Below are 55,492 nucleotides of genomic sequence, written 5' to 3'. Positions count from 1 at the left end.
CGACCCTTGTCCGCCGATCAAGGCGAAAACGTATTCCACACCGCCTAATTTGTTCCTAGGCTTCCAGCCGGCCAATCTAGAACAGTTCACGCCAATGCAGGCATTAAGAACTGGAACGCTGTGGAAGGTTTTCTATGATCCTTGGTATTCACCTTATGAAGCTCCAAGGGAGGATGATCATACATGAAACAATTACCCAAGGAATTTTATGCAGCCATGGAAGAACTCCAGGCAGTAGATTTTGTTCTTGTTGAACTCACCTTGTACCTGGACACCCACCCGGAGGATTATGAAGCCATCACTCAGTTCAACCAGTTCGCAAAAGAAAGACGCCGATTGAAGAAAGTCGTTGAAAGCATGTATGGACCTCTCCAGCAATTCGGCAACAGCTATTCAGGATATCCGTGGAACTGGGATGACGGTCCTTGGCCATGGCAAATCTAAATTCCAATTAGGAGGGGGTAAGGAAATGTGGCTTTATGAAAAGAAGTTGCAATATCCCGTAAAAGTAAGCACTTGCAACCCTATGCTGGCAAAATTTTTGATTGAACAATATGGCGGGGCAGATGGCGAACTCGCTGCTGCATTACGATACTTAAATCAGCGTTACACCATTCCTGATAAGGTAATCGGGCTTTTAACTGATATTGGCACCGAAGAATTCGCCCATTTGGAAATGATAGCGACAATGGTCTATAAATTAACGAAGGATGCCACGCCGGATCAGATGAAGGCCGCCGGATTAGACGGTCATTATGCAAACCATGACAAGGCCTTATTTTACCATAATGCCGCAGGTGTGCCATGGACCGCAACCTATATTCAGGCAAAGGGCGACCCAATCGCTGATTTGTATGAAGACATTGCGGCTGAAGAAAAGGCGAGAGCAACTTACCAGTGGATCATTAACATGAGTGATGACCCTGATCTTAACGACGGATTAAGATTCCTCCGCGAACGCGAAATCATCCACTCCCAGCGCTTCCGTGAGGCAGTGGAGATTCTAAAGGATGAACAAGGAAAAAAGAGGATATTTTAATATGGCTCATTTCTTAAACTTTGTTGCTTTTAACTACAAATTAGGATTGATTAGGCTAATTTTCTTCGCAAAGTTGACTCTTTTTATGAGAAAAGAGCATGCAAATTTAATACCGGCCTGCAAAATGGCCTTATATTACGTTAAAATCGGCTTTAGGATTTTAACAACCATCTTTACGAAAACAGCCTTTAAAATAAATAGAAGCGTCCCCTTTGGATGCTTCTATTTATTTTCATGAAACAGATTGATATCAAACTTCTTCTTCATCATGTCAAATACAATATGGCGATTTTTCCATTCTTCTTCTTTTTTCCATAAATCCTTGCTTCTGTCCACAATTTCACACCTTAGTGCCTGGTATTCTTTCTCTGCCTTTTCACGCTTCTCTTTTAACAGAATCATCAATCCATAAGTCCCTACCGTTAAAATAAGGAAATATAAATTCGCAGAATTCTGGACATACACTGAGAACATCTCAGCGAAAGAATACGAATAAGGCTGCAGCACCGTTACATAGAGATAATAGAAGTAGATTGAAATTAATCCTATCGTCACCCATACTGACAAAAGATGTCTGGATTTAAACCGGTCAAACTTTCGCTTTCGCTCAATTAAATTCTGCAACATCCTTTTGGTCGCAGGGTCCGTACGATTATCAAGGTTCTCGATTTCCTGTTCCATGGCAAGCCCTCCCCTTTATATCATTTTTATGAGCTTGTCCATGGAGTTATGATATTGCCGAACAAAAAAGAAAGGGCTCTTTTCTCAAACTTTGTTGAATAATTAAAAAAAGCCAGGAGTTTTTCACTCCGGCTAATTTTTAATCGGTATCTTCAATACTTGTCCTGCTTGAATCTCATTCCCCTTAATGTTGTTCGCTTTTTTGATGATTGGAATTCCATCCTGGGATTTATAGTAGGTCATTGCTACTCTGAACAATGTTTCATTTGGTTTTACAGTATGATAGATGACCTTTTCACTGCTTGCTGGTACTTCTTTTTCTGCCGCTGCGGTATCTTCTTCAACTGCAGTTTTGTTCGCGGGCTCCGCGGAGGCTGGAGCGGTTATTTTTTCGCTATCTTTTTCTTCATCTGCTTCTTCCGCAGTATTTTTGTCCCCGCTGCTTGATGGAGCAGGTCCAGCTGTCACAACATCGTTTCCATCTGGATCGGCAATTTCTTCATAGGATGGTGCTTCCTGATCTGTATCTTCCTGATTCTTACTGCTTCGTTCATCCTGGCCTTCAACATTGATCATCTCCACCCCTGCACGTTCCTGCGACTTATTCAAAGGCGTTTTCACACCATCCAGATAAGAGATAATGCTGAAAAAAGAAATAGGCAGCAGGATGAAAAACAGAGCCATCAGCCTGATGACCGGATATTTTACTTTAACTTTAGTTTTTTTCTGTTTTTGTCTGTGCATCTCACTTCTTGGCGGAAGGGATTCCTTTTTTTCAGTAGTATGCTCAGTTTTGCGCTCCACTCTTTTTCTCAGCCGCTCAGCCTGGTCCCTTATAGGTTTTTCCTTATTCACTGCCTGTACCCCCAATTGTTGCTTGAGTCCTGAATTTAATGATTAAACCTAAGATAAAATCAATGAAAAAATGCATCACGATCGTGACAACAAGATTATTTGTCACCATATAAATGTATCCAATCAAGAAACTCAATAAAATAATATTAGTAAACAAAAACCAATTGAACAGATAGCGATAATGGACGACTGCGAAAATTATGCTCGATATGATTAACCCGGTATTTGTCTGAATGACTCCTCTGAAAAGAATTTCCTCACTAATTGCTACCATAGCTGCAATCAGCATAATCTGGACTACACTCCTTTTCCTGAATATCCTTTCGTTCAAGCCTCCATCGTCATAGTAGGACTTCGGCAGATATTTCATGAAGATGAAGTCCATAACAACGACTGCAGCTCCCGCAGTGAGACCGACAAACAAAATATTCCAGTCACTCCAAATAAATAATTCTTGGAACTCATTGAAGCTATCAAACATTATCATACCTAATATTGCCGATATCGTTAATAGTAATATTTGCGTAGCGATTAAGTGGAACAGCAGTTCTTTTTCAGTAAGCCTTGCCACGGTTTCCTTATATTGATCCTTCATTACATCCGCTCTCTCATCAATAGAATTGAAGCCAATTCCTGCTTCCAGTCCAACGCAGCTTCGCATTGTCCACTGGGTGGTTCGATTTCTTCAAAATGATCTATATTTATACCACAATTACTGCAGCAATTCCGGGGCCGTTCCTGGATTTCTTCGCCGAACATACCCAAAATAAAAGTCCTCTTGCATTCCTTTGTATGAATCCATTCAAGCATCTTCTTAATTTGCATATTTTTTACCTGCAGACGATTTTCGATTAATTGCCCGAGGCTCCTTTTATCCCTGTTATACTCTATCGTTTCAATACCAGAGAGGTAATCCTCGACAATCCTCCATTGGATCTCGGTGAAGCCGCATATCATTGAGAGCTCTTCAGCACGTTCGGAAAGATTATGATAATGGATCTGGTTATCAATTATAAAGGCAAACAGCCTTTCAATCTGGTATTGATCAGGGAGCTCACCTTCAGCGAGCTGGTACGCCAGCTGTTCGTCTCCTGGGGTATAAATCAGGATGGCAATTGAATCGCGGCCATCCCTTGCCGCCCTCCCTATTTCCTGGAGGTACGATTCGATCTGCATGGGCATATGGAAATGAATCACGTAACGGACATTTTCTTTATTAATCCCCATCCCAAAAGCGCTTGTAGCACAAACCACATCAAGCTGGCCATTGATGAATTGCTGCTGGATAAGGACCCGGCTTTCCGGATCCAGGCCCCCATGATAGGCCATGGCATTCATGATCCCTTTTTCCCTCATATGCGCCGCTGTTTGCTCAGCGACTTTCTTGCTTGAAAAATAAATGATCCCGGGTCCTTTTAAAAATTTCACCAGCTCGATTGTCCGGTCCAGCTTATCCTGGAAGGCAGAGGCGGATTCCAAAGCAAGAGAAATAGCGGGCCTGTCCACAGAATAAACCACTTCATTCCATTCTCCTAAATGGAGCTTTTCAGCAATATCCCTTCGGACTTCCTCTGAGGCCGTGGCTGTCAGCGCAAGCGTCAAAGGGTTTCCAAGCTTCTCCCTGAACTCTCCAAGCTTGAGATAGTCCGGCCTAAAATCATATCCCCATTGAGAAATACAATGGGCCTCATCTACGACGAACAGTGAGACAGACAGTTTTTTTATCCGGTTCAATACAGAATCAATTCCAAGCATTTCTGGAGAAATGAAGATAAACCGAAACCATTCGAGTTCTTCCATCGCTTTGGCTTTTTGCTGTGGGGACAAAAAGGAATTCAAGGCAATAACTCTTTTTTCGCCCATCGCCATCATTTGCTCTACCTGATCCTGCATAAGTGACAGCAGCGGTGAAATAATCAAGACTGGCCCGTCCACCAGATAACCCGGAAGCTGATAGCACAGGGACTTACCCGTTCCAGTTGGCAGCATGGAAATCGTATGTTTTTTCCCTACAACGGATTGGATCGTTTCTTCCTGCCCTGGACGAAAATCCTCGAACCCAAAATACCTTTTTAAATAGTTTTTTAATTCCATTCCATATCACCATATTTAGCCAGAACAAGCCTGATTTCAAAATAGGAGGCATCAGCCACCTGTTCCTTGATTTGCTTTAGTTTTTTCGCGGAATTCTGCTGAGCTGCGAGAAGGATTCTTTCCCTTTTGTCATGAAGGACATAGTGGTCTATATGAAAGTCCTTGATGGAAAGAGCAATTTCCACAACATGATCTTCTATGGTGCTTTGCTTAAGGTTTCGGACAGCTGCAATCTCTTCCAGGGTATAACCCCTCTGCATTAATCTATAGGTCTTGTCAGTTGAAATCGTCAAGGGAACACTTCGCTCCGCCTTTATGATCAATCCACTAAGCAATGGATAGGCCTGTTCGTTCTCTATCACCCTGTCAAACATTGCATGTAAGCAATTTAAGAATTCGTAATGATAGTGAGCCGGTTCCAGACCGGTTTTTTCAGCAGCCTGCAGAGTGGTTAATCCAATTTTCCTGAAGCCAGTCAGTCTAAAAACAACTAATTCAGGTCTCGTCTTTTCATTATCAAGGGCAGAGATCAGCTCACGATACAGCCTATCCGCAAGCTTGTAACGATCTTCCTTTTGCTGCCTGATGTAATGTTTAACCCAAATAAGGGTTTCCCTCTTATTTCTTACTGGGATAAAGGAGCGTTCATGATTGATCAGATTAGAACTCACCTGGATCAGCAATGTCAACCTTTCCCAAAAGGAATCTGTCACCTGGTGATATTTCCAGCCATTCAAATAATCAGGAAGTTTGTATTCAGCTAACTGTTGTTCCAGCGCTTTCTCTCCTTTGTCCGTTAATATTACCTTCGTTTCTGCAATTTCCTCGGCCATTCCCCTTTGCTTCAGCCTATCAATCATTTTTTCGAGTCCTGCACGGGTAACTGAAGGGTATGTATGAAAATATGGGGTGATTTTATACAAATGCGCGTCTTGTATCGTCTGCGAGGAACGTTTGCCCTGAAGAAGATGAAATAGCGAATAAATGGTTCTTTCGCCATTGATTTTTTTCAATATAGACAAAACAACTGTTTCCAAATATGTTATCCCCATAAAATCACCCTGGAATGAAAGATTAAGTAAAGGGCACGATAATATTCGGCGCCCACTATAGCAGAAAAATAATCTAACATTATTTTACCATGAAAATATCTAGTAAATGTTTTATTTTCAACGGAAAAACCATTCAAGGCCTTGTGTGATAAGCATTCTCAATACTTTTTTTATTGAAATGTTGGCGATACAGTTTTACAATAGGTATGAGGAATACGTTTTCACTGTTTTGGTGAAAACAGCATATTATTGTTAAACACTTGGGAGGAATTATATCATGGCTAAGTACACAATTGTTGACAAAGAAACTTGTATTGCATGTGGAGCTTGCGGTGCAGCTGCTCCAGATATCTACGATTACGACGATGAAGGCATCGCATTCGTAACACTTGATGAAAACGAAGGTATCGTTGAAATCCCTGATGTATTAATTGACGACATGATGGATGCATTCGAAGGCTGCCCGACTGACTCAATCAAAGTTGCAGATGAGCCATTTAACGGAGATGCTACTAAATTCGAATAAGACAATACATAATTCCCGCTTACATGCGGGAATTTTTTTTACAGTTATTACGTTGGATGATAACTTTAATTTGCGGTCCATCCATGCACGGATGATGATTTTTGTTGGCCCATATATAAATCAAAAAGCAACGGTATAGCACACCGTTGCTTTTGTATTAGAATTCATATGATTTATGCACTTTTGAAAGCTTGCTGCCTCTCGATCCATGTTTTCATCCTTGTGAAGATGAGCATGAATATGACAGACATCAGTAAGCCTTTAACGAAATTAAATGGTAAAATCCCTGCGACGATCATGGCTCGCGCTTCTGGTCCAGACATTGCCGGCATATTCAAGAACAATGTGTAGGCAGGAAGGAACACGTAGTAGTTCAGTACACTCATCAGGATGGCCATACTTATTGTACCAGCCACCAATCCGAACGTCATTCCCTTATTGGATTTCATCCGCTGATAGATATAATAGGTTGGCAGGATGAATAAAACACCGGCAACAAAGTTGGCAACATGCCCAACGGGAACACCCGTATCACTGCCCGTCATAAAATAATCAAGCGTATTCTTCAAGAATTCTACTAAAATACCGGCTGCCGGACCAAAAATCAACGCAGCAATCAATGCAGGTATATCGCTGAAATCGACCATTAAGAATTTTGGAAACGGCGGCAGCGGAAAATTCATCAGCATCAATACATACGAGATACTGCTCAGCATACCAATTGAGACCATTGCTTTGACACTGAATTTTTTCATTTTCCTCTCTCCTTATAGAGATCCATCTCACATAAAGAAGAAAGATTCGGCAATCACATACCCATTACAAATAAAACCCCCAAGTTTTCTGAACTTGAGGGAGAGTTGTGAAAGGTATGCCAAATAACCGTTCGAAACCTGCATTTTTCGAACGTCTGCAGAACCTCCATCTTCTCCCATCCAGACTATACTGTCGGCTTTGGAATCGCACCAAATCCTGCCCTTACAGGCTCGCGGGCTTAGAGAATTCATCTCATTACCGCCGGTCGGGAATTACACCCTGCCCCGAAGATAGACCATATTTAATTTAACAAGTTTATTATACTGAAAAAAAGATATTTTGTGAAGGTGTATGCTTGTGACGATTTTTTGACGTAAACGAGCAAAATATTTTGAGTTTCAGAACGGATATTGATTGAGAAATACTTTTCTGCTAAATTCGGAATAACAGAATATATTTAGAGTAAACCAATTGATTTTGAGAGCGCTCGCATGGAATACATGAACAATTCGAGAGTTTGACAAAAGAATATTCGTTTTGTAAAATAATCAGAAAATTACTACTTTATTCTTAATAAAAGGAGTGTGCAAAGAATGTTTCAGGTTCTAGCGGCAGATTCAATAAAGGAAGAAGGCTTACAGCCATTATTAGAACACGAAGGAATCCAGGTACATATCGGGGGTGTGGACTCAGGGTTAATCGATTTACAAAAGGTTGACGCCCTATTAGTCAGGAGCGCAACGAAAGTTACTCAAGAACTGCTCGATCGAATGCCAGCACTAAAAATAGTTGGCCGGGCAGGTGTCGGTGTAGATAATATTGATATCACCGAGGCGACAAAGAGAGGAATAATCGTCGTGAACGCTCCTGATGGGAATACCATTTCTACTGCGGAACATACCTTTGCGATGATGTCCGCATTAATGCGGAACATTCCACAGGCACACTCCACTGTAAAAAATGGAGAATGGAAGAGAAATAAGTTTATCGGAAATGAACTTTATGGAAAAATCTTAGGAATCATTGGTCTGGGGAGAATCGGTTCTGAACTCGCAAAAAGAGCCAGGGCTTTCGGGATGTCTGTAAAGGTATATGACCCATTCCTGACGAAGGAGCGGGCAGACGTTTTAGGTGTTCAATTGTCCTCCTTTGACGAGGTCCTCGCAGAAACCGATATAATTTCGGTCCACACACCTCTGACGAAAGAGACGAAAGGACTTCTCAATGAAAAGACATTGAGTCAAACTAAAAAAGGAGTCTATCTGCTCAACTGTGCGAGAGGAGGAATAATCGATGAGATGGCTCTCGCTCATTATATTGAGAACGGTCATGTTGCAGGCGCTGCACTGGATGTATTTGAAGTGGAACCCCCAGAGGATCACCCTTTGTTAAGGCTTGATTCAGTTATTGCAACCCCACACCTTGGAGCCTCTACAAAAGAAGCGCAACTAAATGTTGCTACCCAGGTCGCAAGTGAAATCAGGACTTATTTTGAGAATAAACCTGTGGCCAACTCGATCAATCTTCCGGCAATGTCTAAAGACATCTATGAAAAAATCCAACCCTATCACCAGCTTGCGAAGGAAATGGGGAAGATTGTCTCAGAATGCCACAACAAAGGAATCAGCGAGCTGACAGCTACCTATTCAGGCACTGCAGCGGATCTCGAGACATCTTTTTTAACAAAGGCGCTGCTTGCCGGATTTTTCGAAAACCGCATTGAAGTGAAAGTAAACGAAGTAAATGCAATCCACATTGCAAAAGAGCGCGGAATCATGGTTGGGGAAAAAGTGACAGGAAACTCCTTTGGCTACGCAAATACCATAACAGTAACAGCAAGCGGAGACGGAGAAACTTTTACAGCGAGAGGAACCTACATTGACCATTACGGGCCAAGGATTGTCAACCTGGACGGTTTTAACATTGATTTCCACCCTGCAGGGAACCTCTTGTATATCCAGCACATGGACCGTCCCGGTGTAATCGGGCATGTAGGAAAGATCCTGGGTGACCATGGCGTGAACATTGCGACAATGCAGGTCGGCAGAAAAGAGGCCGGCGGCGAAGCCATCATGGTCCTCTCATTTGACAAACCCCTTTCAAATGAGATGATCGGCAAGCTTGAGTCGCTGCAGGACATTGTTACGATCAAAAGTATATTGCTCTAAGGACAGCAAACAGGCCTCCAATCAACGAGGCCTGTGTTTTTTTTGAATAGGCTCTTTTCTCAAACTTTGTTGCTATTGACTTCAAAAAAGGATTGTAATGACCTATTTTATTTACAAAATTGACTCTTTTGGAAGAAAAGAGCATGCAAACTTAATACCGACCAGCAAAATGGCCTTATATTACGTTAAAATCGGCTTTAGGATTTTAACAACAATCTTTACGAAAACAACGTTTGAATAAGAACGTGTTTATTCTGAATATGTTCAGCTCCAGCACTTGTCCGTTCCCTATCTTATCCCAACGGCAATGATTTTCTTTCACCTTTGGAGAATGTCATGATTTCTCCATAGCCAACCTCTCGAGCAAGTTCAAGTGCCTGGCCAAAATCAGCACCGACATGCTCAGGTACATGGGCATCGGATGACAAAACAATTGGTATATTCTTATCAAAGCACATCTGCAATAGCCTTTTGTCTGGATACAATGTCTGAGTAGGCTTCCTCAATCCTGCAGTGCTTATTTCCACACAGGTCTTGGATTGTGCAAGCGCTGATGTCGCACGATCATACTGCTCCAAAAGGAAGCCTTCATCTTCAGGGACATATTTAAAAATCTTCACAAGATCAATGTGTCCGATTATATCGAAAAGATTTGACTGCGCCAGTGTTACCACCTGGTCAAAATAACTTTTATAAACTTCATAAACATCTCTTCTGTCCCATTCTTTACGATATTCGGCAAGGTCAATTCCGAAATCGCCAATCCAATGGATCGATCCTATCACATAATCAAATTCATAGCTGTTGATGAACTGTTCCATTTCCTTATGCTTGCCAGGAGTGTAATCCATCTCGATTGACATTTTTACGTCAATTTCATTTCCCCAGGCTTCCTTAAAAAGATTTACATAATCAGCCATATCATAGTATCTGCGTTCATCCACCCAGCTGTTGCGCAGGATATCTGCAGTCTGGTAGAAGTGATATGCATGCTCGGAAATCCCGAAATGCTGGATTCCCCTTTTATTGGCCATATCAGTAAACTGCTTCAAATAGTCCAGCGTCAATGTACCTCTTTCCAGATGGTTGTGGTAATCCGTCAGCATAGTACCCATCCCCTTTGTGACCGTTTTACCTATTATACTTTCATATAACAGCGGGGTACAAGGACTGATTATCGGGTAATTAATATTTGATGCGGTTGAATCGTATCAGATGTCAGATTGTTCAAGGCTTTTAACTTTTCAACGGATGTGTTTGTCTTTCTTGCGATAGAGATTAGTGTATCCCCTGAGGAAACCACATAATTCTCTTTAGCTGAGCTCTCAATTATTAAAACGTCTCCTGGAGAAATCTGGTTGCTGCTCATATTATTTTCTTTCTTGATTTTTTCTACAGAAGTGACATATTGTCTGGCGATTGACCAAAGGGTCTCCCCTCTTTTGACGGTATGCTTTGCCATAGATTGAGACTCAGCAGCAGTTGATTTTTCTGAAATTCCGTTTCCATTGTCAATATGGAAGCTCTCGCCTTGGTTACCAATATCGATATCATCCATCAACCGAAGCTTGGCAATTGTCTCTACCGTCACTTCATTTCCTTTTTTCTCCATAGCTAAAATAGGCTGCCCTACAGCTGCTTCTCCTAAAGCCAATGCAGGATCTACAGCATTTTCCTTTTCGTATGTCCAGTTATCCTTATGGATTTCAAAATGGAGATGAACTCCAGAGGAATCCCCTGTGTTCCCCATCAGACCGATTACATCGCCTTGCTTAACAACCTGCCCCTCTTTCACATTCCTTTTATTCAAATGAGCGTATACAGTTTCCAGGTTGTTCTCATGCTTAATGAACACTACATGTCCGTATGAGCCAGAATAATATGACTTTGTTACTACCCCTTTATCAACGCTATGTATTGGTGTTTTGAATTCACCAGCAATGTCAATTCCCTTATGATGGCCATGACGCGTTCCATATAAATCTGTTACGACTCCATCGGCAGGCCAAACCCAATCTGAAGTCAATTCTGTTATATCGAGCATTTCTGCCTGAGAGTGCTTTCCGCCAAGAAATAACAAGCTGATACAGAGTGCCATTAACCCGGCAATGAGTAAACGCTTAATGTAATCCTGCATTTTCTTCCTCCTTAACTTTTTGCTCCCTTTTCATCCCTATGACAGCCTGTACAAAAATAGAACTGTATTGTGGAAAAGCAGCAGCTAAAAAAGCACATTTGTTATAATTGGTGGTAAACTGCTTTTTTATGCAAAAGAAGGAAAAATTGTTTTGTTCAGAGATTGAGGGATCCGCTTCCATCGACAAAAAAAGAAAGACCTGATGGCCTTTCTTTTAGTTAATATTCTTCTTGTTTGGAGCCAGTGGCAGAGCGAGGACTTCGTTCAGGTTGAATGGTCCAAGCTGGTCGATGTTCGCATTTGTGAACCTGACACCAGAATAATCAAACTCACTCGCTGTCATTAAGATTGCCTCAAGATTCGGCAGGAAACTTTCGTCCAAAGTTGTATCCTCATCAAGGGTAATCTCTAACACTTTATCTTCATTTTGATCCGTTTGGGCCAGCTTGAAACTATCCGGAAGTGAAGGTGAAAGGTAGCCATTATCATCACCTTTTATCATCTGCGCAAATGCATCACCAATTGTTTTATGCTGTTCTTTTGTCGGTACAAGGTATGGGTTAGGCATGCCTTCCACTGACAAGAACAAGTATGCTCTTCTATTTGAAGTTCCCGTGTTGATTGGCAGCTCCTTCCTGGGGCCATAGTTGCCCAGGTCAATCCCAGGTTCGCTCTCTGTAGTCAGAACCATTTTATCGATCCCTGCTTGCGAGAAATTCTGCGTCATGGAATCAACAAAAATAATGTTTGCAGCACTTCCATATTGATACGGGTGATCTTGTTTAACATCCATTGCCAATGTCTTAGTCGCTTCATCGTAGTTCCAGGTTGCGTCCATTGGATAGTACTCGGTTAAACCCCATTCCTCTTCCTTTAACATCGGCATTGTTTCCGTATAGCTGCCAATCCAGCTTTTCCCTTCTTGCTTGGGAATTGCAACCGTAACGGGGACAACAGTCATAACCTGCTGGTCTGGAATGGCATAGGTAAGGATTTCCGTAGTCTCTGTGTCTACTTCTTCTGGATATAAAGAAATCAGGCCGCCATAAGGATTCGCTAAATCCATTGCTTTGATTTCTGTACTCTTTTCTTCAGCCTCACCATCAGCTGCATCCATCATGACAGTGCTCTCCTCCCGGCTCGCACTTTCATTCGCCGTATCTTCCCTGGAGGCGGTATTCATCTCCATTGATGGCTTGGCTCCATCAACAGAACTGCTATCCATGCTTTTTTGTTCAGAATAATTGCTTCCCAGCAAGCCCGGAGAAAGGATAAAGGCGAGGAAGAGCACAGCGGCAAGAGCTGCGCCAGGAATAACCCAGGCTGGCATTTTCTTTCTTTTTTCAACACGATGGGCGATATTCTGATAAATGTCACGAGAGTCGCGATGATCTTTTACCTTAGGCATTTGGCCGAGGATTTCTTCTAGCTGCTTATCGCTTAGCTGTGACTTTTTCACTAGTCATCCCTTCCTTTTCAATCATTTCTTCCATCAGCTTTTTCAATGTCTTTAAAGCACGGTGCTGAGTCGTCTTTACCTTACTTTCCGTCCATGATAAAGCTTCTGCTGTTTCGCTTATCGTTAATTCATGTATATAGCGCATGATTATGACCATTCGCTGGTCAACCGTGCATTGGTCAAGGCACTTGTACATCATATGGACTTCTTCACTTTGAAGTGCCATTTCTTCAGGAAGGGGCTGATCGTCCCTTACCTGGCGTGCAGACATATCAAAGGATTCAAGCAATCGCTGCTTCCAGCCCTTCTGTTTGCGGAAATGATCAATCGCGACATTTTTGGCAATCGAAAACAGCCATGTCTTTTCACTGCTCTTTCCCTCAAACCGGTCATACGCCTTTAAAACGCGTATGTAGACTTCCTGTACAAGGTCTTCAGCCAGCTCCCTGCTTTTTACCATATAAAATAAAAATTGAAAAACGTCATGATGATATTTTTGATACAATTCATCAAAAACGGAGTTCATAGCTCTATTCGCCTCCGTATTCATTAGATTAGTCGTTAAGTATTAATAAAAGTTTCATATTAACTATATTATTTTTAGAATGGAAATGGAAGGAATTTTCGAGGACAAATTATTTGTTCCAAGCTACAGGCAGAGTGTAAATAGGTCGAATTAATCTGGGCATGTTTTAGTATTCGAGTGTTTTCTATCCATAACAGCCTTGAGGACGGACACTTTTCTTCGATACTTCATACTTTCTGTCCATCATCACCCCGATGACGGACACTTTTCTTCGATACTTCAGCATTTCTGTCCGTCATGAGTCTCAGGAGTAAACAACTAAAAAAGAGGCGGTCCAAATCTGAATAGATTTTGGTCCAGCCTCTTTCCTTTTACGTTAATTGTTCCTTGTGAATCAAGAATAGTCGGCAAGTTATTCAATATTTCGAGGGATGAAAAAGGAAAATGTCGTACCTTGTCCGAGTTTGCTTTTTACCGAGATATTCCCGCGATGTGCGTCGATAATATTCTTGGCGATGGCTAGTCCAAGACCGGTGCCGGATACGCCGCGAGTTCTGGATTTATCGCCTTTATAGAATCTCTCGAACAAGAATGGCAAGTCTTCCTCAGGAATGCCAGGCCCCTGGTCGCTCACCTCAAAATATAAGCCGCGTTCATCGGTTTTACCGCTGATTACAACAGATGCAGAATCCGGGACATGCCTGATTGCATTATCAATCAGATTGGTAAGGACCTGTTCGATGCGGTCTGGATCAAATCGAAAATCAATTTCTTCTGAATCGAAGTGGACAGATAACTCGATCCCCTTCTCCTTCGCCAGGCCATGGAATTTACGGATTATCCGATTGACATACGGACTTATCTCGACGGTTTCAACGTTAAGAAGAATATGACCTGCTTCCATGCGGGCTAAATCGAGCAATTCATTAACAAGTCGGCCCATTCTTAGGGATTCATCGTAAATGACTTTGGCCATTTCCTTCTTTTCTTCATCTGTTTGGGCGATGTCATCGACGATTGCTTCGCTATATCCTTGCATCATCGAAATCGGCGTCCTTAATTCGTGTGAAACATTGGCGATGAAGTCTTCTCTCATTTTATCGAGCTTTCGTTCCTCTGTCATATCGCGGACAACAGCAACAGCTCCCCTGATGAACCTCTTATTATAAAGCGGGCTGACGATGATTACCCATGTTCTCCCCTGGGCCGTAATCTCCCCAACCTGCTCTTTCTCCGTATTGACTGCAAGCTGGAATAACTCCATGACTTCAGATGGCACGGCATCTGTATTCTCGGAAGCCAGACCCTGCTCATAATACCAGTATCTCAGGAAGATTTCGGCAGGCGGATTGGTGATCAAGATTGTGCCATCACGATTGAAAGTGATCACACCATCTGCCATGCTGCTGAGTATGCTTGTCAGCTGTTCTTTTTCCTGACTCAATGCGTTCATATTGAATTTCAGCTGTCTGCCCATCTGGTTGAAGGCAGTCGCTAATTCCCCTATTTCATCATGGGTGAGGATCGGTACTTTTGTATCAAACTTCCCTCTGGCAACTTCAAAGGCTGCCTCCCTCATTTTTCGCAATGGAGCAGTAATCCTTGTGGACAGGAAAAAAGCAAAAATTGTCGTCAAGACTATTGCAACACCGGCAGCCAGCAAGATGAACTTAGTGGTCAGCCTGGTCGTCTCTTCCATCACCTCTAGTGACTGATAAATAAAGACTGCTCCATTTTCATTCTCAAACTGGTGGAGCGGAACACCGATCATTAAGTATTGGGTGTCATCAACATCGTTTGAAATACCTGGCATGGAGGTAATGATATCTACAGTTTTGTCATTCTTAAAAACCGCAGAGAGATCCTGGTCATTCATAAAAAATGAAATGGGTACATGTGTCATGTCTTCTCCACCAGGTGAGTAAAAATAAGTATTCTGATCTTTAATGACAGTTACCCTGGAGTCATCATCGACCATTTCCCATGCAATTTCAAGACCTAATTGTTCTTCCTGGCCAGGATGATCTTCCAGCACCCTTGATATTTTTTCTGCAGTATTGGTCATTCCTCTCCTGGTTTCATTAATGTGATAATTTTCAAAGAATTCCATCAGCATAACTGTCAGGATGAACAATACAAATGAAACCAGCAAAAGGATGGTAATCCAAAGCTTACCTACTACACTGCGCCAAAACATCATTCATTGACTACCTCGAACTTGTAGCCAACACCCCAGACTGTAACGATCATCTTTGCAGCCTGTTCAGATACTTTATTCAGCTTTTCGCGCAATCTTTTAACATGAGTATCTACCGTACGCAAATCGCCGAAAAATTCATAATGCCAAACTTCCTTCAATAATTGCTCGCGATCAAAAACCTTATCAGGAGCTTTCGCAAGGAAGTAGAGCAATTCATATTCCTTAGGCGTCAGGCTGACTTCTTTGCCATCAGCCAAAACCCTATGGGCATCATTATCAATGGTTAAATGAGGGAAAACAATCACGTCTTTGGCAGTCGTCTCAGTCTGCAGGTAACTTGTGCTCGATGAGCGACGGAGCATAGCTTTAACGCGCAGCACAACTTCACGAGGGCTGAACGGTTTAACGATGTAATCATCAGTCCCTACCTCGAAGCCTTGTACTCTGTTCACTTCCTCACCTTTCGCGGTAAGCATGATCACAGGTGTTGACTTCTTTTCACGAAGGTCACGGCAAACCTCGATTCCGTCTTTTCCAGGCATCATCAAATCTAGAAGGATTACGTCATAATCGTTGGCAAGCGATTTTGCCAGTGCTTCATTTCCATCTTCTGCTTCATCAATTATATAGTTCTCTCTTTCAAGATACATCTTCAGTAATCGTCTAATTCTTTCTTCATCATCCACTACTAAAATCTTCACGTCTTTTTCCATAAGGTATATCCCTCCCTGCGATTATTTTACATAAACATGCGTCTAGTTGCCACGATTTTTTAAAAAAGGCCTTCACTTAAGTCAGTGAAGGCCGTCATAAAATTGACACAAATTAGGAACCTGCATAAGAATGCAGACCTGCAATTACAAGGTTAACTGCTACCAGGTTGAACATGATAATGATAAAGCCAATGACCGCAAGCCATGCGGATTTTTCTCCATGCCACCCTTTTGAAAGGCGCAGATGCAGGAAAGCCGCATAGAAAAGCCAGGTTATCAATGCCCATACTTCCTTTGGATCCCAGCCCCAGAAGCGAGTCCAGGCAATCTGAGCCCAGATCATCGCAAAAATCAGTCCGCCAAGCGTGAAGACCGGGAAGCCGATCAATACGGAACGATAGCCGATCTCATCAACGAGGTCCATATTGATGCTCTTCGTCCAAGGCTGCAATGCCGCAGCAATTCGCTTCCGCAGGATGAGTCTTAACAATACATATAATACTATACCCGCTGCGAGCGACCAAATAACAGTATTCAATTTCTTAGCACTGATGATTGCAGGCGTCTCGAATAATGGTTCAAAACGGTCTTTATCAGTCAGCTCATATTGATGCGGTCCTACTAAAGCAGGAATAGTATATTCCTCAGTGGCAGGCTGTCCATCCTTGTTGATATAGTTAAAATTCGCTGTATAATCTGTTGCTGCGAAGAAACTTGAAACAAACACGAAGCCAAGCGTACTGATCAAACCAAACAGGACAACCTCCAGCCATAATGTGCTTTTGCTTTTCTTCGTCTGGTCAACGCTTCTAACTAGATAAATCAGCCCTGCAGCAAAACTTACCGCTAGGATGGCCTGTCCAATCGCTGTTGTCGTAACGTGAATATGGAGCCAATAGCTTTGAAGCGCCGGAATCAATGGTGTAACTTCCCTTGGGAACATGCTTCCAAAGGCGATGATCAAAGCGGCTACAGGCAAGGTGAACAGTCCCAGCAATGGAGTTTTATACATGAAATAAATGATGATAAATGCTCCTACCAATGACATGCCGAAGAATGTCGTAAATTCGAAAAGGTTGCTGACCGGTGCGTGACCGGAAGCAATCCATCTTAAAATAAAAAATGTCATTTGCGAAAGGAAACCCGCAATTGTTACAATGACTCCAATATTCGCCCATTTATTTGGGGCATTTTTTTTATCAGCATGCCTTTTATCCTTAATAGCTCCCCCGAAAAACAAGATACCGACTAGATAGAGGATAAATGCCGCAAACAGAAAGTTAGAACTCAACTCAACCATTATTTTCCCTCCTTACTCCTTCTTTTCTTCTGCCACCTGGTCCTCAGGAGCATCTATTCCGGTCTCGGAAAAGACTTCTTCTAGCTCTCTTTTTAAACCATGCCAGTTTTTATTTGTATGTGCCGCAGTCCATACCTGGTTATTTACTCTTCTTAACCATACACGTCGATGGTTCCAATACGCCCCCTGGATCACACCAATCATGAATATTAATCCACCAAGACCAATGATCCAAAGTGTAAGGTCTTTTCTGACTGTCAGAGCAGTTACGTTCTTCGTTTCAATTCCTGCGAATGTCATCTTGTAGTCATTTTCACCCAAAGGCTCGAGATTCTGCCTGATGGCTACGAAACTGACTTCACCTTCAGGCTTTTCAGGACTGAACATTTTGAAGATGAACGCAGGATTATTCGGGATGCGTGACTTTGTCGCAGGTTCCCCATCTTCATTGAACTCAAAATCCGGGAAATAGCTCATCACTTCGACTTTGTACCCATTTCCTAGATCGTATTTCATTTCAGGGTCATATAAGTCTACCACCACATCACCAAATTGTTCCTCTGTTTCTTTATTCTCAAGTTTAAAGGCCATCTTGCTCATTTCATCAAGCTTATAGTCTACCTGGTACAAGGCAAAGCCATCAATTTTCAGAGGTTTGTTTACCTGGATTGCCTGGTCACGTATTTTCTCAAGCTCAGGCTTTTCACCCGGGACAATATCTCCCTGTCTCTGATATAAAGTAGCATCAGTCTGATAGTTTTTAACCACCGTCCCAGCCTTGTTGATTGCATCCTGGAAGACTTCCTCATCTTTATCTTTATCATATACTTCAAAGATAAATTGTTTGTTCTCGAGATAATAGCGGCCTTCTGTGCCAGGAATCGCTTTTGTTTCGCCTTCCCTTAGCCACAAGATTTCGTCAACATACATTCCAGGTACAAACCTGAGCATGCCGCCGATTAAAAAAATGATCAGGCCAAGGTGGTTTACATATGGGCCCCATCGTGAAAAGCGGTTTTTTTCGGCGAGGATATCACCATTTTCCTCACGAAGTTTATAGCGTTTTTTCGTCAGGTTTTCTTTAATCTTTCCTACTGCTTCATCTGATAATTCAGCATCTGACATAGCGAACATTCTCTGGCGCTTCAAAAAGCTTTCATGCCTTGAAACCCTTTGGTTTTTCAATGACCTGTATAAGGGAACCACCCTGTCAAGGCTTGCGATAACAAGTGATACACCTAACGCTGCGATCAAAAGCAGATACCACCAGGAACTGTAGAGGTTATGGAAACCAAGATCATAGTAAAGCTTTCCCATCCACCCGTATTGCTCTTCATAATATTCCCATGCAGGCATTACAGGCGGTATATACATTTCCTGTGGAAAAATCGTTCCTAGAGAGGATGCGATCAAGAGGATGACGATCAGCCATACCCCAACCTTAACTGAAGAAAAGAAATTCCAGATTTTATCGATGAATGTCTTGTTATAGGTTTGTGACCGGCGTGCGCTTCCCTCATAGCGCATATCAACGAGCTGCTTTTCTTTCTCTTTATCCTCCAGCACTCTTCCGCAAGATTCACAAAGGATCGTTCCCTGCGGATTTACATGGCCGCACTCGCATTTTACTTCGTTCATAGTAAAAACTCCCTGTTCCCCTTACTTTTTAAGGTTTAATCTGTTCCATGAATTCACGGACTGTTTCTTCAGATAATTCCCCAGTATGGCTTTTTACGACATTTCCTTCTTTATCAATCAAGAAGGTTATTGGCAACGGGTTGATCCCATATGCTGCCTGGACTGGTCCCTCGTCGATCAGAACCGGAAAAGTCATGCCTTTGCGTTCAATAAATCTATTAACGGCAAGTTCTGATTCACCGGAGTCAACTGCAAGAACCTGGACCCCCTTGTCCTTGAATTGCTGGTACTGATTTTCGATATAAGGCATTTCTCTCTCGCATGGCTTGCACCATGTTGCCCAAAAATTAAGGAAAACTCCTTGCCCTTTATACTCAGAAAGTCTGTGTTTATTGCCTTCCATATCAACAAGGACAAAATCAGGAGCAGGTTTTCCAATCACAATCTTCTGGTTTTTATCCTTATTCATGTTAGCGTACAAAGTATAGCCAACAGCCAGGGCCATAACCGCGAGAATAATTGTTCTAGTGATTAGGCGTTTCTGTTTCATTCCCTAAACCTCCCACCGTATTTCTCCCTCATTATAACATTCTAACTACACTCATGTTAGTAACTCTAAGACTTTTTCATAGCCAGGACACGGAGCTGCTTCACCTCATGATGTGTAAGCTCCCTGATTTCCCCAGTCCTTAAGCCATTCAGCGTCAAAAATCCATACTTTTCCCTTTTTAGCTTTAATACCGGGTGCCCGATTGCGTCGAACATCCTTCTGACCTGCCGATTACGGCCCTCGTGGATGGTTATTTCAACAATGGCGGTATCTTTCTTTTTATCAACACTCAGCAATTTTGTCCTCGCCGGCGCAGTTTTCCCATCCTCCAGCATGACACCTCTGGCCAGGCTTGTCAGCTTTTCCTTTGAAGGGATTCCTTTAACCTTCGCAACATACACCTTATCAATTTCATTGCTTGGGTGCATGAGCAGATTTGCGAATTCCCCATCATTCGTCAACAATAGCAGTCCTGATGTATCATAATCCAGCCGCCCTACAGGATAGATGCGCTGTTCGATTGTCTGGAAAAAATCCGTAACCACTTTACGCCCCTTATCATCCTGTACACTCGAAATTACACCGCGGGGTTTATAAAACAGGAAATATACCGGTTCTTCTCCCTCGATCTGGACTCCATCCACTTCGACTTTGTCAGATGAAGTCACCTTCCGGCCAAGTTCCTTGACAACACTGCCATTTACCCTGACTCTTCCTTCGAGGATCATTTCCTCAGCTTTTCTTCTCGATGCTATTCCTGCATGAGCAATCACTTTTTGCAGTCTTTCCATTAAGGTCACTCCTAGTTAATATCAATTACCTATCGTTAATATTAATATCTAATCCATCCTAATGAATTATGACATAACTCTCGCTGATTTCAAAGTAAGCAATGGTGTAAAAAGCGAAAAATAAATAGGGAATGTTAATTGTTTTTTAACAAATGTTTGTTCTGTAAACCTGTTGCAATATTATTTTATACCAATATTAGTTCAGTTTGTGATAGCTTCGTCAGTAGATTTTTACGAGTATTTTCAAAAAGTGTGTGATTTAATATGACTGTTTCCGTACCTGTCGCTTAGGATTTCACTTCGTTCAGCTAAACACTAGGACCCAAAAAAATAAGAAGATACCCGTTAAAGGTATCTTCTCTATTTCGAGAACATGAACGTGACTACGATAATAGCTGTTATGATGGCTACTGCGTCTGCAAGGAGACCGACTTTGAGTGCATCTCCCATTTTTTTAATCCCGACAGCTCCGAAATAAACGGTGAGGACATAGAACGTAGTGTCCGTACTTCCCTGAAGGGTGGCTGCAAGAGTACCGATAAAAGAGTCAGGACCATGGACACCAATCAGGTCACTGGTAATTCCGAGTGCCGCTGTACCTGAGATCGGCCTGATCAGTGCGAGCGGAACTATTTCTGCCGGTATCCCCGCCATCTCAAGTCCAGGCCGGATCCAATTCACCATGACATCAAGTGCCCCTGACGCCCTGAAAACCGCAATGGCGACCATCATCCCCACCAGGAAAGGCATGATGGATACAGCCATTTTGATCCCTTCCTTGCCGCCTTCTACAAAACTTTCATATGTGGGAACTTTTTTATAGGTGCCGTAAATCAATATAAAAGCGATCAGAACAGGGATGAACCATAGTGATATCGCAGATACAATTTCCATTTTGATTTACCCCTTCTTGCTTCTTCTATAGTAAAAGAAACGGTCTATTAATATTGCTGCAAAAGCAGAGACAGCAGTTGCCACAAGAGTCGGCCCAACTATATCTGTCGGGTTGGCGGAATCATAATTCATCCTGATCGCGATAACAGTGGTTGGAATGAGTGTGATGCTTGCTGTGTTGATCGCAAGGAAAGTGATCATTGACCTGCTTGCTTCGTTTTTCCCTTCATTCAACTCCTTTAGTTCTTCCATTGCCTTGATTCCCAGAGGTGTAGCGGCATTCCCAAGCCCAAACATATTCGCAATCATATTGGACAGTATGTAGCCCATCGCCGGGTGGCTGGCCGGGACTTCGGGAAACAGCTTTGAAATCAAAGGCTTAAATAAAGATGAAAGCTTAGATAAAAGTCCAGAATCCTCCGCTATTCTCATCATGCCGAGCCAAAAAACTAGGATGCTGATCAATCCGATACTAAGAGTGATTGCTTCCTTTGCACCCGTAAAAACAGCCTCGTTCACCTCAGCCATTGTGCCATTCACCATTGCAAAGCCAAGGCCAATTAAAATCATTACCACCCAGATATAGTTAACCATGATCCTGGACCCCTGCTATTGAGGTAAAGATATTTTTAAAAAGGTCCAAGAAGGAGCTTTTCTCTTTTTCCTTCACTTGGTAATAAACAGGCAAACTTGCAATCTGATTATCATCTATATAGACATTTGCCCGGCCTGCGATAGGAGATCGAGTTTCCTCTCCGTCTGGTGCCGCCTTTTTCAATCTATATTCTACTTTGACTAAGTCTTCTTCTTCTGAGGTTAGCGGGTATACAAATGAATGGTTCAGATAAACTTTATTTTTATAATCCGCATCCTTTATCCCTTTCACTTTACCCTTAGAAAGGATTTCTACAATGTCGTAATTTGAAAATGCTGTTTCAAACATCTGGATGTGGTCATTCCAATCGTCAGGTGCATTGAGTGTGACTGCGATTAACTCAAAATCACCCTTTTGGGCTGTTGAGACCAAAGTTCTTTTCGCCCGTTTTGTATAACCGGTCTTCCCACCGGTGCAATACTTATATTTCTCTGTCAGGAGGCGATTCTTATTTTTCCAAACCCTGTCCCATGTTTCTGTTGGATTAGGAGCTCTGTGAATCTTTGTACCGGAAATCTCCTTGTAAACCTCGTTTTCCATTGCATAGCGAGTTAAAAGAGCCATGTCATATGCTGTGGAAACATGATCTTCATGATCATCCAATCCGTGGGGGTTAGCGAAGTGCGTATTTTCCATGCCGATTTGCTGCGCCTTCTCATTCATCAAATAGACAAATCCATCCAGGCTGCCACCAACATGTTCGGCGATTGCGACGGCTGCATCATTACCCGATCTAAGCATCAAACCATACACCAGATCCTCCAGCCTGATTTTTTCTCCCGGCTTCAAGTAAATAGATGATCCCTCGGTACGGACTGCCTTCTCAGTCACTTTCACCTTCTCATCCAGTCTGCCAGATTCTATCGCAAGGATAGCCGTCATGATTTTCGTAATACTGGCAATCCTGCTAACTCTGTGTGCCTCCTTCTCGTATAAAACCCTGCCAGATTCCTGTTCTATCAAAATAGCGCTTCGGGCACTTACCGACACAGAAGCCTGCGCTGTTTGAGGAATGCTGTAGATCAACAGAGTGACAATTAACAATAATTTCATCCATATCCTTTTCATTGACAGACCCTCGTCTCCTTTGGCAGTTTGTACAAGTTTATGCAGGACAAGAAGTGTTATGACATAAATCGGAGGACGAGCACAGCGGTGAGTTGAAAATTTTTCTGAATGGAGCAGACCAACAACCATTTTCTAAATAAAAAAGGGAACAGCCAGTTAATAGCTGTTCCCGGGTATTCATTATCTTGATTGAAGCATTTTTGTCCGATAATCTGTTTCGTAATATTCAAGCTCTTCACGGATTCTCTGAAAACCACTTTCAAGGCTGACCATCAGTCCGTTTAATTCAGCCGTCACTTGCTGCCTGAACTTGATTGCATTTTTTCCAGTATAAGCGGCTCTGCTGTCCTCATACCATGCATCGCTTTTAGGAGAGAAGAACTCTTCAATGCACTGATAGTAGATTCGATAGAGCGTCTTCTCAGCTGCCGGCTTTGAAAAAACTTCCGCCTGCAGAATCACCCTGCACGCATCCAGACCTTCATCACAGTATACAGCCAGCTTTCGAAGGCTTGAAAGTATCGTTTTATAGTATTCTTCGTCTGATGGCTGCCCTTGTTTTAGTTTTTCAAGGGTTGTTTCATTCAGGTAATTCTCCAGCTTCACAACAGTATCGGCCAGAAATCCCCTTACTTCCTCGATTTGTGTTTTTACGATTGTATTTCCCAAATTGACACCCCCACTGGATTTTAACCATTTCACCTTCGACGTCGCTTTTTTCCGACGGACTCTCATGATTGATTCGGAATTGGGTCTCTTTAAAGTGAACTCCCGCAGCCAAGAATCTTGAGAGCCGGAGAGTAAAGACAACAAAGTTTACGAAACTATACCGGCTGGATAATATAATCCAAGGGAGAGCGCACTTCAAAGCTGCCTTTTTGCTCGATGCCTTCGTATATCCCAGGAATCTTACTGTAATCCAGTCCTTTGAAAATATCCGCGAACTCTCTCTGTTCATTTATATATACCCTTTTACGATGGCGATATCCCGGATTTTTCAATAAAGCAGCTAGTGCCACCAGATCCCTCATATATACTTCCTTGCTTCCGGCGTTGAAGATTGGATCCTGTTGAAAAGGAGTGACACTTCCAGCCAACTCATCAAAATACCTTACATAAAGGACATGCAGGGTTTTCTCCTTGCCATCTTCCACAAATGTCACTTCGCTTCGGTTGAAAAAATCCTCCGAGGTGTTTGATTTTTCTTTTTCAAGTTCATAACCAATACATTGCTTTATAAGCATGGTATTCCTCCCGTTGGACATTCATTCTTAAAAAACCTTATGTAGAAAGAAATGCTTTGCAGAAGAAGGCAGAAGCCTGGCATTCGTCTATTTAGCATTTCCAGAATAATTATTTTGATTTTATCATAAATTCTAAACTTTGTGCACAAAAGCTATTGATCTGCTTCCATTGTTTCCTGGAATTTCTCAAAGAATAAATCCGCGTCATCCTGCAATTCATCATCCTCAATATGATCAGGAAGAGGAGGCAGTTCACTTATATTTTTCAACCCGAAATAATCGAGAAATTCTTTTGTTGTTCCATATAAAATTGCCCGTCCCGTGCCTTCTGCTCTTCCAACTTCTTTAATCAAAGCCCTTGAAGACAGCGTATGAAGAGGTCTTTCCGTTTTTACCCCGCGGATTTCCTCGATTTCAGCCCTTGTAATTGGCTGCTTGTAAGCTACAATCGCCAAAGTTTCTAGTGCTGCTTGTGACAAGTGCGCGGTTCCAGGAGATTCCACAAGCTTTCTTAAGTAATCAGCATGTTCTTTTTTCGTGGCCAGCTGGTATACTCCAGCCAGCTGGACGATTGTTATTCCGCGATTTTCGTCATCTTCATAATCCTGCTGAAGTTGGGTAACAATTTCATTGGCCTGGAGTTCATCTACTTCAAGCACAGCTGTAATTTGCTTCAGGCTCAATCCTTCATCACCTGCCGCAAACAGGAGGCTCTCCAATATTCCTTTCCACTTCACTATTCCCACGCCCTTACTCCTTTCTGGCTGTCATATATATTTCTGCAAAATTCTGCTCTTGTTCTACATCGATTTCTTTCCGTTTGATCAACTCAAGAATTGCCAGGAAAGTAACGACAATATGCTCACGGTCAGATTCGGGGAATAAGTCGTAAAATCTTTTCCGATTGCCGCTTTCTTTCAGGAAGCTCAGGACCTCGTCCATCCTTTTTTCAATAGAAATTTCCTGGCGGGCGATTTTGGTTGAAATGGGTCTTTGCAGCTTCTTCCTTCTTAAAAGCTTTTGAAATGCACCAAGCATGTCATACAAAGAAATATTCAAGTCGGTGTTTTCACCCTTAATTTCATGGGCATATTCCGTTAGGTCACTTGGAGGTTTGGTGTACATAAGTCCCCGTTCCTCCTCAAGGGATTTCAAATCACTTGCTGCCTCTTTGAATTTTTTATATTCAATCAATCTCTCCACGAGTTCATTTCGCGGATCCCCGTCATCATCAAATTCAAAATCATCTTCCAGTTCTTCCTCATGCTTAGGGAGAAGCATCTTGCTTTTAATTGCTAACAGCGTCGCTGCCATCACGAGGTATTCACTTGCGACATCAAGCTGCAATTCCTTCATCGCATGGATGTACATTAAATATTGTTCAGTTATTTCCGCTACTGGTATATCGTAAATATCAATCTCCAAACGATTGATCAAGTGCAGAAGTAAATCCAAAGGACCCTCAAAGGCCTCGATTTTCACATTATATTGCATCATTTCCCACCAAAATTCCTATATTGAACTGCATCATTATATAAGTATAGTAGATAAACTTCATGTTATCCATTACTAATTTACATCGTTAAAACTGAAGTCTTTGTTAAAGTTTTTTTTCGCATTGATTGTTGCTGTTCGTACCTGTACTAGTAACCCGCATTAATAAATGTATCGGGGCTCTTTTCGAGGAGAATTCTGAATAATGATTGCATTTATAAGGTTAAGATAGCAACAAAGTTTACGAAAAGAGCTTTGTTAAAAATAGCCGAACCGCCCAAACCTTTCCCCCTGTTGCTGCATATGCTGAAAATGAATACTAGGCTATTTCACTATTAGGAGGTTATGTTAAATGTCTGATGGAAAAGGTTATGGATACGGAGCAGGCTTTGCTTTAATTGTCGTGCTTTTCATTTTGCTCATCATCGTTGGTGCTGCCTGGTTATAAGCCAATACCAAAGACGAAGATGCCCGGCACCAGCCGGGCATTTTTATATTTGGCTGATTGCACCCGCTTCTTTTATCATTTAATTGAATATATGCTAAGCTAGTAGTACTTGATAGGGGGTAATTTCATGACAAAATATCCAATATCGTATATACAATATCTCGCACATTTCCACGGAGACAGAGATTATTTTGAGTGTCACGAAATTCTGGAAGAGTATTGGAAAGCGACAGATGCCGGCAATAAAAAATCCATCTGGGTTGCATTGATCCTGTTGGCAGTATCAAATTACCACCATCGCCGTAAAAATTTTTCTGGTGCAACAAGGACTTTAATTAAAGCAATGGAGATCTTTGCAGATGACAAGGAAGCGACTACCCGTTTGGGGATCGATCCTGAACTTTTGTCAGGCACACTGCGTAAAAGAAAGGAAGACTTGCTAAACAGACTTCCATACACAAGCTTTAACCTGCCTGTATGTGATTCCGAGCTTAAAAAGCTTTGCCACGAAGAGTGCAGGCAAAATGGTTTTACATGGGGAGCAAGCAGCGATCTGCAAAATCCTGATTTAATCCATCGACACTCAACACGTGACCGAACTGATGTGATTTCAGACCGGCAGATGGCTCTCGAGGAAAGGAAAGATCAAAAAGCGCAAGTGCCTCGTTCAGCCCCGACAAGCGCTGGAGGGCCTGACAGTGAAGTCGCTCCTTGACTTCATTGGCAGGACCGAAATCGAAAAGTATAGCCGACTGCCCAGAAACATAGAAACTGGAGACTCCGACAAGCGCTGGAGGGCCTTACAGTGAAGTCGTTCTTTGACTTCATTGACAGGACCGAAGCGTCTCGAGGGGCTAGGCGCTGGAGCTGGATTAAGACAATCACATGTAATATCCACACCAGAATCCATTTATAATTTCAACACAAAAAATAAAAGGCAGCTGGATTAACATCCACTGCCTTCTACACTATTGTCTTCCTCGATGCATTTTTCAAAAAAGGATGCTGTTTCAGCATTCGCAGCTGCTGTCCATTCAGGAAACATCTCCTGCAGAGAATTGACCATACGCCTTCCAATTCCCTGATGGCGGTGTGATGGATTCACTGAGATGTGAAGAAGCTGCATCAATTTATCTTCAGTGAAGTTAACACCCAACAGTCCGATGATATCTTCACCTTCCTTCCATAAAAACAGCTGCCAGGAATCATCCGCTTCATAATTCCTCATCGTCTGCTGAAGTTTTTTCAGATCCTTTTCATTTGGCATGAAAGATAATAATCCCATTGCTATCTTTTCAAATGCCTTTTTATATCGAATTAACATAAATATCCCTCATTGTGGTTTGACAATAATAATGGAATGAAAACAACAAGACTATTTTTCCCCTATCCCATTTAATTTAAACCTTAGTTTACCTTTAAATGGAATCGACGAAATTACATGTAAAAACACTATTTTGATACTATATGTTTTTCCTCAACTTATGGTTCTTTTTTTTATTGAATTGATCATATCATACTTAAACTATAACGATACTTCAAATCTTTGTCAGAACCTATTGTCCTGGTACGATAAAAAACCAGTAATAAGCTCCCCAGCCAACAGACATCAAAAGCAATAATGCGAATAATAGCCAGTTGTTCTTTTTCAAACGGAATCCCTCCCAATCTGTAATTTTACAACAAGACCGGGTTTTTAGCCAACGAAGTGAGATTTTCACTTCATATCTTGTAAAAAAAGCTGCGGGAGAGCAGCTTTAATTTTTCACCTTTTCTTTGAAAGGGAGATCTAATTTTACCATATCTTCAAATGTTTCACGGCGAACGACGAGGGTATCCTTTGAATCTTCAAGGAAAACCACCGCCGGTCTTGGAAGGCGATTATAATTATTCGCCATTGAATACCCATAGGCACCTGTGCAAAAAACAGCCAGAAGGTCTTGGTCTCCAGCCTTTGGCAGTGGGAGGTCCCAAATCAGCATATCGCCAGATTCACAGCATTTCCCGGCAATCGATACGGTCTCTTCAGGTTTGTCCATGACTCTGTTTGCAAGCACTGCTTCATATTTAGCCTGGTACAAGGCTGGGCGAATATTATCGCTCATTCCTCCATCGACAGCTACGTACTGACGAATATTCGGTACATCCTTTCTCGAACCAACGCGGTAAAGGGTAGTACCGGCATCCCCGACAAGAGAACGACCTGGCTCAATCCAGATTTCCGGCATATTCATCGAATAGCGAGAAGCTTGCTTTTTCACTTCCGCAATGATTTCCTCAACATATTGTGCTGCCGGTATTGGGTCATCTTCGTCTGTATAGCGAATTCCAAATCCACCGCCAAGATTGAGGACTGTAGAGTCGAAAGACAGATCCTTTTTCCACTGATGAAGTTTCTCAAAAATTTTCTGTGCAGCGAGGATGAATCCTGTCGTTTCGAAAATCTGTGAACCAATGTGGCAATGCAGTCCGAGAACCTCGAGGTTTTTGTTATCGAGGCAAAGTTTCATAGCCGCATCAGCCTGTCCATTCTGTAAATCAAATCCAAATTTCGAATCTTCCTGGCCTGTTAAAATATAGTCATGTGTATGTGCTTCAATGCCAGGTGTCACTCGTAATAATACCTTGATTACCGCATTCTTTTCTTTGCAAATATCCTTTAGCATGTCCAGTTCATAAAAGTTATCGATAACGATACAGCCAATATTGTGTTCTATGGCCATGAACAGCTCATCCCGGCTTTTGTTGTTGCCATGGAAATGAATTTTTTCTGTCGGGAAGCCAGCCGCAAGTGCCGTATAAAGCTCTCCGCCAGAAACGACGTCTAGCGAAAGGTTTTCCTCAGCGGCCAATTGCACCATTGCCACTGTTGAGAAAGCTTTACTCGCATACGCTACCTGAGCAGTTATACCCGCATTCTCGAATGTTTTTTTAAACGCTCTTGCCCGTTCCCTGATCAAGGCCACGTCATAAACATACAGCGGGGTTCCATACTTTTCAGCCAATTGGATTGTATCAACACCGCCAATTTCCAAGTGCCCCAGTCGATTAACCTTTGCAGTTCCATGAAATTCCATGTTGTCCCCTCATCCCTTGCCATTTAAAATCACTGTTCAAACATAATTTTTCATTGTTCAGTTAATTTTTCCATAATTTGTCCTACGGCTGTGTGAAACCCTGAAACCAGGGGGTTTAACCCGTCCCGAAAAATGATAAATAAATAGACAGTTCATCTGATGAACTGTCTATTTATTTTTCGCTTTAAGTCTTTAGTAAATTAAAAACACTTTACCATAATTCGAGGGAACGTGCAATTGGAACATTGTCATGATTTTGATGGCTGCTTGTAGCGGTTCCGGGCATGGACAATGCTTGGCCTGATTTTCGAACCTGGCACAGCCCTCCTGATCAGTATCTGTATAAAGGCGACAGGGTGAAAAGGAATGAATGGCCACAGATAAGGAGTGTTCAAGGATTTGATACTGGCAAGCAGCAGCAGCCAGGCCGTGGTTCCTGCTACAAATCCAGGAACATGGAATATAGCAGTCGAAATCAACAGGAATACCCTTCCTATTTTGTTCGCTATACTAAGTTCATAACTTGGTGTCGCATAAGTTCCGATTGCCGCCACAGCCACATAAAGAATGACTTCTGGCACGAACAACCCTACATCGATGGCGATTTGCCCGATCAGGACTGCAGCGATTAAACCCATTGCAGTGGACAGCGGTGTCGGCGTATGGATGGCCGCCATCCTCAGGAACTCAATCCCTCCATCTGCAAGCATGATTTGCAAGAAAATCGGGATATTGGAATCTTCATTAGGCCCGATAAATGCAATTTTATCAGGCAGAAGGTCGGGATTCTGAACAAATAAATACCATAACGGCAAAAGTAATAGTGATGCGAGCACCCCAAGGAATCGTATCCAGCGTACCATTGTCCCGACACCTGGTGATTGTCTGTACTCTTCGGCATGCTGAAGATGGTGGAAATAAGTCGTTGGTGTAATGATGACGCTTGGAGAGGTATCAACATAAATAAGGACATGTCCTTCAAGCAGATGGGTCGCCGCTACATCGGCACGCTCCGTATACCTTACCAGCGGGTATGGGTTATAGCCTTGTTTTACCAAAAATTCTTCAATTGTTTTATCAGCCATCGTGATTCCATCGATTTTAATTGACTGCAGCTCTTTTTTGATGACCTTGATCAAATCAGGGTTAGCAATATCTTTTATATAGCCAATCGCAACGTCTGATTTCGACCTTTCGCCTACCTTCATCATTTCAAAGCGCAGATTTTCATCCCTGATCCGCCTTCTTGTCAACGCTGTATTGACGATGATATTTTCAACAAAGCCGTCACGGGATCCGCGCACAACCTTTTCTGTATCAGGCTCCTGCGGCTGTCTCCCCGGGTAGCTTCTGACATCAACTACTAATCCTATTTGTTCACCCTCAACCAATATAACAATGAGTCCCGAAAGAACCTGATCGACAAGCTCATCCATCGTTTTGATTTTGTCTACGGACTGGTGGGTAATCCGATTCTCGACAATCTCTTGCAGATGTGAAGAAAGTTTCTCGTTATCATTAATGTCCACCAGTTCTTCAACAATATGTACGATGAAGCTTGTATCGCACAAACCATTCACATAATAAAAATGGACATTCTTTTTAAGGATTTTCAGTTTCCTGACTCCAAGGTCAAAACTGGCTTCCAGGCCAACGTGTTCTTTCATATACTTTTCAGCTTCGTCCAAGGATTGCGGGATGGGCAGCTTGTCATTGTTCTTTGGCATAGAATCCGCTCCTTTCAAGGATGATTTCCACTGCTTTCTTCGTTATTGGCGAACCGATTTTATAATGGTCACGGCGGGCCATTTTACCGATATCCCCTATTCCGATTATTAACGGGACATCAAGCGTATCCAAACAGTACACTGTATCTCCGTTAATTCTCCCCAGTTCCAGTTCTGGAATTCCATGTTTGTCCACTCCATAGGGAGTTAGTTCACCTTCCCGGTCTATGCAAAAATCCACGCGGCTCCATTCCGCCATATGCGTTTTCGAAGCGACCGCAATCGCTCCAAGCACCTCAATGTCTTCATGCTCAGCCACGTATTTAAGAGCTTTCTCTCCTGCTCCTTCTCCAAGGTAGCCACTATCATCGAACATAACTAAAACAGGATCCTTTGCAGCTTTTTTGATTAATTTAACAAGGTGCGGCCCCGAAAGGACAGAAGGATTGCCATGTGAAAGAGAGATGCACCGCCCGCCTACTTCCGCAGCCACATGTTCAACTGCACGCCGGGCATAATCATCACCATCTGTAATTAAGATTACCTTCCTTTTTTCGGCCATTCTCTGCCGTCCTTTCTGCCATTCATTTTTTCCGGATTTATTATCGCTGTAGGTATGGAAGCGCACTTTCACGGGTCAAACTACCTATAGCTGCTTTCAATAATCAACGTCCTACGAAATAAATCCAATGGAATAATGAGCCAAATATTTTACCAAGCACAATCGCCATCAACAATGTCTCGAGCTTGTCATCTACCCTGACTCTTTTAGCGAGGATTGGGAGTACATTCAGGACCTCTGTCAACGCAGCTGCCAGCATACCGACAAATATGCCCCCCGCCAACCCAAGCGGGAGTGTCACGTAAGGAGAAAAATTCATTACAGGGTCTCTCAGGCTTCCTGCAGTTCCAAGCAGAGCTCCGAGTACCACTGCCCACTCATACCAGGAAATCAGTTTCATTGTCTTCGTCAGCTGTGTAAGTCTGGGAATCACTCCGAGAACCGATAAGAAAGCAACAAAACCAGACCCTACAGCAAGCCCGCTTGCCAGCCCGATAAGAACAATGAACAAGACACTAATCGTCATTAAGATGTTTCACGCTTTCCTTGTTTTCATGCAGGATGACATATTGATCTAGAGACTGCTGATAATTGAACATTTCTACTTCAAGCGGGCTCGGCTCTTCATTTAGCCTCTTTTTGAATACATGGTTAAAGAATAGAATCATGCCCAGACCAATGCCGATTGAATAGGGAATTTGGAATAACAGCGGCTTCGCGACTTCCTTTCCTGTCATGATGAAATAGAGCCGCTGATGCACCGACTGCATGCTGACATCTTCATGGAAGTTCATGATGGTCAACGCAGCACCGAAAAATAGCAGGAACCACACAAGGATAAAGAAGGGAATCGACATCCCTTTTTTCTTGTAAATCACCTCGATAATCGTTTGAGGCGGGCCCACAGTCTGGATTTCATGATCAGGATATATCTCAGCAATGAAACGAATGACCTTCATAACATCGATAATGTGAATATGGTCTTTCGGCATAATCTTTTTGACTTGAAGAGAGGCCAGTTCGTGATATATATCTTCGCTGGCAATGATCTGCGCAATATCCTTCAACAAGAGTGATTGCTCAGGCTTGACTTGGACGCGATTCCTCATACGGATATAAATCGTTTTTTCCATCAGATTCACTTCCAACACAGTGTTTTCCTCGTATATTTAGTATGGATTCCTGCAGTTATTTCATGAAGTCCAATAATTGGTTAAGATGGGATGTGCATAAAGGAAGAAAGACGATGAATAGGTTATTGTGGAATGACTAGTTGGGTTTATTGGTGACCTGTTTTTCCTAAATCTAGGCTTTCCAGGCGCCAATATCTTAAATTAAGCAGGAAATATAAAAAAAGCCATATGGATTCAAAGATCCATACGGCCTTTCATTTGCTGCAGTATTTTCTTTTCGAGGCGTGAAACCTGGACTTGGGAAATTCCCAGGCGGACTGCGACCTCGGATTGAGTCTGATCCTTATAGTATCTCAAATACACAATCAGTCTTTCCCGTTCGTCGAGCTCGTTAATTGCCTCTTTTAATGCAATTTTATCAAACCAGCGGCCTTCTTCCCCGTTGTCAATCTGGTCTAGCAGGGTAATCGGGTCACCGTCGTTTTCGTACACCGTTTCATGGATGGATGCAGGACTGCGGCTTGCTTCCTGTGCCATGATCACATCTTCAGGTGAGAGTTCCAGAAACTCGGCTATTTCATTGACAGTTGGTACCCTGCCTAATGTTTTGGAAAGCTCGTCCTTCGCTTTCCTTATCTTATTTCCGGTTTCTTTAAGTGACCTGCTCACTTTCACGGTGCCGTCATCCCTGATGAAACGCTGGATCTCACCAATGATCATTGGAACGGCATACGTCGAAAACTTTACGTCATACGATAGGTCAAATTTATCAACTGATTTCAAGAGGCCAATGCTGCCAATTTGGAACAGGTCGTCGGGTTCATATCCCCTGTTGAGGAAGCGCTGGACGACAGACCATACGAGCCGCATATTTTTCTGGACGATTAAGTCCCTGGCCCCCTGGTCTCCCTGCTGGCTTCTCAAAATCAGTTCTTTGACTTCATGGTCCTTAAGATACGTTTGGCTATTATCCTTTTTTACCTCCACATCCATAGGCAGAACTCCCTTAATTGCACAGCGCTTTGCTCTTTGACAGGTGCTTTTTCAAACGAATCTCTGTCCCAAAGCCGGGCTCTGATCTCACTTGTACTTCGTCCATGAAATTTTCCATAATCGTAAAGCCCATACCGGACCTTTCAAGTTCAGGCTTGGATGTATAAAGAGGCTGCATGGCTTCATCGATATCTGGAATCCCAATTCCTTCATCCTTAATCAGCATTTCCACAGTTCCATCCTGAATCATCACAGAAATAAACACTTTCCCATCTGGATTACTTTCATAACCATGAATGATGGCGTTGGTTACCGCTTCCGATACTACTGTCTTAATTTCGGTCAGTTCATCCATCGTTGGGTCCAGCTGCGCGATGAATGCTGCGACCGTCACGCGGGCAAAAGATTCATTTTGGCTTAAAGCGCTAAAATGAAGATTCATTTCATTCTTCATGTATCAAGCAACCCCCAATCTCTCTAATGCATATTCTTCTGACGGTTCAAGACGGATAATCTTGAATAAACCCGACATGTCAAATAACCTCTTGATTGGCGGAGAAATTGCGCAAACTACCATCTCTCCATGAAGCTGCTTGATTTGTTTATACCTTCCTAAAACTACCCCTAGACCCGAACTATCCATAAAGGTGAGGTGTTCAAGGTTCAAGACAATGTGGCGGACTTCTTCGTTTTCAAGGGCTTTTGTTGCCTGCTCGCGAAGCTGGTCTGCAGTATGATGATCTAATTCACCACTAACTCGAATCAATAAGACGTCATGCTTCACTTCAATATCAATGTTAAGACTCACTATCCAAAGCCTCCTTATCTGGTATAGTGAGTCAAATTCTCCATTGATTGAGACAAATCCTTCTTAGGAACAAAACTAGTGCCTATTCGCTAAAACTAGATGGAATGGCAGAGTTTTCGACAATTCTGGCTGGAAATTCGGATTATTGTTGGCTTCCTGCTCTTGTAAACATCCCGAATGAGCGTTTATACAGGATCCACCAGCTGGCTTTTTCCACGTTTGCATCGGCAACTAGAGGCGTTTCTGCAAGGGTTTTTCCGTCTTTGACGAGCTTTAAAGTACCTACTCTGTCACCTTTTTCCACAGGTGCTTTAAGGCTTTTATTCAAAGTGATCTTCTGCTTTACATCCTTTACGTCTGCTCCTTTTTTGGTCAATAGAGATACACTTTCAGATGTAACAGCGTTTATTGTCTTCTGGTCTCCTTTGCTGATGGCTGCTTTTCCAAGTGCATGTCCTTTCTTGAACATAGGATGCGTCTGGTACTGGCTGAAGGCATAATCCAGCATTTTCGTTACCTGTGCATTCCTGGCCTTGGAAGTTGGCGCTCCAAACACGACTGCAATCGCACGCATACCATCCTTTTGAGCTGTAGCCGTCAGGCAATATTTCGCCTCATTTGTGAATCCTGTTTTCAGCCCATCCACTCCTGGATAAAAACGAACTAGCTTATTCGTGTTGACCAGCCAGAATTTCTTATCAGAGTCCTCTCGGAGATAATCTTCGTACGTTCCAGTGAACTTGGTGATTTTTTCGTACTTCAGCAATTCTTTCGCCATCATGGCCATGTCATAAGCCGAGCTGTAATGCCCTTCGACAGGCAAACCAGTGGTGTTCTTGAATACTGTATTCTTGAGGCCAAGCTCATTCACTTTTGCATTCATCATTTTGACGAATGCTTCTTCAGACCCGCCAATTCGCTCAGCCATCGCCACGGACGCATCATTCCCTGAGCCGATCGCGATTCCTTTCAACAATTGCTCAACTGTCATTTCTTCTCCTGGCTCCAGGAAGATCTGAGAACCACCCATTGAAGCGGCATATTCACTGGCCCGGACCTTTTCGTCCATTTTCAGCCTTCCTTCATCGAGCGCTTCCATGATCAGAAGCATCGTCATGATTTTGGTCATGCTCGCAGGCGGCAGCTTTTCATGACTATTTTTATCAAAAAGAACCTGACCAGTATCACGTTCAATCAATATAGCTGAACTGGCATCATTGGCCAGTCCCGAGTCTCCTTCATTCGCATATCCTTTTGGGGAGATAATTGCAGCTCCCATCATAAAAACAAGCAGTAAACTCGTCAACTTTTTCAGATTCATGGCCATAACCCTCCTATCTTTATAGGGTCTATTTTTTCCAATGAATCCATTTTTATACAAACAAGGTATATAAAACCGATATTTTTGCACACAAAAAAGCGAAGAGTTGCCTCTTCGCTTCCTTTAACCTACATTACTCTGTAATTTCTTCATGAACCAAAATTGGTGCATCAACATGTTCACTTGTAACCTTAATATTTTCATACAGCATTTCTTTCACTTCGTTTACATCCTCAAAGTTGCTGTAAATTGTTAGAAGTGATTCTCCTTTTTCTACCTTGTCGCCAATTTTCTTGCGAAGCACAAGGCCGACTGCCAGGTCAATTACGGATTCCTTCGTAGCTCTTCCTGCACCTAGCAGCATGGCTGCTGTTCCTACTTCATCAGCGACTATTTCAGATACATAGCCTGCTTCTCTGGCTTCAAGCTCGAAGGTGAATTTTGCCTGAGGAAGCCTGCTTGGATCATCGACAACGGATGCATCGCCGCCCTGGGATGCCAGGAATACTTTGAATGTTTCAAGTGCAGTTCCGTTCTTGATCACTTCTTCCAGCTTGCTGCGTGCTTCTCCAAGGGACTCAGCTTTTCCAGCAAGGAATACCATATGGCTGCCGAGCGTCAAGCAAAGTTCAGTCAGGTCTTCTGGACCTTCACCCTTCAATGTATCAATCGCTTCCTTAACCTCTAAAGCGTTTCCGATCGCATATCCTAGCGGCTGGCTCATATCGGAAATGACAGCCATTGTCCTGCGGCCTACATTATTACCGATGCGGACCATTGCCTTAGCTAGTTCACGGGAATCGTCGAGAGTCTTCATGAATGCTCCAGCACCTGTTTTTACATCCAGGACGATTGCATCAGCGCCCGCGGCAATCTTTTTGCTCATGATGGAACTCGCAATCAAAGGAATGCTGTCCACCGTTGCCGTTACATCACGCAAAGAATAAAGCTTTTTATCAGCCGGAGTCAGGTTTCCGCTCTGGCCGATGACCGCGATTTTATTTTTATTTACAAGATCGATGAATTCCTCATTGTCGATTTCAACATGGAATCCTTCAACAGCCTCCAGTTTGTCGATGGTTCCTCCTGTGTGGCCAAGTCCGCGCCCCGACATTTTTGCAACCGGGACACCCAAAGCTGCCACTAAAGGCCCTAGGACAAGAGTAGTTGTATCACCTACACCGCCTGTAGAGTGCTTATCAACTTTCACGCCTTCAATCGCAGATAGGTCAATCTGGTCCCCAGACTTCACCATTGCCATTGTAAGGTCTGCGCGTTCTTTCTCCGTCATGCCCTGGAAGAAAATCGCCATCGTCAGCGCACTTACCTGGTAGTCCGGGATTGAGCCATCTGTATACCCATCCACAAAAAACTGTATTTCTCCAGTTGATAATTCATGTCCGTCTCGTTTTTTTTCGATAACGTCAACCATTCTCATCATTATCACCACTTATTATTATTTAGCCGGTAAGCTATTAATTACTTCTTTCCTAACGTTTTTACGATTTCATTTACTAGCAACATGAAGCTTGACTTCACCTTTTCAGTTGTTTCGATTACCTCATCATGGCTCAGTGGCTGGTCAAGAATTCCCGCAGCCATATTAGAAATGCAAGAGATTCCCAGTACTTCCAAACCAGAATGCCTTGCTACCATGACTTCAGGAACGGTCGACATACCAACTGCGTCTCCGCCCATTGTACGAATCATGCGTACTTCAGCAGGTGTTTCGTAAACTGGCCCAGGGTTGCCAAAATAAACTCCCTCTTTCACATGAAGGTTGTTCTTGTCAGCAACCTCTTTAGCGACTGCTCTTAATTTCTTTGAATATGCTTCGCTCATATCAGGGAAACGCACGCCGAAACGTGAATCGTTTGGTCCAATCAACGGATTGGTTCCCATATTGTTGATATGGTCTGTTATGATCACCAAATCGCCTGGCTCAAAGCTCTCGTTGACGCCGCCAGCTGCGTTCGTAACGATCAGTTTTTCAATTCCGAGTTCTTTCATGACGCGTACCGGAAAGGTAACCTTATCCATGCTATAGCCTTCGTAAAAATGGAAACGCCCCTGCATGGCGATTACTTCCACACCGCTAAGCTGTCCGCAAACAAGCTGACCAGCGTGGCCTTCTACAGTCGAAACCGGGAAACCCGGGATTTCGTTGTAAGGAATCTTAACCGGGTTTTCGATATCATCAGCAAGAACACCAAGGCCCGAACCGAGAATTAACCCAATTTTAGGCTGCTGCTTAAGCTTATCATTTATAAAAGATGCTGCATTTTGAATTTGATTGTAATCCATGTAATCCACTCCTTATTTCAATTCATTTAGGAAGCTTGTTCCGTGGTCTGGCATTTTCACGTTAAAGTTTTCTGCAACAGTTGCTCCGATATCTGCAAATGTCTTACGGACTGGAAGTTCTTTTCCTTCGTTCATTCCTTTTGAATAGACGAGGAGCGGCACATATTCGCGTGTATGGTCTGTTCCAGGATGAACCGGATCATTTCCGTGGTCCGCAGTAATGATGAGAAGGTCCTCTTCTTTCAATTTTTCGAATACCTCAGGAAGACGGGCATCGTATTCCTCCAGTGCATTGCCATAACCCTCAGGATCTCGGCGGTGTCCGAACAAAGCATCAAAATCTACTAGGTTCAGGAAGCTCAAGCCTGTAAAATCCTGATCGAGGGTTTGCAGCAATTTATCCATTCCATCCATATTGGATACCGTGCGAAGAGATTCAGTTACCCCTTCTCCGTCATAAATATCTGAGATTTTACCGATAGCCAATACGTCCAGACCTGAATCCTTAAGTTCATTCATAACTGTTCTGCCAAATGGCTTCAGCGCATAGTCATGCCGGTTGGATGTACGTTTGAATTCCCCTGGTTCACCGATAAATGGTCTTGCGATGACCCTTCCGACCATGTATTTTTCATCTAGCGTCAATTCCCTGGCAATTTTACAAATATCATAAAGCTCTTCTATAGGAATGATTTCTTCGTGAGCAGCAATCTGCAGTACTGAATCAGCAGATGTATAAACAATCAGCGCCCCCGTCTTCAAATGCTCTTCGCCAAGCTCTACAAGGATTTCCGTTCCGCTTGCCGGCTTGTTTCCGATGACCTTCCTGCCGGTACGCGTTTCGAGCTCAGAAATCAACTCATCCGGGAATCCATCAGGGAATACCTGGAATGGTGTCTGGATATTCAGACCCATAATCTCCCAGTGGCCTGTCATTGTGTCCTTGCCGTTAGAAGCTTCTTCCATCTTTGTGTAGTAGGCCAGTGGCTTTTCAGCAGGTGCGATGCCTTGGATTTCCTCGATGTTGCTGAGGCCGAGTTGGCCCATGTTCGGCATTTTCAAGCCATTCATTCTTTCTCCGATATGGCCAAGTGTATGGGATCCTTTATCACCAAACTTTTCGGCATCTGGAGCTTCTCCGATTCCGACTGAATCCATGACGATCAAAAACACTCTTTTATATGTATTCGACATTCCTTCTCCTCCTTAAAAGTGTGAATGCGTTACTAACCTTTTAACAATTTTATGTTACCCTTTTTTGTTTCAGTTAATCGAATGCTTGCGTTTTCATTTGTCAGAAGTCTGACATCTCCATTGTACTAAATAAAAATAAAAACACAAGAAAAAAAGCCGGGTTTTAGCCGGTCTTTTATGACAATTCTATGAAACTATTACCTTGCCGAGTACACATTCCTGCTGCTAACAGCCTTGCAGAAATACATGAACCCATCCGCTCCTAGGCGCGTGGATGGAATTTTGTGTAAACATCCTTTAACCTCGTCTTTGTCACATGGGTATAGATTTGTGTGGTCGAGATGTCCGCATGGCCCAGCATTTCTTGCACGGCGCGAAGGTCGGCTCCATTTTCAAGCAGGTGGGTGGCAAATGAATGGCGCATCGTGTGCGGAGTCAACTCTTTCTCAATCCCCGCTTCTGTCGCAAGCCGTTTGAGGATTTTCCAGAACCCTTGTCGTGACAGGCCTTTCCCATGATGATTCAAGAATAAAGAGTCATCCTTATGTTTTTTCGATACAAGCTTTGGGCGGCCCTTTTCAAGGTATTGTTCAATCGCATCAGAAGCCGTTTTGCCAATCGGTATGATTCTTTCCTTGCTCCCTTTCCCCATGCAGCGGACAAATCCCATTGTCAGGTGGATATCAGACAATGTCAGTCCGATCAGCTCGCTCACACGGATTCCGGTGGCATACATCATTTCCAGCATTGCCTTATCACGATAGCCAAAATGGTCCGTCAGCTTTGGGCTGTCGAGAAGTGTCTCTACCTCTTCCATACTCAAAACTTTAGGCAAGGATCGTTCATGCTGAGGGCTCTCGATATGGACAGTCGGGTCATGGTCAACCGCCTTTTCCCGCAGCAGGAAGTGGTGGAAAGCCCTTATCGAGGCGATATGTCTTGCCAGTGTTTTTGAAGATTTACCTGAGTCTTTCAAATGCCCTAAAAAATGGACAATCTGCGGTCGCTGCACACCATTTAAGTCCCCAAGCTGTTCAACATTTTTAAGATATGTGATATAACTGTTCAAGTCGCGTTTATAAGATACGATCGTGTTCTTTGAAAGTCCCTTTTCAACTACTAAAAAGTGGATAAAGTCGTCGAGCCTGTCTTCCATTTTTATTACTCCCCATTCAGATAAAACAGTATCAGCCTTTCAAACATACTTCCCTTTTCTTCATCAAAAGTTCCTGATACCTTTATAGCCGCTCCCTCTGGTGCGTCATATCGATGATAGCTTTCATACTCTTCATTAATCCACATGATACCATAATAAAATAAGATTGTGCATCCAGTGAATAATATAAAGACCTTTAATGTGTGCAGTACCAAGCCAAACCACGATTTCATTTTCTTGCCTCCAACTCGACACATAGAACAATTGATGCAACTTTTTAATATTCATCTCATGTTCTATTCGACTTTACTTATTTACTAATCTGTATGCCAATTTGGACAAGAATTATACCTGAACATGGTGCCATTTTAATAAAAATAAAAAACCCTTTCTCCATGGGAAAAAGGGTTTTGGATCATTCAGTTTCAGCCGTCTCTTTTCCCTGGCATCTATGGCAAATGCCATGGAAAGTCAGGCGGTGGTCCTTGATTTTAAATTTCCAGTCTCTTTCAACGATTTCTTCCACATCTTCAAGAAGGTCGTCCTGGATTTCATCCACTGCTCCGCATTCGATGCAGACCAAATGGTGGTGGAAATGGGCAGCGCCTTCCTGGCGGAGATCGTAACGGGATACACCGTCGCCGAAGTTGATTTTATCGACAATTTTCAGTTCAGTCAGCAGTTCAAGTGTCCGGTATACTGTTGCAAGGCCGATCTCAGGAGATTTTTCTTTGACAAGCAAATAAACATCTTCCGCACTTAAGTGGTCTTCTTCATGTTCAAGCAATACTCGAACGGTAGCTTCACGCTGCGGCGTTAATTTATAGCTGGACGAATGCAGCTGTTTCTTGATTCTCTCAATTCTGTTTTCCATTTCGATACTCTCACTCCCCCGCCACTATTCTTTTATTATATCAGAAGGGGAATGAGATTCAAAATAAAATTATTACAAATAAGAAACAATAGTTATTATCAGTTAAAAGTAATTTTAATTTATTGAGTTGATGACTGCTTTCAACAGTGCCGGAGATAAATACGCCTCTACCCCTGCGGCCACAGCCAGGAATACAAGCGCGGCGACAAATGAAAAGATATATCTAAAAAACTGCGGCATGATCGGCTGGTTGATTTTCTTCATGAACTGGTTCCTAATCATTTTCAATGAAAAAGTCACCGCCATTGCTGCTGTGATAATGAAAACCGGTATAATGATGAAGTTTTGCGGAAGGATGGAAACAAAGGATAAGAGGAATCCGTCCCATTGCATTTGGTTAACGAGAAAGCCTACTGTGAAACCAACAACCATCCCCTTCATGAAAAGCAGGATCAAAATGACGGGAAGCCCTATGATTGAAACCCCGAGAATCCAGATGAGCCCAATGAATTTTCCATTGTGCAGAAAGCTCTGCAAAAATAGATCCTTTCCGTCCGCCACTTTCCCGGATGCTGCCTGGCCAAAAAACTGTGATAAATAATAAAATAAATCCTCTTTTTGAGTGAAGCTTAGGCTGTTTACTATTATTGCCCCAAAGATGACTCCCATCAAAAACAGGACAATGACAAAAAGATAGATTGAGGAATATTCTCTTAAATGGGTTACTGCGACGTCCTGGTACCTTCGTTTCTTCATCTCTTTTCCTCCTGCATATTGGTTACTACCATCATATGCAAGGACATAGAGTCTATGACTGCAAAGCTCCCAATTTGGTTTAATAGAAAACAAAAAGCGTAAGCGCCTTGGTCAGCCCCGACAAGCGCTGCCCGCCTATAACGCCACGTCCAATTGACCGGACTTTTTTAATCAGTTATTTTCCCGTATTTCCCTCCCCCGCCTGCTTGGAAGGCGAGATGTCCTTTTCTTGCCTTATCTATGGTAATGGCTGTCTTTTCAGGAATAACTTTTTTTAAAGAATCGAGAGGCACTGAGTGAAGGACTGCCATTTCTGTTCCAAAATGATCCATCAGCTTTTCTAGCATTTTCGGTCCAAGACCCGGAATAAATTCGAGCGGCACCTGGTGGATATAAGGAGGCCTCACATATTGATTTCCCTCTGATGAACTTAGTTCCTGAATTCTGTCGGCGACCCCTTTTATTTGTTTGACAGATCCGCATTCTGAGCACGCTTCACCATATGCTGGATTGTAAGCCAGGCATTCTGCACAGACTGTCCGATGATACTTTCCAAGCTGCGGATCCAAACCATAATTCGCTTTGATACCCCGGCCTTCCGCTTGCTTTAACGCAAGTTTCAGTTCCCGGAAGGATGGCTCAGCCATTTCAATTTTCTGGTATTCTCTCGCGATTTTCGCAAGTGAATGGGCATCGGAGTTCGTTACAAACGAATAGCCGTGAAGCTCAGCCAGCTGGTCAGCCATTTTCGTATCCGAGCTTAAGCCTAATTCAATGCCATCGATCAGGTCCGCATCAAAAACCTCAGTAAAAGAATTCTTGACTCCTTTGCCGTATAGGCTTTTGAAGGGTGTAAATACATGAGCAGGAATGAAAATACCACCAAGTTCCTTAACCTTCTTCTGCAAAACAAGCCCGGAAATATAGACTCTTTGGGAGCTAAGATGAATATTTTTCATGTGGTTTTCAAGCCATCTTGAAAAAGCTCTCATCGTCTGCAGGGTGGGCAGATAGCATAATACATGAATAGGCCCCTGGGTGCTTTCATCATTTATCTCAAGCTCGGAACCAAGGATGATACTCATTCCGCCATAATGAAGTCCGCCTTCTGGATGTTCCTGCAGCTCACCTGCTTCAAGCAAATCTTCCATTTCATCAAGAACTTCCGGTGAATGGCTGTCTATGACTCCTATCATATTCAATCCTTTATAATCCCTTGCGTGGCGGATAATATTACTGAACGTCAGTGATTTTGCTCCGGTGATTTTTACAGCTCGGCCTGATTTCGTCCTGCCTATATGAATGTGTAGATCAACGAAGTATTCCTGCATTTACTTTTCTAATGCCTCCTGCAATTGCAGGTGCTGTACTGCATATGCTGTTTTTGCATCGAAGATTTTTTGTTCCTTTATAAGCTGGATTGCCTCTTCAAGCGTTAACTCCATCAAGTTGACAAACTCGTCTTCATCCGCTGCTGCGGGATTGGCTTTTTTATTCAGCCCTGTTGCTTTATATACATGGATGATTTCATCTGCGAATCCTGGAGATGTGTAGAAGGAAATAAGCCATTCCATATTCGCGCATTCATATCCCGTTTCTTCCTCAAGCTCACGGGCAGCACAAACTTCCGGCTTCTCGCCTGCCTCAAGCTTGCCTGCCGGAATCTCGACGATCGTCCTTTCAAGAGCCTTCCTATATTGTTCCACCATGATGATTTTATGATCAGCAGTGACAGGAATGACCGCGACAGCACCTGGATGCTTGACGATCTCCCTTTTTGATGTTTTTCCATTCGGCAATTCTACATCGTCCACCTGCAGGCTAATGACCTTTCCTGTAAAAATCTGCTCTGTCTTCAATGTTTTTTCTTCAAGAGATTTCATACATGTCCACTCCTGTTCTAATCCGATATCAAATGCTCATACATTTTACCATACTTATCCGAAAGGAGTATGCCAATGAAAATTTACGTCCATGGCCAGGGAATCACTTTAGCCGGTAAAGTATGGGAAATCAAAACCACGTTAAAAGAGTATGGCAAAAAGCATGAACTTGTAAAAGATTGGGTTGAGACTGTCAATCAGCCGGATCGCCGTCCAGAATAGTTGATTGCACTCCGTTCCTTTCGTTAAAATAAAACCAACATTGGATCGGAGTGATTTCTTATGAAGAGACGGAAACTGGGTACATCTAATTTGTTTGTCAGTGAAATAGGCCTTGGCTGTATGTCACTTGGAACGGATTACTCGAAAGCACAGGCGGTGATTGAAGCTGCATTGGAAGAAGGAATCAACTATTTTGATACCGCTGACTTGTATGATTTCGGGGAAAATGAAAAGGTTGTCGGACAAGCCTTGAAGAAAGCCAGGGAGCAGGTCATCATCGCTACGAAAGCCGGCAATCGGTGGACCGACGCGAAAGACAGCTGGACCTGGGATCCATCGAAGGCATACGTTAAAGAAGCCGTGAAGAAGAGCTTGAAAAGACTGAATACCGATTATATTGACCTTTATCAGCTGCACGGAGGGACAATTGAAGACAATATTGACGAAACTATTGAGGCTTTTGAAGAATTGAAAGATGAAGGCTATATTAAGTATTACGGCATTTCGTCCATTAGGCCGAATGTCATTCGTGAATATGCTCAAAAATCAAACATTGTCTCTGTCATGATGCAATACAGCATACTTGACCGCCGCCCTGAAGAAGAAGCACTCCCGCTCCTTCATGGTCACAACATCAGTGTGGTAACGAGAGGCACGGTCGCTAAAGGCATGCTGAGTGACAGAATGCTCGAGAAGGCAGCTTCGAAAGGATATCTTGATTACAGCTATGAGGAATTGGAAGAAGTTCTTCCTTTACTGAAAGAGAAGCTCGCCTCATCCAAGTCCCTTACTGAAGTCGCCATTCAGTATAACTTAGCCAACCCTGCAGTGGCTTCCGTTGTCGCAGGTGCAAGCACCCCGGAACAAATCAAGGAAAATGCCAGGGCTGCAGGTTCCCCTTCACTGTCTCCTCAAGAGATAAGTTTAATTAAGTCAATAACAAAGGCCAACAAATACGACCAGCACAGATAATATCTGGAAACCAAAAAAGGAACACTTTCGTTTTTTTATGCGAAAGTGTTCCTTTTTTCGTTTTGCAAGTCTCTTTCACTTTAAAACCTTATGCCAGCATCAGCAAGAGTGTATAGCCGGCCAATCCAGCGGCAAAGGCCCAGAAGTTGCTCTCCCTTTCCTCCGGGAGTTCTTCCTTCATTACATTTAAGATGACTCCGCCTGCAAGAAGGGCGAAAAGCAAGGCTATAATGTTTTCATTCACATTCCATGTGATGCCGATTGCCCAGCCTGCCAATATCGCGGCAGCAAGCAACCATCTCCCTACACGATCATACATTTCCTTATGCGCTTCCCTCAACGCATGGTCACTGGTGATGAAATGGACGGCAAGTGCAATAAAGTAAAAGACCAGTCCCATTACCCTTTCCTGTTCTCCATGAAGCAGTAAATATCCTATTAAACTGTTATAAAGGAAAAATGCAATGATATGGATCCAAAATACACCTTTCGAAGCCCGGTCCATATTGTTTTCCCTTTGCTGTTTTTTCTTTGAGGTCTTTACCATCCGTTCCAGCCCATAAAAAATGGCCAAACCAATCATAGCAACAATATATGTATGGTTTTCGAAGAACTTCAAGCCATCTGATTGAATACTCCTGTCAAGGACCTCGTTATGTTTATTCAACTCCGGTAGCAGGTGGATGAATACATAGGCTACAGAAATGCCTCCTGCAGCTGAAAGCAATCTGCTTCGAGGGACGTTGTCGAGGAAAGGTAAAAATCTAGAAAATAAATGGATGAATACGAATCCGGCTGCGAGTAAAAATGTTATAAGTAACAAGGCTTTGCTCCTTTGCTTTTTTTACCTTATTGCCCTTTCGCACAGGACGCAAAACGTTTGTTATTTAGACTCTTTTCGAAAACTTGCTATTTTCTCAACGAAAAGTATTACGAGTATAAATGTACTCTATGTCCAGGAGTTCCTCGAAAAGAGCCCAGATACTTTTATTTAGAGAGTTAAAAGCCCATGATCGACAGCAACAATCAATGCGGAAACCTTTATCTTGCTGGCCTCCATTGCATTGCTTTTTGCTCAAGCTCCTTCACTATCGGAGATTTTTCAGCTATGTAGGATTCGATATCATATTCATATTTTTGGGCAGCTATTTCTTTTACAGCAGCGTATTTGCTGGCCTGCAGAGGGTGAGCCCTTAAGTAATCACGGAAAACAAGATGCCTGTATAATTGATGGCTGCCTTTTTCAAACGAATGCAAATGAACTTTTCGAATCCCATTTTCATCATGTTTTTGAAAATAGCGCCTCCCTGGGATGCCATTTTCCCCCTTCGCCTTGTAGCCGGCAGCCTCTATGGCAGCTGTTGCCATTTCAACTTGTTCAAGGCTATCAGCTGCTAACATGATGTCTATGATCGGCTTGGCGCTAAGTCCGGGAACTGATGTACTGCCGATATGGTGTATTTCAATCTTTGCCGGTTCAAAGATGGATTCAAGAACCTGCTTCTCTTTTCCAAAAAGAGTTTTCCACTCAGGATTGTATGGAACTACTTCCACTCTTCTTCGGATCATTTGAACTTCTTCCAATCCATGTCGCTTTCAGTAAGCAATTCTTCGAAAGATTTATTCTTTTCCCTTAAACGCTTCTCTTCCTTCTTACGCTCTGATTCAGCGTGCTTTTTCTGTTCTTCCTCTTCCTTTAATTGCTGTTGCTGGGCTTTTAGCTTTTGCATGATATCCTGATTCAGGAGATCGCCCAGTGTTGCCGGCTTTTCCTCTTTCTTTACTTGCTGCTGGCGTTTTTGTTTCTTTTTCATAGTTGATCCCTCGGTTCTATGGTTTTTGGTAACTTTGTTTAATTTTCAGAGCCTTATTTTGGATTCTAAACGAGTCTGTTGATTTTCGTTCCGGGCGCTTCGCTTTCCGCGAGGAAGAATAATAAACTTAATACAAACGTTTTGATGAAATTATACCATCGGATGCTAACAATTAAAATTCTTCTGAGATTAATGCTGTTAAAGAAAAAGGAACGCCCTTTTATCAGGCGTTCCCGGTTTATCAATATGCGTCTAAGACAACTGAGTCGTCTACCTGTAATTCAGGTTCTGTTGATTTGAGGACATCGTCGACTGTGTAGCCGGATGCTACTTCAACAAGCTTCAGCCCGAAAGGCGTCACGTCAATGACCGCCATATCGGTGATGATCCGGTTGACCACACCTTTTCCTGTCAATGGCAGGCTGCACTCTTTAAGGATTTTCGCTTCACCGCTCTTGTTCACATGCTCCATAATGACGATGATTTTCTGGGCGCCGTGGACAAGGTCCATTGCACCGCCCATGCCTTTGATCATCTTTCCTGGAATCATCCAGTTAGCAAGATCGCCAGCTTCCGAGACTTCCATTCCGCCCAGGATGGCGATATTGATGTGTCCTCCGCGGATCATGGCAAAAGACTCAGCAGAATCAAAATACGCAGCACCTGGAATCGCCGTAACCGTTTCTTTGCCTGCGTTGATCAAATCTGGATCGACGCTGTCCTCGGCTGGATAAGGTCCAATCCCAAGCAAGCCGTTTTCAGACTGAAGGACAACCTGCTTGTCGTCAGAAATGAAGTTTGCCACGAGTGTCGGCATTCCGATTCCAAGGTTTACGTAAAAACCATTTTCGATTTCTTTTTCTGCCCGGCGCGCGATTTTCTCCCGGACATTCCCTTTGTTTTTAATCATATGCCTTCTCCTTTCATGTTCAGCCAGAGTTAACTTCTCACCGTCAGCCTTTCAATCCGCTTTTCCTGATTTCCCTCAATCAGTGTCTGGACATAGATGCTTGGTGTATGGATGCTGTTCGGGTCTAATTCTCCCACTTCATATAGATTTTCAACTTCGGCAATCGTGACCCTGCCGGCTGCTGCAATCATCGGATTGAAGTTCCTCGCCGTTTTATGATAGACGAGATTGCCCATCTTATCGCCCTTCCACGCTCTGACAATGCTGAAATCCGCTGTCAGCGACTCTTCAAGGAGATACTCTTTGCCATTGAACATGCGTGTTTCTTTGCCCTCAGCAATCGGCGTACCTACTCCTGCCGGTGTATAGAAAGCCGGAATGCCAGCACCGCCTGCCCTGATTTTTTCCGCCAGCGTACCTTGTGGAATCAATTCGACTTCGATCTCACCGGATAATACCTGTCTTTCGAACTCCTTGTTTTCCCCCACATAGGAACCTACCATTTTCTTTATCTGCTTATTTTTCAGCAGCAGGCCCAGTCCCCAATCGTCAACACCGCAGTTATTTGAAATGACGGTCAGGTCTCTTACTCCTTTTTCGACAAGCGCAAGGATTACGTTTTCAGGAATCCCGCAGAGGCCGAAGCCGCCAACCATCAGGGTTGCGCCATCATGGATATCCGCTACGGCATCTTGAAAGGATGTGCAAATTCTTTTCATCGTTATTCCCCCTTTAACTATGGATAGAACTGGCGCAGCCGCCATAATGACAGGCTGCCAGAGTTGCTTATCAGTATTAAAGATTAATAGTTTTATGCAAGTTCCACTACCGTGGCGACACCCTGCCCGCCTCCGATACAAAGTGTGGCAAGGCCTTTCTTCGCTTGTCTCCTCTGCATTTCATGGATCAGTGTAACAAGGATTCTCGCGCCGCTGGCTCCAATTGGATGGCCTAGCGCTATTGCTCCGCCATTTACATTCAGGATTTCCTTGTTGAATTTCAGCTCACGATCAACGGCGAGTGACTGTGCGGCAAACGCTTCATTCGCCTCGATCAGCTCCATATCTTCCATCGTCATGCCCGCTTTATTCAAAGCTTTCTTAACTGCGTCAACCGGTCCGATGCCCATGATACTCGGGTCAACACCAGCACTGGCGTTTGCCTTGATGACGACAAGCGGTTTCAGGCCAAGTTCCTCAGCCTTTGACCGGCTCATGACAACGAGAGCAGCTGCTCCGTCATTTATTCCTGAAGCGTTGCCTGCTGTTACGCTGCCATCCTTTTTGAATGCAGGACGCAGTCCGCCCAACTTTTCTGCGGTTGTGCCTTTTTTCGGGTATTCATCAGTATCAAAAACGACCGGTTCACCTTTTCGCTGCGGGATTTCAATCGGCACGATTTCATCCTTGAACTTGCCTTCTTCAATTGCTTTTACAGCCTTTTCCTGGCTGGATGCTGCAAATTCGTCCTGTTCTCCGCGGCCAATGTCATATTTCGAACAGAGGTTTTCTGCCGTCACACCCATATGATAATCATTGAACGCACACCACAGACCGTCTGAAATCATGCTGTCCACGAGCTTCTGATCACCCATCTTGAAGCCATCACGCGCGTTTTTCAATAAATATGGAGCCTGGCTCATATTCTCCATTCCGCCGGCAACAACAACCTCAGCATCTCCGGCAATGATCGCCTGTGCTGCCAGATGGACAGCCTTCAAGCCTGATCCACATACTTTATTGATGGTCATTGAGGAAGCGCTTTCAGGAATGCCCGCCTTAATCGCTGCCTGTCTTGCAGGGTTTTGCCCAACACCTGCCTGGAGAACGTTCCCCATGATAATTTCATCCACTTGATCAGGCTGGACACCTGCCTGCTTCAGGGCATCTTTAATTACTGCGGCACCTAAATCTGGTGCTGAAATATTTTTCAAGCTTCCATTAAAGCTGCCAATAGCCGTTCTTACTGCAGCTACGATTACTGCTTCAGTCTTGCTCAAACTTCTCACCCTTTCTCTAGTTCTCACCTTTTTATTACTTCTATTGCCTTTGATAAAATCCCTTTTATTTTATCAAAATTTTATTTATTCTTGCATTTTTAAAAATATTCTATTTACAATTAAGATATCTTAAGAGGAGGGGTATATCAAATGCTGCAGCTTCCCAAGAAGGTTGAAATAATTGAAGTTGGCCCGAGAGACGGGCTTCAAAATGAAAAGAGTTTTGTCCCTACAGAAGTGAAAAAAGAATTTATCCATTCATTGAAGGGTGCCGGAATCAAAGAAATGGAGCTTACTTCCTTCGTCTCCCCTAAATGGGTTCCGCAGATGGGAGATGCTGCCGAAATCGTTGCCGACTGTCTTGACAGCGACACGAGGAATATCGTCCTCGCTCCTAATAAAAAGGGGATTGAACGCGTCTATATGACGGGGTGCAAAGCGGTCGCTGTCTTCGTTGGTGTCAGCAATACTTTCAACCAGAAAAATATCAATAAAACGACTGCCGAAAGCCTTGCCGAGGTCCTGCCATTGATTGCTGAGCTTAAGTCGAAGGATTATTTTGTCCGTGCGTGCATCTCAACTGCTTTTTATTGCCCATATGAAGGCAAGGTTGACGAAGATGAAGTCCTTGCCCTATGCGGTGAATTCGTTGATGCCGGGGTCGATGAACTGAGTGTCGCCGATACCATTGGCATGGCTGCACCCCATGAGTCCTATTCCTTATTTTCGAAATTAAAGGATGCTTACCCGGATGTGATGCTGACTGCGCATTTCCATGATACAAGAAAGCTGGCCCTGTCGAATATTTTGGCCTCACTTCAGGCTGGTGTCACCCGCTTTGATACGTCAGCCGGCGGGCTTGGCGGCTGTCCATTCGCCCCTGGTGCTGCAGGCAACGCAGCTACTGAGGATGTCGTCTATATGCTTCACAGGATGGGAATCGACACCGGCGTCAACCTTGATATGATGCTCAAGGCCATTGAGGTGGTCAAGCCTCATCTCTCAAGGCAAATTGAAAGCACTTATTTCAAGCTGAATTCTGTTACAGTTTAACTTTTTGCATAAGCTCCTGAATATAAATCCATCTTATTAGATGAGGTAATTTTGAAGAAGGGAGCATGTTGCATGAGCCAAAAACGTGACAAAGGCTACAGCCAGCAAGGCAAGCCAAACGCAGATACAGTAAAACAGCAGATTGCCGCCGAGGATCTTGAAAAAGCGATCCACCCGACAAAGCGTCAAAACTCAGAGCAATAATTTATGGTGGACCGCCTATTCGGCGGTCTTTTTCATGTTTGTATTATCCAGACTAATGGTAAAATAAAGAAAACAGATTATCGGAGGGTTGAGCTTGAGAAGAGCGTTTCGCGTGCTATTTTCTTTTTTGTTTGTCCTGACCTCGCTCGGGGTTTTTATATCTAATAAAGTCATGTTCCTAAAAAGGAAAGATGACGAAGAAATTTTCAACCGAGAAGCGAAAGCCGGCCATCTGGTGCCTGATGAATATGATTCACTGCCAAAAACGGAAGTCATCATTCCTTCGTCCTTTGGCTACTCATTGAAGGCTGTCCTCGTTGAACCGCACGACACAAACCGTTACATCATCATTGCCCATGGAGTTACCCAGAGCAAGACCAATTCAGTAAAATATATGAACCTATTTTTGAATCGGGGCTTCAATGCCGTTATCTACGACCACCGCCGCCATGGGGAGTCCGGCGGGAAGACCACCAGCTATGGTTATTATGAGAAGTTTGACCTTAAATCGGTGGTAGACTGGTTAAGGGAGGAGAAGGGTCCCGATTTGCTTCTTGGCATCCACGGAGAGTCCATGGGAGCCGCTACCCTGCTCCTTTATGCAGGCATGATTAAGGATGGAGCGGACTTCTATGTGGCAGATTGCCCTTTCTCTGACTTCAGTGAACAGCTCGCTTACCGCATCAAGGAAGAGGTCAAGTTTTTGCCGCCAAAACTATTGCTGCCGGTTGCCAGCATGTTCGTCCGCATCCGTGATAAATATTCATTGAGCCAGGTATCTCCGATTGCGGTTATCGAAAATATTAAAAACCCCATCCTGTTCATCCATAGCCGCAAGGACGACTTCATCCTGCCATCGATGACCGAGGCCTTGTTTGAACAGAAACAAGGGCCAAAGAAGCTATTCATGGCCGAAAACGGGCTCCATGCTCAATCGTACAGCGAGAACCGGGAGCAATATGAGAAGGTGCTTGATGAATTTCTTGAGGAATATGTCTTTGCCGATCATGGAAGTACGGGCGCGGACCATTAATATAGGTTGAGCGAGGCTGCATCTTACGCTTTGGTTCGTTATCTGCTTGATTTATCTAATCCGCTTTTCTATCATACACATTTCTCTTGTTCCGGCTTCTGTTTGTCCGATAGAGCTCTTCTATCGGACATTTTTCTCTTTCCTCGTATAACAACGTTTGGCCGTTAGAGACTGAGCTCCAATAAAAAAAGATTGGCTCGCCCCTGAGCCAATCCTTTACTGTTTTTCTCCCTGGCGATCGATTTCTTTGCCAGCGGCGTCCAGTGCCCTGACTTCCTTGTAATCGCCAATTGCGTAATAATAGCGTTCGTTTTCCTTTTTAAAAATTTCTATTTTGGTAAACTTGCCATCCGGTCCTGCAGCTTCTATTGTTTTGATGTCCGGATTCAAGACTTTCCCAAAAATCACCGGAATCTTTGTATCCAATGTTCCGTCTTCATTAAAGGTTGTGAAAGTGTCGGCATACAGGAGCATGAAATCATTCTTATAATAAGTCCAGTGGTTATGCCCCGCATTTTCCCAGCCTTCTTTTTCGCTGCCTTTGATATAGGCGACTGCCAGCGCGTCGAATGTGCTTGAGCCTTCTTTTTGCTCTGTTGTGTAAAAGATGAGATATCCATCCTCCACCTTTTCCTTGTGGACGATTTGTTTGATGTTGAACGGAATATCGTTTTGGATTGCTTCTCCCGCGGTCTTATAAGCGCATGCCGATAGCACAAGCACGCATAAAATGGTTATGGCTGACCTCCACAATTTTCCCATCCTTCTCCCCCTGCCTTTGCGTCAAACTTCTATGTATTTTCACATTCTACTTTCTTATTTAACCTTTTTTCCAGTTTTTTGTAAACTCATAACCCTCTTTTGTCATAGAAGCTCATTCTTGGATTAAGATATTCATTCGGGCTCTTTAACTGGAAACATCCATTGCTACCTTTATAATCCAGCGTCATTTCCTCATCAAAAAACACCTCTTTGGCTTTTTCAATATAAATCGGAATTCCGCCCGTTTCTATTTGATGCTCTTCCACATTTTTTTCGCTTTCAAACCAGAGGGCCGCTACCCCATTTACTGCACAGCCGCAGCCATCTATATCGTATTTTAATTTTATATAGCCTTGCTTGCCTGACATTTTTTCGTTCAGTTTATTTGATGCAGCTTCGGTGATTTTCAGCTTCATGATCGCTCTCCCCTTCCGATGCTTCATTTTACCATACAGAGAAATTTTTTACGTTTCAGAACCCTTTGGCGAAATGTCTTGCAATTTTTCTGTTTAACTCTTACTATCAAAGATAATTCTGACAATTTGGAAAGGGGTGCTTTTTTTGTCAAAAGTAACGATTAAAGTGAATGATAATGGTTCATTAAGGATTACTGGTGATGTTGAATTGCTGGATGGTGCCGGCAATAAGTATGAGACAAAGCCTGTTTTCTCGCTTTGCCGCTGTGGCATGAGCAAGAACATGCCGTTCTGCGATGCTTCCCATAAAGGGAACTTCGAATCGGTTGTCCGTGCTCCGCAAGCTGATGAAACGGAATAACTATCGAGGGCAATGGGGAATCCATTGCTCTTTTTTTACGAGGATTTCTTCTAGTGAACCGCTCTTAAAAGATGATGGTCCCTTTGAGCTTCAAAATGACGACTACCATCCTTCCGCAAGCCTGACATCGGCAATGCTGGAAATCCCGATCCGGTGGATTTCCTCGAATCTGTCAACGATATGGAGCTTCTGCCCAAGCTCATTCCAATAATGGATTTTTCCAATCACCAATTCATATTTTCTTTGCCTGTAATAAGTGATGCTGAGCGGGCGGTTATACTCCATCGCTTCGAGGATTGTTTCATTCAATTGTTCAAGCTGCTGTTCATCCAGCTGCTTTTCTTTTTCATATTCGTCCTCCTGTGCCCATTCACGCAGCATCTTGACATGCTCCGGAAGCATCATTGACGTCCATTTAATTCTACCTCGGTCACGGATCATCTTTCTCTCCTCCTCCTTTTATCAACCCTTATGCCCGCCAACCAGTGCGGCGCGATGCCTTGCTGTTCCGGCTGCCGTATACGATACTGCTCTTAAGAGCGCTGACGATCCGTAGCGGCTGCGAATCCGGTCCATTGCATAGCCAAGCTCTTTCTTTTTCCAGCCGTTTTTTTCAAACAAATTCAATTGGAATTCGCTGTCGGTGACGAGGTTCCCGAGCGAAATCGAGATGCTTCGCACCGTCTTTCCCGTGTAGTTCTCGGCAAAAAGCTCGAGGCAGACGCGATACAGATCCATCGTGATATTGGTCGGCTCTTCAATTGTCCTAGAGCGATGGAAGCCTCCGCCGAATTCATCCTGGCTGTAGCCAACTCCGAAGCTGATGGTCCGGCCTGCCTTCCCATGGCTTCTTGCCCTGCGTGCGACCTCCTCGCACATTTCGAGGATCACATGCTTGATTTCCTCTTCTTCTTTATAGTCGCGAAGCAGGATCTGGCTTTTTCCAAAGCTGACCTGCCCTTCCATGATTGGGGCGCCGATATCCGAAAAGTCGATGCCCCATGCATGCCAGTACAGCTGGTTGCCCATGATGCCGAATTTTTTCTCCAATTTCTCCAGGTCATAGCGGGCTAGCTGGCCGACTGTAAAAATGCCCATGCTGTTCAATGTTTTCTCGACGCGGCGGCCGATTCCCCACATTTCCCTTAGCGGTGAAACATTCCACAGCTTCGTCTGGACATCATCATAGGTCCATTCAGCAATGCCCTTCTTTTTTGCATCGAGGTCAAGGCAGAGCTTCGACATCAGCATGTTCGGCCCGATTCCAATTGCGCAGGGAAGCTGGAATTCGCGCTCAATATCGTCTTTGATTTTTTTTGCGATTGAAGCAGCGTCTCCCCAAAGCTTCGAAGCTCCGTCAACCTTTATAAAGCTTTCGTCGACGCTGTAGGTGTGAATCGCTTCCTTCGGGACATAGCGATTAAATACACGGGAGATTTCTGTGGAGATTCGCAGGTAGGTGGACATCTGCGGATCAACGACAACAATCCGGGGATCATCGGGAATTTCAAATTTCCGTGATCCAGTCTTGATGCCAAACTCCTTTTTCAAACGCGGCGAGGCTGCGAGGACGACGCTTCCCGGGCGGTCAAGATTCCCGACAACAGCCAGGTAGCAGTCAAGAGGGTCGAGGCCGAGCATCACGGCGGAACAGCTCGCATAGAAGCTCT

General features: G+C 43.4%; 66 protein-coding genes and 1 riboswitch (2 of these 67 cut by a window edge). Of the genes, 13 read left to right on the top strand and 53 right to left on the bottom strand.

What is annotated here, in order from left to right:
• The 3 genes in view from J7E35_RS07945 to J7E35_RS07935 are tightly spaced (at most 25 nt apart) and all read left to right on the top strand, a layout consistent with a single transcriptional unit that may run on beyond the window.
• On the top strand, window positions 1-187 hold the 3' portion of the coding sequence (locus J7E35_RS07945) for a spore coat associated protein CotJA (RefSeq protein ID WP_214778602.1). It extends 44 nt beyond the left edge of the window; 187 of the gene's 231 nt are visible here — the last part of the coding sequence; its start codon lies beyond the left edge, outside the window; the stop codon is at window positions 185-187.
• Window positions 184-444: a spore coat protein CotJB gene (locus J7E35_RS07940; RefSeq protein WP_214778600.1), complete on the top strand. Its 261-nt coding sequence runs from the start codon at window positions 184-186 to the stop codon at window positions 442-444. The genes J7E35_RS07945 and J7E35_RS07940 overlap by 4 nt, the downstream gene beginning before the upstream one ends.
• Window positions 445-469: 25 nt before the next feature.
• The gene (locus J7E35_RS07935; protein ID WP_214778598.1) at window positions 470-1,039 is read left to right on the top strand and encodes a manganese catalase family protein; all 570 of its coding nucleotides are present in this window, start codon (window positions 470-472) and stop codon (window positions 1,037-1,039) included.
• A 222-nt stretch (window positions 1,040-1,261) separates the two neighbouring features.
• On the opposite strand, the gene J7E35_RS07930 is transcribed toward J7E35_RS07935, so the two are convergent.
• From J7E35_RS07930 to J7E35_RS07910, 5 genes are all read right to left on the bottom strand, one after another.
• A complete protein-coding gene (locus tag J7E35_RS07930; protein ID WP_214778596.1) occupies window positions 1,262-1,720 on the bottom strand; it encodes a YpbF family protein in 459 nt (152 codons plus the stop codon).
• Window positions 1,721-1,852: 132 nt separating this feature from the next.
• The gene (locus J7E35_RS07925) at window positions 1,853-2,575 is read right to left on the bottom strand and encodes a LysM peptidoglycan-binding domain-containing protein (RefSeq protein ID WP_214778593.1); all 723 of its coding nucleotides are present in this window, start codon (window positions 2,573-2,575) and stop codon (window positions 1,853-1,855) included.
• A complete protein-coding gene (locus J7E35_RS07920; RefSeq protein ID WP_214778728.1) occupies window positions 2,568-3,170 on the bottom strand; it encodes a CPBP family intramembrane glutamic endopeptidase in 603 nt (200 codons plus the stop codon). Before J7E35_RS07920 ends, J7E35_RS07925 begins: the two co-directional genes overlap by 8 nt.
• On the bottom strand, window positions 3,170-4,669 hold the full coding sequence (locus J7E35_RS07915) for a RecQ family ATP-dependent DNA helicase (protein WP_214778592.1): 1,500 nt from the start codon (window positions 4,667-4,669) through the stop codon (window positions 3,170-3,172). Before J7E35_RS07915 ends, J7E35_RS07920 begins: the two co-directional genes overlap by 1 nt.
• Window positions 4,660-5,706 carry a YpbB family protein gene (locus J7E35_RS07910; RefSeq protein WP_251009645.1) on the bottom strand — a complete coding sequence of 349 codons (1,047 nt, stop codon included), beginning with the start codon at window positions 5,704-5,706 and terminating at the stop codon, window positions 4,660-4,662. The genes J7E35_RS07915 and J7E35_RS07910 overlap by 10 nt, the downstream gene beginning before the upstream one ends.
• 292 nt (window positions 5,707-5,998) lie before the next feature.
• On the opposite strand from J7E35_RS07910, the gene J7E35_RS07905 reads away from it, so the two are divergent.
• Window positions 5,999-6,247 (top strand): ferredoxin, encoded by a 249-nt coding sequence (locus tag J7E35_RS07905; protein WP_023627496.1) that lies wholly within the window; start codon window positions 5,999-6,001, stop codon window positions 6,245-6,247.
• Window positions 6,248-6,420: 173 nt separating this feature from the next.
• Here the strand turns inward: J7E35_RS07905 and J7E35_RS07900 are convergent, their stop codons facing one another.
• On the bottom strand, window positions 6,421-7,002 hold the full coding sequence (locus tag J7E35_RS07900) for an ECF transporter S component (protein ID WP_214778588.1): 582 nt from the start codon (window positions 7,000-7,002) through the stop codon (window positions 6,421-6,423).
• 164 nt (window positions 7,003-7,166) lie between these two features.
• Window positions 7,167-7,299, bottom strand: a riboswitch (FMN riboswitch).
• A 297-nt stretch (window positions 7,300-7,596) separates the two neighbouring features.
• Here J7E35_RS07900 and serA point away from each other — a divergent pair.
• Entirely contained in the window at window positions 7,597-9,171 is a 1,575-nt protein-coding gene (gene serA, locus J7E35_RS07895) for a phosphoglycerate dehydrogenase (protein WP_214778586.1), read from the top strand.
• Window positions 9,172-9,464: 293 nt separating this feature from the next.
• On the opposite strand, the gene J7E35_RS07890 is transcribed toward serA, so the two are convergent.
• From J7E35_RS07890 to J7E35_RS07805, 18 genes are all read right to left on the bottom strand, one after another.
• Window positions 9,465-10,277 carry a histidinol-phosphatase gene (locus tag J7E35_RS07890; RefSeq protein ID WP_214778584.1) on the bottom strand — a complete coding sequence of 271 codons (813 nt, stop codon included), beginning with the start codon at window positions 10,275-10,277 and terminating at the stop codon, window positions 9,465-9,467.
• A 68-nt stretch (window positions 10,278-10,345) separates the two neighbouring features.
• On the bottom strand, window positions 10,346-11,308 hold the full coding sequence (locus J7E35_RS07885; RefSeq protein ID WP_214778582.1) for a M23 family metallopeptidase: 963 nt from the start codon (window positions 11,306-11,308) through the stop codon (window positions 10,346-10,348).
• On the bottom strand, window positions 11,292-11,489 hold the full coding sequence (locus tag J7E35_RS07880) for a hypothetical protein (RefSeq protein ID WP_214778580.1): 198 nt from the start codon (window positions 11,487-11,489) through the stop codon (window positions 11,292-11,294). The genes J7E35_RS07885 and J7E35_RS07880 overlap by 17 nt, the downstream gene beginning before the upstream one ends.
• 33 nt (window positions 11,490-11,522) lie before the next feature.
• The gene (locus J7E35_RS07875) at window positions 11,523-12,767 is read right to left on the bottom strand and encodes a hypothetical protein (RefSeq protein WP_214778578.1); all 1,245 of its coding nucleotides are present in this window, start codon (window positions 12,765-12,767) and stop codon (window positions 11,523-11,525) included.
• Window positions 12,742-13,293, bottom strand: coding sequence for an RNA polymerase sigma factor SigX (gene sigX, locus J7E35_RS07870; protein WP_214778576.1), 552 nt, complete (start codon window positions 13,291-13,293; stop codon window positions 12,742-12,744). Before sigX ends, J7E35_RS07875 begins: the two co-directional genes overlap by 26 nt.
• A gap of 412 nt (window positions 13,294-13,705) precedes the next feature.
• Window positions 13,706-15,493, bottom strand: coding sequence for an ATP-binding protein (locus J7E35_RS07865; RefSeq protein ID WP_214778573.1), 1,788 nt, complete (start codon window positions 15,491-15,493; stop codon window positions 13,706-13,708).
• A complete protein-coding gene (locus J7E35_RS07860) occupies window positions 15,490-16,206 on the bottom strand; it encodes a response regulator transcription factor (RefSeq protein WP_041965633.1) in 717 nt (238 codons plus the stop codon). The genes J7E35_RS07865 and J7E35_RS07860 overlap by 4 nt, the downstream gene beginning before the upstream one ends.
• Window positions 16,207-16,318: 112 nt before the next feature.
• Window positions 16,319-17,506, bottom strand: coding sequence for a c-type cytochrome biogenesis protein CcsB (ccsB, locus tag J7E35_RS07855; protein WP_214778571.1), 1,188 nt, complete (start codon window positions 17,504-17,506; stop codon window positions 16,319-16,321).
• Window positions 17,507-17,518: 12 nt separating this feature from the next.
• Window positions 17,519-19,144: a cytochrome c biogenesis protein ResB gene (gene resB, locus J7E35_RS07850; protein ID WP_214778569.1), complete on the bottom strand. Its 1,626-nt coding sequence runs from the start codon at window positions 19,142-19,144 to the stop codon at window positions 17,519-17,521.
• Window positions 19,145-19,172: 28 nt separating this feature from the next.
• Window positions 19,173-19,694, bottom strand: a complete 522-nt coding sequence (resA, locus tag J7E35_RS07845) for a thiol-disulfide oxidoreductase ResA (RefSeq protein ID WP_214778567.1) — start codon at window positions 19,692-19,694, stop codon at window positions 19,173-19,175.
• A gap of 65 nt (window positions 19,695-19,759) precedes the next feature.
• Window positions 19,760-20,485 (bottom strand): 23S rRNA pseudouridine(2605) synthase RluB, encoded by a 726-nt coding sequence (gene rluB / locus J7E35_RS07840; protein WP_214778565.1) that lies wholly within the window; start codon window positions 20,483-20,485, stop codon window positions 19,760-19,762.
• Window positions 20,486-20,845: 360 nt separating this feature from the next.
• Window positions 20,846-21,379, bottom strand: a complete 534-nt coding sequence (locus J7E35_RS07835) for a spore maturation protein (protein WP_214778564.1) — start codon at window positions 21,377-21,379, stop codon at window positions 20,846-20,848.
• Window positions 21,380-21,385: 6 nt separating this feature from the next.
• Window positions 21,386-21,973, bottom strand: coding sequence for a nucleoside recognition domain-containing protein (locus tag J7E35_RS07830; protein ID WP_214778563.1), 588 nt, complete (start codon window positions 21,971-21,973; stop codon window positions 21,386-21,388).
• Window positions 21,966-23,102, bottom strand: coding sequence for a D-alanyl-D-alanine carboxypeptidase family protein (locus tag J7E35_RS07825; protein WP_214778562.1), 1,137 nt, complete (start codon window positions 23,100-23,102; stop codon window positions 21,966-21,968). The genes J7E35_RS07830 and J7E35_RS07825 overlap by 8 nt, the downstream gene beginning before the upstream one ends.
• Before the next feature lie 180 nt (window positions 23,103-23,282).
• A complete protein-coding gene (locus J7E35_RS07820; protein WP_214778561.1) occupies window positions 23,283-23,771 on the bottom strand; it encodes a YpuI family protein in 489 nt (162 codons plus the stop codon).
• 155 nt (window positions 23,772-23,926) lie between these two features.
• Entirely contained in the window at window positions 23,927-24,346 is a 420-nt protein-coding gene (locus tag J7E35_RS07815; protein WP_214778560.1) for a hypothetical protein, read from the bottom strand.
• 152 nt (window positions 24,347-24,498) lie between these two features.
• Complete coding sequence (gene scpB, locus J7E35_RS07810) at window positions 24,499-25,092, bottom strand: SMC-Scp complex subunit ScpB (protein ID WP_214778559.1); 594 nt, start codon at window positions 25,090-25,092, stop codon at window positions 24,499-24,501.
• A 4-nt stretch (window positions 25,093-25,096) separates the two neighbouring features.
• Window positions 25,097-25,840 (bottom strand): segregation/condensation protein A, encoded by a 744-nt coding sequence (locus J7E35_RS07805; protein ID WP_214778558.1) that lies wholly within the window; start codon window positions 25,838-25,840, stop codon window positions 25,097-25,099.
• Between the two features lie 352 nt (window positions 25,841-26,192).
• On the opposite strand from J7E35_RS07805, the gene J7E35_RS07800 reads away from it, so the two are divergent.
• Both J7E35_RS07800 and J7E35_RS07795 read left to right on the top strand, forming a co-directional pair.
• Window positions 26,193-26,288 (top strand): YjcZ family sporulation protein, encoded by a 96-nt coding sequence (locus J7E35_RS07800; protein ID WP_079509612.1) that lies wholly within the window; start codon window positions 26,193-26,195, stop codon window positions 26,286-26,288.
• Window positions 26,289-26,415: 127 nt separating this feature from the next.
• Window positions 26,416-27,003 (top strand): DUF309 domain-containing protein, encoded by a 588-nt coding sequence (locus tag J7E35_RS07795; protein ID WP_214778557.1) that lies wholly within the window; start codon window positions 26,416-26,418, stop codon window positions 27,001-27,003.
• 231 nt (window positions 27,004-27,234) lie between these two features.
• Here J7E35_RS07795 and J7E35_RS07790 read toward each other — a convergent pair whose 3' ends face one another.
• The 19 genes from J7E35_RS07790 to J7E35_RS07700 form a co-directional block, all read right to left on the bottom strand.
• Window positions 27,235-27,612 (bottom strand): GNAT family N-acetyltransferase, encoded by a 378-nt coding sequence (locus tag J7E35_RS07790; protein WP_214778556.1) that lies wholly within the window; start codon window positions 27,610-27,612, stop codon window positions 27,235-27,237.
• A gap of 433 nt (window positions 27,613-28,045) precedes the next feature.
• On the bottom strand, window positions 28,046-29,365 hold the full coding sequence (gene lysA, locus J7E35_RS07785) for a diaminopimelate decarboxylase (protein ID WP_214778555.1): 1,320 nt from the start codon (window positions 29,363-29,365) through the stop codon (window positions 28,046-28,048).
• 248 nt (window positions 29,366-29,613) lie between these two features.
• On the bottom strand, window positions 29,614-31,092 hold the full coding sequence (locus tag J7E35_RS07780; RefSeq protein ID WP_214778554.1) for a spore germination protein: 1,479 nt from the start codon (window positions 31,090-31,092) through the stop codon (window positions 29,614-29,616).
• Window positions 31,076-31,654, bottom strand: coding sequence for a stage V sporulation protein SpoVABEA (gene spoVAEA / locus J7E35_RS07775; protein ID WP_214778552.1), 579 nt, complete (start codon window positions 31,652-31,654; stop codon window positions 31,076-31,078). The genes J7E35_RS07780 and spoVAEA overlap by 17 nt, the downstream gene beginning before the upstream one ends.
• A gap of 103 nt (window positions 31,655-31,757) precedes the next feature.
• On the bottom strand, window positions 31,758-32,180 hold the full coding sequence (locus J7E35_RS07770) for a stage V sporulation protein AB (RefSeq protein WP_214778550.1): 423 nt from the start codon (window positions 32,178-32,180) through the stop codon (window positions 31,758-31,760).
• Window positions 32,170-32,787: a stage V sporulation protein AA gene (locus J7E35_RS07765; RefSeq protein ID WP_214778548.1), complete on the bottom strand. Its 618-nt coding sequence runs from the start codon at window positions 32,785-32,787 to the stop codon at window positions 32,170-32,172. Before J7E35_RS07765 ends, J7E35_RS07770 begins: the two co-directional genes overlap by 11 nt.
• A gap of 234 nt (window positions 32,788-33,021) precedes the next feature.
• Window positions 33,022-33,780, bottom strand: a complete 759-nt coding sequence (gene sigF, locus J7E35_RS07760; protein ID WP_192470659.1) for an RNA polymerase sporulation sigma factor SigF — start codon at window positions 33,778-33,780, stop codon at window positions 33,022-33,024.
• 13 nt (window positions 33,781-33,793) lie between these two features.
• Window positions 33,794-34,234 carry an anti-sigma F factor gene (gene spoIIAB, locus J7E35_RS07755; RefSeq protein WP_041965295.1) on the bottom strand — a complete coding sequence of 147 codons (441 nt, stop codon included), beginning with the start codon at window positions 34,232-34,234 and terminating at the stop codon, window positions 33,794-33,796.
• Between the two features lie 3 nt (window positions 34,235-34,237).
• Complete coding sequence (spoIIAA, locus tag J7E35_RS07750) at window positions 34,238-34,588, bottom strand: anti-sigma F factor antagonist (protein WP_041965294.1); 351 nt, start codon at window positions 34,586-34,588, stop codon at window positions 34,238-34,240.
• Window positions 34,589-34,730: 142 nt separating this feature from the next.
• Window positions 34,731-35,903 carry a D-alanyl-D-alanine carboxypeptidase family protein gene (locus J7E35_RS07745; protein ID WP_285290771.1) on the bottom strand — a complete coding sequence of 391 codons (1,173 nt, stop codon included), beginning with the start codon at window positions 35,901-35,903 and terminating at the stop codon, window positions 34,731-34,733.
• A 139-nt stretch (window positions 35,904-36,042) separates the two neighbouring features.
• Entirely contained in the window at window positions 36,043-37,347 is a 1,305-nt protein-coding gene (locus tag J7E35_RS07740; RefSeq protein ID WP_214778546.1) for a pyrimidine-nucleoside phosphorylase, read from the bottom strand.
• Between the two features lie 41 nt (window positions 37,348-37,388).
• A complete protein-coding gene (locus J7E35_RS07735; RefSeq protein WP_214778545.1) occupies window positions 37,389-38,213 on the bottom strand; it encodes a purine-nucleoside phosphorylase in 825 nt (274 codons plus the stop codon).
• Between the two features lie 12 nt (window positions 38,214-38,225).
• On the bottom strand, window positions 38,226-39,407 hold the full coding sequence (deoB, locus tag J7E35_RS07730) for a phosphopentomutase (protein ID WP_214778544.1): 1,182 nt from the start codon (window positions 39,405-39,407) through the stop codon (window positions 38,226-38,228).
• 262 nt (window positions 39,408-39,669) lie between these two features.
• Complete coding sequence (xerD, locus tag J7E35_RS07725; protein WP_214778542.1) at window positions 39,670-40,563, bottom strand: site-specific tyrosine recombinase XerD; 894 nt, start codon at window positions 40,561-40,563, stop codon at window positions 39,670-39,672.
• A 5-nt stretch (window positions 40,564-40,568) separates the two neighbouring features.
• A complete protein-coding gene (locus J7E35_RS07720) occupies window positions 40,569-40,796 on the bottom strand; it encodes a YqzK family protein (RefSeq protein ID WP_213368378.1) in 228 nt (75 codons plus the stop codon).
• Between the two features lie 182 nt (window positions 40,797-40,978).
• On the bottom strand, window positions 40,979-41,437 hold the full coding sequence (gene fur / locus J7E35_RS07715; RefSeq protein WP_214778540.1) for a ferric iron uptake transcriptional regulator: 459 nt from the start codon (window positions 41,435-41,437) through the stop codon (window positions 40,979-40,981).
• A 114-nt stretch (window positions 41,438-41,551) separates the two neighbouring features.
• Window positions 41,552-42,193, bottom strand: a complete 642-nt coding sequence (gene spoIIM / locus J7E35_RS07710; protein ID WP_192470666.1) for a stage II sporulation protein M — start codon at window positions 42,191-42,193, stop codon at window positions 41,552-41,554.
• A gap of 167 nt (window positions 42,194-42,360) precedes the next feature.
• Window positions 42,361-43,524 carry an endonuclease Q family protein gene (locus J7E35_RS07705; RefSeq protein ID WP_214778538.1) on the bottom strand — a complete coding sequence of 388 codons (1,164 nt, stop codon included), beginning with the start codon at window positions 43,522-43,524 and terminating at the stop codon, window positions 42,361-42,363.
• Window positions 43,525-44,076 carry an NUDIX hydrolase gene (locus tag J7E35_RS07700; protein ID WP_214778536.1) on the bottom strand — a complete coding sequence of 184 codons (552 nt, stop codon included), beginning with the start codon at window positions 44,074-44,076 and terminating at the stop codon, window positions 43,525-43,527.
• A gap of 75 nt (window positions 44,077-44,151) precedes the next feature.
• Between J7E35_RS07700 and mciZ the strand changes: the two genes are divergently transcribed.
• Window positions 44,152-44,298 carry a Z-ring formation inhibitor MciZ gene (mciZ, locus tag J7E35_RS07695; protein WP_214778534.1) on the top strand — a complete coding sequence of 49 codons (147 nt, stop codon included), beginning with the start codon at window positions 44,152-44,154 and terminating at the stop codon, window positions 44,296-44,298.
• A gap of 60 nt (window positions 44,299-44,358) precedes the next feature.
• Entirely contained in the window at window positions 44,359-45,270 is a 912-nt protein-coding gene (locus J7E35_RS07690) for an aldo/keto reductase (protein WP_214778532.1), read from the top strand.
• An 88-nt stretch (window positions 45,271-45,358) separates the two neighbouring features.
• Here J7E35_RS07690 and J7E35_RS07685 read toward each other — a convergent pair whose 3' ends face one another.
• The 6 genes from J7E35_RS07685 to J7E35_RS07660 form a co-directional block, all read right to left on the bottom strand.
• Window positions 45,359-46,093, bottom strand: a complete 735-nt coding sequence (locus J7E35_RS07685; protein WP_214778530.1) for a hypothetical protein — start codon at window positions 46,091-46,093, stop codon at window positions 45,359-45,361.
• 218 nt (window positions 46,094-46,311) lie between these two features.
• On the bottom strand, window positions 46,312-46,839 hold the full coding sequence (locus tag J7E35_RS07680; protein ID WP_251009644.1) for a GrpB family protein: 528 nt from the start codon (window positions 46,837-46,839) through the stop codon (window positions 46,312-46,314).
• Window positions 46,836-47,084, bottom strand: a complete 249-nt coding sequence (locus tag J7E35_RS07675; RefSeq protein WP_214778527.1) for a YqkE family protein — start codon at window positions 47,082-47,084, stop codon at window positions 46,836-46,838. The genes J7E35_RS07680 and J7E35_RS07675 overlap by 4 nt, the downstream gene beginning before the upstream one ends.
• Window positions 47,085-47,325: 241 nt before the next feature.
• Window positions 47,326-47,994, bottom strand: coding sequence for a CoA transferase subunit B (locus J7E35_RS07670; protein WP_214778525.1), 669 nt, complete (start codon window positions 47,992-47,994; stop codon window positions 47,326-47,328).
• Between the two features lie 29 nt (window positions 47,995-48,023).
• Window positions 48,024-48,713, bottom strand: coding sequence for a CoA transferase subunit A (locus J7E35_RS07665; protein WP_214778523.1), 690 nt, complete (start codon window positions 48,711-48,713; stop codon window positions 48,024-48,026).
• A gap of 92 nt (window positions 48,714-48,805) precedes the next feature.
• Window positions 48,806-49,993, bottom strand: coding sequence for an acetyl-CoA C-acetyltransferase (locus J7E35_RS07660; RefSeq protein WP_214778521.1), 1,188 nt, complete (start codon window positions 49,991-49,993; stop codon window positions 48,806-48,808).
• Between the two features lie 150 nt (window positions 49,994-50,143).
• Here J7E35_RS07660 and J7E35_RS07655 point away from each other — a divergent pair, with 150 nt between their 5' ends.
• The 3 genes from J7E35_RS07655 to J7E35_RS07650 all read left to right on the top strand — a co-directional run bounded on the left by J7E35_RS07655 (window position 50,144) and on the right by J7E35_RS07650 (window position 52,283).
• A complete protein-coding gene (locus J7E35_RS07655) occupies window positions 50,144-51,046 on the top strand; it encodes a hydroxymethylglutaryl-CoA lyase (RefSeq protein ID WP_214778519.1) in 903 nt (300 codons plus the stop codon).
• 72 nt (window positions 51,047-51,118) lie between these two features.
• Window positions 51,119-51,250 carry a hypothetical protein gene (locus J7E35_RS23465; RefSeq protein WP_285290328.1) on the top strand — a complete coding sequence of 44 codons (132 nt, stop codon included), beginning with the start codon at window positions 51,119-51,121 and terminating at the stop codon, window positions 51,248-51,250.
• A 94-nt stretch (window positions 51,251-51,344) separates the two neighbouring features.
• The gene (locus J7E35_RS07650; RefSeq protein WP_214778518.1) at window positions 51,345-52,283 is read left to right on the top strand and encodes an alpha/beta hydrolase; all 939 of its coding nucleotides are present in this window, start codon (window positions 51,345-51,347) and stop codon (window positions 52,281-52,283) included.
• 216 nt (window positions 52,284-52,499) lie between these two features.
• On the opposite strand, the gene J7E35_RS07645 is transcribed toward J7E35_RS07650, so the two are convergent.
• Together J7E35_RS07645 and J7E35_RS07640 are read right to left on the bottom strand one after the other, a co-directional pair.
• Window positions 52,500-53,045, bottom strand: coding sequence for a hypothetical protein (locus tag J7E35_RS07645; RefSeq protein WP_214778516.1), 546 nt, complete (start codon window positions 53,043-53,045; stop codon window positions 52,500-52,502).
• Between the two features lie 86 nt (window positions 53,046-53,131).
• Complete coding sequence (locus tag J7E35_RS07640) at window positions 53,132-53,461, bottom strand: iron-sulfur cluster biosynthesis family protein (protein ID WP_214778514.1); 330 nt, start codon at window positions 53,459-53,461, stop codon at window positions 53,132-53,134.
• A 112-nt stretch (window positions 53,462-53,573) separates the two neighbouring features.
• On the opposite strand from J7E35_RS07640, the gene J7E35_RS07635 reads away from it, so the two are divergent.
• Complete coding sequence (locus J7E35_RS07635; RefSeq protein ID WP_214778724.1) at window positions 53,574-53,822, top strand: CDGSH iron-sulfur domain-containing protein; 249 nt, start codon at window positions 53,574-53,576, stop codon at window positions 53,820-53,822.
• A gap of 102 nt (window positions 53,823-53,924) precedes the next feature.
• On the opposite strand, the gene J7E35_RS07630 is transcribed toward J7E35_RS07635, so the two are convergent.
• Together J7E35_RS07630 and J7E35_RS07625 are read right to left on the bottom strand one after the other, a co-directional pair.
• Window positions 53,925-54,263, bottom strand: coding sequence for a YolD-like family protein (locus J7E35_RS07630; protein WP_214778512.1), 339 nt, complete (start codon window positions 54,261-54,263; stop codon window positions 53,925-53,927).
• 21 nt (window positions 54,264-54,284) lie between these two features.
• Window positions 54,285-55,492: the 3' portion of a Y-family DNA polymerase gene (locus tag J7E35_RS07625; protein ID WP_214778510.1), read on the bottom strand. The gene runs 52 nt beyond the window's last position; the window shows 1,208 of its 1,260 coding nt (coding positions 53-1,260); the start codon falls outside the window, past its right edge — the gene reads right to left on this strand; its stop codon occupies window positions 54,285-54,287.

The sequence above is a fragment of the Bacillus sp. ISL-45 genome (genome assembly GCF_018613195.1).
Classification (GTDB): domain Bacteria; phylum Bacillota; class Bacilli; order Bacillales; family Cytobacillaceae; genus Mesobacillus.
This window is presented reverse-complemented; position numbering and strand designations above follow the sequence as displayed.

Bases quoted from the DNA above. Each gene is read 5' to 3' on its own strand.
- J7E35_RS07805 (WP_214778558.1), bottom strand. From the start codon at position 25,840: ATGCAATATAATGTGAAAATCGAGGCCTTTGAGGGTCCTTTGGATTTA.
- resA (WP_214778567.1), bottom strand. From the start codon at position 19,694: ATGAAACAGAAACGCCTAATCACTAGAACAATTATTCTCGCGGTTATG.
- rluB (WP_214778565.1), bottom strand. From the start codon at position 20,485: ATGGAAAGACTGCAAAAAGTGATTGCTCATGCAGGAATAGCATCGAGA.
- J7E35_RS07720 (WP_213368378.1), bottom strand. From the start codon at position 40,796: ATGAAATCGTGGTTTGGCTTGGTACTGCACACATTAAAGGTCTTTATA.
- J7E35_RS07800 (WP_079509612.1), top strand. From the start codon at position 26,193: ATGTCTGATGGAAAAGGTTATGGATACGGAGCAGGCTTTGCTTTAATT.
- J7E35_RS07890 (WP_214778584.1), bottom strand. From the start codon at position 10,277: ATGCTGACGGATTACCACAACCATCTGGAAAGAGGTACATTGACGCTG.
- J7E35_RS07930 (WP_214778596.1), bottom strand. From the start codon at position 1,720: ATGGAACAGGAAATCGAGAACCTTGATAATCGTACGGACCCTGCGACC.
- J7E35_RS07735 (WP_214778545.1), bottom strand. From the start codon at position 38,213: ATGGATTACAATCAAATTCAAAATGCAGCATCTTTTATAAATGATAAG.
- J7E35_RS07860 (WP_041965633.1), bottom strand. From the start codon at position 16,206: ATGGAAAAAGACGTGAAGATTTTAGTAGTGGATGATGAAGAAAGAATT.
- J7E35_RS07900 (WP_214778588.1), bottom strand. From the start codon at position 7,002: ATGAAAAAATTCAGTGTCAAAGCAATGGTCTCAATTGGTATGCTGAGC.
- sigF (WP_192470659.1), bottom strand. From the start codon at position 33,780: ATGGATGTGGAGGTAAAAAAGGATAATAGCCAAACGTATCTTAAGGAC.
- J7E35_RS07835 (WP_214778564.1), bottom strand. From the start codon at position 21,379: ATGGAAATTGTATCTGCGATATCACTATGGTTCATCCCTGTTCTGATC.
- xerD (WP_214778542.1), bottom strand. From the start codon at position 40,563: ATGGAAGACAGGCTCGACGACTTTATCCACTTTTTAGTAGTTGAAAAG.
- J7E35_RS07885 (WP_214778582.1), bottom strand. From the start codon at position 11,308: ATGCAGGATTACATTAAGCGTTTACTCATTGCCGGGTTAATGGCACTC.
- J7E35_RS07915 (WP_214778592.1), bottom strand. From the start codon at position 4,669: ATGGAATTAAAAAACTATTTAAAAAGGTATTTTGGGTTCGAGGATTTT.
- J7E35_RS07630 (WP_214778512.1), bottom strand. From the start codon at position 54,263: ATGATCCGTGACCGAGGTAGAATTAAATGGACGTCAATGATGCTTCCG.
- J7E35_RS07790 (WP_214778556.1), bottom strand. From the start codon at position 27,612: ATGTTAATTCGATATAAAAAGGCATTTGAAAAGATAGCAATGGGATTA.
- J7E35_RS07640 (WP_214778514.1), bottom strand. From the start codon at position 53,461: ATGAAGCTGAAAATCACCGAAGCTGCATCAAATAAACTGAACGAAAAA.
- lysA (WP_214778555.1), bottom strand. From the start codon at position 29,365: ATGGAATTTCATGGAACTGCAAAGGTTAATCGACTGGGGCACTTGGAA.
- serA (WP_214778586.1), top strand. From the start codon at position 7,597: ATGTTTCAGGTTCTAGCGGCAGATTCAATAAAGGAAGAAGGCTTACAG.
- J7E35_RS07770 (WP_214778550.1), bottom strand. From the start codon at position 32,180: ATGACGATTAGTGTCTTGTTCATTGTTCTTATCGGGCTGGCAAGCGGG.
- mciZ (WP_214778534.1), top strand. From the start codon at position 44,152: ATGAAAATTTACGTCCATGGCCAGGGAATCACTTTAGCCGGTAAAGTA.
- J7E35_RS07665 (WP_214778523.1), bottom strand. From the start codon at position 48,713: ATGAAAAGAATTTGCACATCCTTTCAAGATGCCGTAGCGGATATCCAT.
- J7E35_RS07825 (WP_214778562.1), bottom strand. From the start codon at position 23,102: ATGAAAAGGATATGGATGAAATTATTGTTAATTGTCACTCTGTTGATC.
- J7E35_RS07680 (WP_251009644.1), bottom strand. From the start codon at position 46,839: ATGATCCGAAGAAGAGTGGAAGTAGTTCCATACAATCCTGAGTGGAAA.
- J7E35_RS07700 (WP_214778536.1), bottom strand. From the start codon at position 44,076: ATGAAATCTCTTGAAGAAAAAACATTGAAGACAGAGCAGATTTTTACA.
- fur (WP_214778540.1), bottom strand. From the start codon at position 41,437: ATGGAAAACAGAATTGAGAGAATCAAGAAACAGCTGCATTCGTCCAGC.
- J7E35_RS07920 (WP_214778728.1), bottom strand. From the start codon at position 3,170: ATGAAGGATCAATATAAGGAAACCGTGGCAAGGCTTACTGAAAAAGAA.
- J7E35_RS07935 (WP_214778598.1), top strand. From the start codon at position 470: ATGTGGCTTTATGAAAAGAAGTTGCAATATCCCGTAAAAGTAAGCACT.
- J7E35_RS07675 (WP_214778527.1), bottom strand. From the start codon at position 47,084: ATGAAAAAGAAACAAAAACGCCAGCAGCAAGTAAAGAAAGAGGAAAAG.
- J7E35_RS07795 (WP_214778557.1), top strand. From the start codon at position 26,416: ATGACAAAATATCCAATATCGTATATACAATATCTCGCACATTTCCAC.
- spoIIM (WP_192470666.1), bottom strand. From the start codon at position 42,193: ATGAAGAAACGAAGGTACCAGGACGTCGCAGTAACCCATTTAAGAGAA.
- ccsB (WP_214778571.1), bottom strand. From the start codon at position 17,506: ATGGTTGAGTTGAGTTCTAACTTTCTGTTTGCGGCATTTATCCTCTAT.
- deoB (WP_214778544.1), bottom strand. From the start codon at position 39,407: ATGTCGAATACATATAAAAGAGTGTTTTTGATCGTCATGGATTCAGTC.
- spoIIAB (WP_041965295.1), bottom strand. From the start codon at position 34,234: ATGAAGAATGAAATGAATCTTCATTTTAGCGCTTTAAGCCAAAATGAA.
- sigX (WP_214778576.1), bottom strand. From the start codon at position 13,293: ATGAACTCCGTTTTTGATGAATTGTATCAAAAATATCATCATGACGTT.
- J7E35_RS23465 (WP_285290328.1), top strand. From the start codon at position 51,119: ATGAGCCAAAAACGTGACAAAGGCTACAGCCAGCAAGGCAAGCCAAAC.
- J7E35_RS07690 (WP_214778532.1), top strand. From the start codon at position 44,359: ATGAAGAGACGGAAACTGGGTACATCTAATTTGTTTGTCAGTGAAATA.
- J7E35_RS07780 (WP_214778554.1), bottom strand. From the start codon at position 31,092: ATGCCAAAGAACAATGACAAGCTGCCCATCCCGCAATCCTTGGACGAA.
- J7E35_RS07830 (WP_214778563.1), bottom strand. From the start codon at position 21,973: ATGGTTAACTATATCTGGGTGGTAATGATTTTAATTGGCCTTGGCTTT.
- J7E35_RS07865 (WP_214778573.1), bottom strand. From the start codon at position 15,493: ATGATGTTTTGGCGCAGTGTAGTAGGTAAGCTTTGGATTACCATCCTT.
- J7E35_RS07740 (WP_214778546.1), bottom strand. From the start codon at position 37,347: ATGAGAATGGTTGACGTTATCGAAAAAAAACGAGACGGACATGAATTA.
- J7E35_RS07815 (WP_214778560.1), bottom strand. From the start codon at position 24,346: ATGCTTATAAAGCAATGTATTGGTTATGAACTTGAAAAAGAAAAATCA.
- J7E35_RS07645 (WP_214778516.1), bottom strand. From the start codon at position 53,045: ATGGGAAAATTGTGGAGGTCAGCCATAACCATTTTATGCGTGCTTGTG.
- J7E35_RS07765 (WP_214778548.1), bottom strand. From the start codon at position 32,787: ATGGAAAAAACGATTTATATCCGTATGAGGAATCGCGTCCAAGTCAAG.
- J7E35_RS07670 (WP_214778525.1), bottom strand. From the start codon at position 47,994: ATGATTAAAAACAAAGGGAATGTCCGGGAGAAAATCGCGCGCCGGGCA.
- J7E35_RS07705 (WP_214778538.1), bottom strand. From the start codon at position 43,524: ATGCAGGAATACTTCGTTGATCTACACATTCATATAGGCAGGACGAAA.
- J7E35_RS07940 (WP_214778600.1), top strand. From the start codon at position 184: ATGAAACAATTACCCAAGGAATTTTATGCAGCCATGGAAGAACTCCAG.
- J7E35_RS07655 (WP_214778519.1), top strand. From the start codon at position 50,144: ATGCTGCAGCTTCCCAAGAAGGTTGAAATAATTGAAGTTGGCCCGAGA.
- J7E35_RS07905 (WP_023627496.1), top strand. From the start codon at position 5,999: ATGGCTAAGTACACAATTGTTGACAAAGAAACTTGTATTGCATGTGGA.
- spoVAEA (WP_214778552.1), bottom strand. From the start codon at position 31,654: ATGGCCGAAAAAAGGAAGGTAATCTTAATTACAGATGGTGATGATTAT.
- resB (WP_214778569.1), bottom strand. From the start codon at position 19,144: ATGAACGAAGTAAAATGCGAGTGCGGCCATGTAAATCCGCAGGGAACG.
- J7E35_RS07880 (WP_214778580.1), bottom strand. From the start codon at position 11,489: ATGGAAGCGGATCCCTCAATCTCTGAACAAAACAATTTTTCCTTCTTT.